37 protein-coding genes are annotated in these 45098 nt (G+C 44.0%); 22 read left to right on the plus strand and 15 right to left on the minus strand.

Annotated features, from left to right (window positions below; all coding sequences use genetic code 11):
- Positions 1–89 precede the first annotated feature (89 nt).
- The gene (locus tag VB073_RS03060) at positions 90–542 is read left to right on the plus strand and encodes an RHS repeat-associated core domain-containing protein (RefSeq protein WP_323402672.1); all 453 of its coding nucleotides are present in this window, start codon (positions 90–92) and stop codon (positions 540–542) included.
- A gap of 250 nt (positions 543–792) precedes the next feature.
- Here the strand turns inward: VB073_RS03060 and VB073_RS03065 are convergent, their stop codons facing one another.
- From VB073_RS03065 to VB073_RS03085, 5 genes are all read right to left on the minus strand, one after another.
- On the minus strand, positions 793–1305 hold the full coding sequence (locus VB073_RS03065; protein ID WP_323402673.1) for an O-acetyl-ADP-ribose deacetylase: 513 nt from the start codon (positions 1303–1305) through the stop codon (positions 793–795).
- A gap of 413 nt (positions 1306–1718) precedes the next feature.
- Positions 1719–3761, minus strand: a complete 2043-nt coding sequence (locus VB073_RS03070; protein WP_323402674.1) for a TonB-dependent receptor plug domain-containing protein — start codon at positions 3759–3761, stop codon at positions 1719–1721.
- A 105-nt stretch (positions 3762–3866) separates the two neighbouring features.
- On the minus strand, positions 3867–4400 hold the full coding sequence (locus tag VB073_RS03075; protein WP_323402675.1) for an RsmD family RNA methyltransferase: 534 nt from the start codon (positions 4398–4400) through the stop codon (positions 3867–3869).
- Positions 4391–5182, minus strand: coding sequence for a DUF3822 family protein (locus VB073_RS03080; protein WP_323402676.1), 792 nt, complete (start codon positions 5180–5182; stop codon positions 4391–4393). Before VB073_RS03080 ends, VB073_RS03075 begins: the two co-directional genes overlap by 10 nt.
- 44 nt (positions 5183–5226) lie before the next feature.
- Positions 5227–5931: a hypothetical protein gene (locus tag VB073_RS03085; protein WP_323402677.1), complete on the minus strand. Its 705-nt coding sequence runs from the start codon at positions 5929–5931 to the stop codon at positions 5227–5229.
- 117 nt (positions 5932–6048) lie between these two features.
- Between VB073_RS03085 and VB073_RS03090 the strand changes: the two genes are divergently transcribed.
- The 5 genes from VB073_RS03090 to VB073_RS03110 all read left to right on the plus strand — a co-directional run bounded on the left by VB073_RS03090 (position 6049) and on the right by VB073_RS03110 (position 10749).
- Positions 6049–7473, plus strand: a complete 1425-nt coding sequence (locus VB073_RS03090) for an ATP-dependent DNA helicase (RefSeq protein ID WP_323402678.1) — start codon at positions 6049–6051, stop codon at positions 7471–7473.
- Between the two features lie 83 nt (positions 7474–7556).
- Positions 7557–8384 (plus strand): hypothetical protein, encoded by an 828-nt coding sequence (locus VB073_RS03095; protein ID WP_323402679.1) that lies wholly within the window; start codon positions 7557–7559, stop codon positions 8382–8384.
- Positions 8381–9070: a 16S rRNA (cytidine(1402)-2'-O)-methyltransferase gene (gene rsmI, locus VB073_RS03100; protein ID WP_323402680.1), complete on the plus strand. Its 690-nt coding sequence runs from the start codon at positions 8381–8383 to the stop codon at positions 9068–9070. Before VB073_RS03095 ends, rsmI begins: the two co-directional genes overlap by 4 nt.
- Positions 9071–9127: 57 nt before the next feature.
- Positions 9128–9982 (plus strand): hypothetical protein, encoded by an 855-nt coding sequence (locus VB073_RS03105; protein ID WP_323402681.1) that lies wholly within the window; start codon positions 9128–9130, stop codon positions 9980–9982.
- A 74-nt stretch (positions 9983–10056) separates the two neighbouring features.
- Positions 10057–10749 (plus strand): YjjG family noncanonical pyrimidine nucleotidase, encoded by a 693-nt coding sequence (locus VB073_RS03110; RefSeq protein ID WP_323402682.1) that lies wholly within the window; start codon positions 10057–10059, stop codon positions 10747–10749.
- Here the strand turns inward: VB073_RS03110 and VB073_RS03115 are convergent, their stop codons facing one another.
- Entirely contained in the window at positions 10750–12009 is a 1260-nt protein-coding gene (locus VB073_RS03115; RefSeq protein WP_323402683.1) for an arginine deiminase family protein, read from the minus strand.
- 41 nt (positions 12010–12050) lie between these two features.
- Complete coding sequence (locus VB073_RS03120; protein ID WP_323402684.1) at positions 12051–12557, minus strand: flavodoxin; 507 nt, start codon at positions 12555–12557, stop codon at positions 12051–12053.
- 290 nt (positions 12558–12847) lie between these two features.
- Here VB073_RS03120 and VB073_RS03125 point away from each other — a divergent pair, with 290 nt between their 5' ends.
- On the plus strand, positions 12848–14149 hold the full coding sequence (locus VB073_RS03125) for a M23 family metallopeptidase (protein WP_323402685.1): 1302 nt from the start codon (positions 12848–12850) through the stop codon (positions 14147–14149).
- Positions 14150–14158: 9 nt separating this feature from the next.
- Here VB073_RS03125 and VB073_RS03130 read toward each other — a convergent pair whose 3' ends face one another.
- Together VB073_RS03130 and VB073_RS03135 are read right to left on the minus strand one after the other, a co-directional pair.
- On the minus strand, positions 14159–15178 hold the full coding sequence (locus tag VB073_RS03130; protein WP_323402686.1) for a GNAT family N-acetyltransferase: 1020 nt from the start codon (positions 15176–15178) through the stop codon (positions 14159–14161).
- Positions 15179–15213: 35 nt separating this feature from the next.
- Positions 15214–16035, minus strand: a complete 822-nt coding sequence (locus VB073_RS03135) for a 1-acyl-sn-glycerol-3-phosphate acyltransferase (RefSeq protein WP_323402687.1) — start codon at positions 16033–16035, stop codon at positions 15214–15216.
- Positions 16036–16309: 274 nt separating this feature from the next.
- On the opposite strand from VB073_RS03135, the gene VB073_RS03140 reads away from it, so the two are divergent.
- From VB073_RS03140 to VB073_RS03205, 14 genes are all read left to right on the plus strand, one after another.
- Complete coding sequence (locus VB073_RS03140) at positions 16310–16753, plus strand: cell division/cell wall cluster transcriptional repressor MraZ (protein ID WP_323402688.1); 444 nt, start codon at positions 16310–16312, stop codon at positions 16751–16753.
- 41 nt (positions 16754–16794) lie between these two features.
- Entirely contained in the window at positions 16795–17721 is a 927-nt protein-coding gene (rsmH, locus tag VB073_RS03145) for a 16S rRNA (cytosine(1402)-N(4))-methyltransferase RsmH (RefSeq protein WP_323402689.1), read from the plus strand.
- Positions 17722–17786: 65 nt separating this feature from the next.
- On the plus strand, positions 17787–18119 hold the full coding sequence (locus tag VB073_RS03150; RefSeq protein ID WP_323402690.1) for an FtsL-like putative cell division protein: 333 nt from the start codon (positions 17787–17789) through the stop codon (positions 18117–18119).
- Positions 18120–18138: 19 nt separating this feature from the next.
- Positions 18139–20334 carry a penicillin-binding protein gene (locus tag VB073_RS03155; RefSeq protein ID WP_323402691.1) on the plus strand — a complete coding sequence of 732 codons (2196 nt, stop codon included), beginning with the start codon at positions 18139–18141 and terminating at the stop codon, positions 20332–20334.
- 101 nt (positions 20335–20435) lie between these two features.
- Positions 20436–21896 (plus strand): UDP-N-acetylmuramoyl-L-alanyl-D-glutamate--2,6-diaminopimelate ligase, encoded by a 1461-nt coding sequence (locus tag VB073_RS03160; RefSeq protein WP_323402692.1) that lies wholly within the window; start codon positions 20436–20438, stop codon positions 21894–21896.
- 19 nt (positions 21897–21915) lie between these two features.
- A complete protein-coding gene (mraY, locus tag VB073_RS03165) occupies positions 21916–23175 on the plus strand; it encodes a phospho-N-acetylmuramoyl-pentapeptide-transferase (protein ID WP_323402693.1) in 1260 nt (419 codons plus the stop codon).
- Positions 23176–23265: 90 nt separating this feature from the next.
- Positions 23266–24606: a UDP-N-acetylmuramoyl-L-alanine--D-glutamate ligase gene (gene murD, locus VB073_RS03170; protein ID WP_323402694.1), complete on the plus strand. Its 1341-nt coding sequence runs from the start codon at positions 23266–23268 to the stop codon at positions 24604–24606.
- A gap of 166 nt (positions 24607–24772) precedes the next feature.
- Complete coding sequence (locus tag VB073_RS03175) at positions 24773–26140, plus strand: FtsW/RodA/SpoVE family cell cycle protein (protein ID WP_323402695.1); 1368 nt, start codon at positions 24773–24775, stop codon at positions 26138–26140.
- On the plus strand, positions 26137–27237 hold the full coding sequence (gene murG / locus VB073_RS03180) for an undecaprenyldiphospho-muramoylpentapeptide beta-N-acetylglucosaminyltransferase (protein WP_323402696.1): 1101 nt from the start codon (positions 26137–26139) through the stop codon (positions 27235–27237). Before VB073_RS03175 ends, murG begins: the two co-directional genes overlap by 4 nt.
- A gap of 68 nt (positions 27238–27305) precedes the next feature.
- Positions 27306–28688 carry a UDP-N-acetylmuramate--L-alanine ligase gene (gene murC / locus VB073_RS03185; RefSeq protein ID WP_323402697.1) on the plus strand — a complete coding sequence of 461 codons (1383 nt, stop codon included), beginning with the start codon at positions 27306–27308 and terminating at the stop codon, positions 28686–28688.
- Positions 28689–28754: 66 nt separating this feature from the next.
- Positions 28755–29486 carry a hypothetical protein gene (locus VB073_RS03190; protein ID WP_323402698.1) on the plus strand — a complete coding sequence of 244 codons (732 nt, stop codon included), beginning with the start codon at positions 28755–28757 and terminating at the stop codon, positions 29484–29486.
- A 9-nt stretch (positions 29487–29495) separates the two neighbouring features.
- Positions 29496–30851, plus strand: coding sequence for a cell division protein FtsA (gene ftsA / locus VB073_RS03195; protein WP_323402699.1), 1356 nt, complete (start codon positions 29496–29498; stop codon positions 30849–30851).
- A 21-nt stretch (positions 30852–30872) separates the two neighbouring features.
- Positions 30873–32165 (plus strand): cell division protein FtsZ, encoded by a 1293-nt coding sequence (ftsZ, locus tag VB073_RS03200; protein WP_323402700.1) that lies wholly within the window; start codon positions 30873–30875, stop codon positions 32163–32165.
- A 139-nt stretch (positions 32166–32304) separates the two neighbouring features.
- Positions 32305–32754, plus strand: coding sequence for a GatB/YqeY domain-containing protein (locus VB073_RS03205; RefSeq protein WP_323402701.1), 450 nt, complete (start codon positions 32305–32307; stop codon positions 32752–32754).
- 24 nt (positions 32755–32778) lie between these two features.
- Here VB073_RS03205 and VB073_RS03210 read toward each other — a convergent pair whose 3' ends face one another.
- The 6 genes from VB073_RS03210 to VB073_RS03235 all read right to left on the minus strand — a co-directional run bounded on the left by VB073_RS03210 (position 32779) and on the right by VB073_RS03235 (position 43768).
- Complete coding sequence (locus VB073_RS03210; protein WP_323402702.1) at positions 32779–33486, minus strand: hypothetical protein; 708 nt, start codon at positions 33484–33486, stop codon at positions 32779–32781.
- Positions 33487–33671: 185 nt separating this feature from the next.
- Positions 33672–35528 (minus strand): SusD/RagB family nutrient-binding outer membrane lipoprotein, encoded by a 1857-nt coding sequence (locus VB073_RS03215; protein ID WP_323402703.1) that lies wholly within the window; start codon positions 35526–35528, stop codon positions 33672–33674.
- Positions 35529–35539: 11 nt separating this feature from the next.
- Positions 35540–38959, minus strand: a complete 3420-nt coding sequence (locus tag VB073_RS03220) for a SusC/RagA family TonB-linked outer membrane protein (protein ID WP_323402704.1) — start codon at positions 38957–38959, stop codon at positions 35540–35542.
- A gap of 440 nt (positions 38960–39399) precedes the next feature.
- A complete protein-coding gene (gene trxB / locus VB073_RS03225; RefSeq protein ID WP_323402705.1) occupies positions 39400–40341 on the minus strand; it encodes a thioredoxin-disulfide reductase in 942 nt (313 codons plus the stop codon).
- 148 nt (positions 40342–40489) lie between these two features.
- Positions 40490–41134 (minus strand): LolA family protein, encoded by a 645-nt coding sequence (locus tag VB073_RS03230; protein ID WP_323402706.1) that lies wholly within the window; start codon positions 41132–41134, stop codon positions 40490–40492.
- A gap of 90 nt (positions 41135–41224) precedes the next feature.
- Entirely contained in the window at positions 41225–43768 is a 2544-nt protein-coding gene (locus VB073_RS03235) for a DNA translocase FtsK (protein ID WP_323402707.1), read from the minus strand.
- 678 nt (positions 43769–44446) lie between these two features.
- Between VB073_RS03235 and VB073_RS03240 the strand changes: the two genes are divergently transcribed.
- A partial coding sequence (locus tag VB073_RS03240) for a metallophosphoesterase (protein WP_323402708.1) occupies positions 44447–45098 on the plus strand: 652 nt, incomplete at its 3' end.

Consider the following 45098-nt stretch of genomic DNA (forward strand, 5'->3'; position numbering starts at 1 on the left):
TTCTTGTTTACATTATATCCATAATCTGTAGTCATGATGCAGTGGGAAAGTTAAGTGTTCAACCGATTATAATACAGGAATTTATATACGTGTTCAAAAACTATCCAAATCCGTTTCAGCGGTACAAGTACAACGGAAAGAAGTTGGACCGGGAGTTCGGGCTGGACATGTATGACTATGGAGCACGTCATTACGAAGTGGCACTTGGCAGATGGTTTACGGTGGATCCGCTGGCGGAGAAGTCTCCGTATGTGTATTGCTTTAATGACCCGATCAACTATTTAGATCCGGACGGAATGAAAGGAATTCTGTCTAGATTAAGACAATGGATGGCAAATAATCCCAAAACAATGGCGAGGATTGATGTCGAGTTAAAAGTGATCGGAGGCTTAGCCGAAGGAACTGCGGGATTAGTGACAGCGGTTGGTGGATCCCCTTACGGAGTAGGTGCTTTTTTACATGGAGCTGATGTTGGAGGTACGGGAATAAACCAATTGATAACAGGTGAATTCTCCAGCACAACTACAAGTCGTGCGTTATAGGAAGCAGGAGTACCGGCACAAGTGGCGGAAAAAGTTGATATAGGAGTGAGCGCGACTTTAACTATGGGGACAAGTGTGGCTTTATCTGCAGGTACAAGTATAACTTCAAGTTCAACAAAAATAGCAACTCCTGCAATATCACAAACAGCCGCTAAATGTTTTGTTAGAGCCGCATCAAGAAATAGAGCAAGAAAAAGCCTTTAAAAAATTACAAGAGTTTTTATAGTATGGAGCCCCGAAAATCGGGGCTTCATTGTTTTATAAGGTCAGAATAAATTTTATAGTTTTCTTCATCAAAACAAACAAAAATTACCTTTTCTATTTTGTCTGTTTTAGTTAAAAAATCAGACACAGTTTGAATGGCGATTATAGCAGCTTTTGTTTTAGGGAACTTATAAATGCCTGTGCTGATATTGGGAAATGAAATAGTGTGTATTGAGTTTTCTAATGCAAGTTTAAGGCTGTTCCGGTATGCTGATGATAATAAATTTTCCTCATTATTCTTACCGTTGTTCCAAACAGGTCCGACAGTATGAATAACAAATTTTGCAGGAAGTTTTCCGGCAGTTGTTATAACAGCTTCACCGACTTTACAACCGCCTTGTTTACTTCGGATTTTTTGACAATCTTCGAGTATCGCTTTTCCACCAGCTTTATGAATTGCACCATCAACTCCACCACCACCGAGTAAAGACGTGTTTGCAGCGTTTACAATGGCATCCACTTCTATTTTTGTAATGTCACCTTTTATCAGTTCTATCATTTTTTCAGTTTACTTTACCATCCAATAAAATCAATCTTTCATTCTTTCTTTGGTCAGCTTTGAGTTGATGATTTTCGCCAGAACGCTTCTTTTCATTTTCATCGAGTTGGGAAATCAATATCAGTTGCTTATTTAGTTCGTAGCTCTGAAGCTCTACCATGTGATATGCACGTTCTATCCACTATATTGTTTTTTGACGAAATTATATTGCAAATATATGAAACTATATTGTATTTCTGCTTTCAAAATAATGCAAACAGTATGGGAATATGGAGTAAAGGCTCAGAATAAAAGAAAATGTTTTGAGAGAGTGTTTTATTAAAAAATGCTGTTACAGATGTGAATATTCTGGACTAAGCTAGCCAGTTATTCATTCATCTGTAACAGCAGTGCATTCTTATTTTATTTTTATCTTAAAATTTTATATTGGCACCACCTGATAACCAGAAGCCAGGTTGCGGGATGTTGCCGAAATCGATATGGGTGGTGTTGAAAATATTGTTTGCGTTGACAAAGAGATCGACGCGGGGAAATTTGTAACTAGCCTTTACATCCAAAAGGGAGAAAGGGGTAAAGTTCACCCGTTCTCCCGCCTTGGAATTGACATACTGTACATAGGATCCCTCCCTTTCCTGCCAGCGGAAATTCCATGATAGGGTAAGGTTTTTTACCACATCGTGATGCAGTGCTGCCGTAAATTTGTGACGGAGGTTGTTCATCACATAATTCGATATCAGATTGTCTTCTACCCTGTTCCGGTCGAGGAACATATATCCTATATCGAAAGAACGGAAGGGCTGGCCGGTACCAAACCATTCTTTCAGGTTGAATCCCAAGGTAGCTTCAAATCCCTTTGTGTTGATTTTCGTGAGGTTCCTTGACTCCCACTTTGCTTCAGGAACCGATTTTACCCAGTCTATCATATTCCTCCCTTTGATGTAGAAGGCGGATATGCCACCCTTGACAATAGGATGGATATATTTTACCCCGGCTTCGAATGCCTCCGACATTTCGGCTTCAAGATTACTGTTGCCAATATGTGTTTGGGTTGTATACCAGAGATCGGTGAAGGTGGGCATACGGGTGGCTTTGTTCCAAGAAGCATACAACCTCAGTGATTCCGATGGCCTGTAGGATGCGTTGAGCGCAGGATAGAGATCGAATTTATTCACCACAGCCGTATTGTAGTTCAGTAACCCACCTACCAAGAGGGTAAATTGGTCGAAAATAAAATTATGCTCCAGGAAATAGTTGATATGGGTACGGTTGTCTGAATAGGTATATTTACCGATCGTATCTTCCATCGGTTTGCCCAGACCACTGCTCAGAATACCTTCATTACGGAACTCTCCTCCAAAGCCGGTGATACCCCATCGCGAGATATATTGCATATTGAGATTCATCCCGAAGACATCACTCCGGTGGTAATTATGGCCTTTATAAGTAGCGGGTATATCAGGCGTGCCATCCCGATAGAGTTGGAACTCGTCATAGTGCCTGCTCCAATAGATACGCGGGATAAATTTCAGTTTCTCACCGGTTTCACCACGAATCGATGCGAAAATACCCCGGGTGTCGTCGAATTGGTTAGGGTGTGCGGCAGAGTAAAAGGTGTTGGCTCCCTGTTTTTTGTCGTTTAACCCTGCCTGAAAATCAAGATGAGCTCCTTCTATCTTGAATCGGCTCTGCCAGAGTAAATTGACGATATTATAATCACTGTTCGGTATATACCCGTCGGAGTGTTTATATCCCCCCGACAAGGTGTGCAGCGAGTTATCCGCCTTATAAGCACCCCTTGCTTCAGCCCCGAAAAGCCCGTGCATGCCCCCTTCCAGTTTCGCGAAGCCGTTCGATTCGCTGTCTTTCCGGGTGATAATATTCACACCGCCGGAAAAGGCGCTGGCTCCGTAAACCAATGATGATGGACCCTGCACGATCTCGATCCGTTCGATATCGGAGAGATTGACCGGAATGTTAAAACTATAATGTCCTGTGTGAGGGTTGGTGAGGTTTACACCGTTGAGGAGGATGGCTGTCTGGTCGAATGACCCGCCGCGAAGGGAGATGTCCGCCTGTACGCCGTGCGGCCCGCGTTGCAGGATATCTACGCCTGCCACGTAATTCAGAAGATCTTCAATACTGCGAACGGGTGCCCGTTCAATCTCCTGTCTCGTTATAACGGTTACCTGCTTGGCTGCCACGTTCAATGGCAGATCAATTTTAGAAGCGGTAACCACTACCTCATCCAGCTCTGTAGGAGGAATGGAATCTGTGGATGTTTCGGTATAGATCCGTTCTACCGGTTCCACTGAAGCCGCATGAGCGCTTATCAACGCACAACCCGACAGTACGCCGATGGTGACTGCCTTGTGAAGGCTGTTGAAGATGCTATACGACTTACGGGCGAATCGTTTGAAACGAAATACCTTCATCGTGTTCAATTGTTTTTTACGCATATTTTATACAGTTTTGTAAGAATGCGGTACAAAAATAGTATATTTTCGTTAAGATGTACTGTGGAGCGCGAGAATAAAATCTGTTGGGTTAGTGTCGGAGCTCTGTTAAAACCCGAAAAAGGAGAAATGTACATTCCCGTATTTTCGCTCTTCCTTGAAATGAGGGAGATGTGAAAAGTGATGGTTTTTAGAATGTTCCATGACAAAGAATCCTCCCTCTTTGACCAGTTGTTTTTCAAGGATGATCTCGGGAATTTTCGCCGCATCAGGCAGGTCATATGGAGGATCGGCAAAGATAAAATCGAATTGTTGCTTCATGGAGTGCAGGTATTTAAATACATCTGCTTTTACAGGAAAGAGCTCCTTCGCTCCAAGTTTTTCCTGTGCCTTGCATATAAAATTAAAATGATTCTGGTTCTGTTCTACACTTACGACATAACTGCAACCCCTCGAAATCAGCTCAAAGGCAATGCTCCCTGTACCGGAAAAGAGGTCCAAAGCAGTGGTCTCTTCCCAATCCAGAAGATTGTTGAGGACGTTGAAAAGGCCTTCTTTTGCAAAATCCGTTGTAGGACGAGCTTTCAGATTTGATGGAACCTGAATTCTTCTGGACTTGTATTTTCCTCCGATTATACGCATAGGGCAGCCAATATATCTGTGGGAAGTATTTTCTTTTGTTCTTCTGTCAGGATCACCCTCGGATTCAATTCTATCAGCTCCATTTTCCGGATCAGTTTTCTAAGCAAGTCGACCGTCGTTTTTTGGGATTGGATCTCTCCGGAAAGGAAAAGACGATCCATCGATTGGTCGAAATTAAGTTTTTCCCATATGCTCGCGATAAAATAGGTTGCATCGTGAGGGTCGATGGCCAGAAAAGTGTTGGTAGAGAGAAGCTTATTCCCCGAAAAGCAGATAATGGTTACATATTTGTCATGAAAATCAACGAAGCAGCATTTCCCGCTTCCATTATTACCATATGATCTGAACAGATAAGTAAGAATGGAACTGTGATGTTGGAATGTTGGATTCCACAAACTCCGGGAAAGAAATGAATGTACTTCTTCATCCATATTGAAGATTGTTTTCAGTGTACTGTCCGGGATTGTATCGGTGAGAATAATGCCCTTCGTATCATGAAAATTGAATCGGAAGATCTCTTCCATCCGCTTCTTTTCAAAATAGGCATCGGGAATAAGCGTGTAGAAAGGAGAAACGATTGTAACCCTTACCTGGTTGAAAGCGTGACTGAAAAAACCGAGGTCGAAAATTAGTTTTTTAATGTTATCCGAATAGGAGAGTTTACCTCCCAATCCGGTTTCCTGACAATGAAAAATAGAGGAATCACCAGGACAGGAGATAGAAAAAGAAAACCCATTCGGTGACAGCCGAATGGATAAGTTATATCTTTCCGAATATGCCAAATCTATATTTTCAGGTAAAAACATATATTCATACCGGGAGGCTTTTATTCCCAGTTGCCAGCATTATTGTTAGCTACATCCAGTGAACCTACCTGCATTCCGGGATATCTATTCCCCGGACGATCAAGTATCTCCTGAATTTTCTGATTCAGTAATTTTTGGTTCAGGTCTCCCAAATAGACAAGATAGGGAGTTTTTGCTTCAAATACCTGAATGGGGTAACCCGCTGCCGTAATTAGCCAATCGACCCCCATCTCAAATTTTGTACCGTTACCATAAGGCACGAATGGCAAAGAATCGGGGATGAAATTGTGTCGATTCGAATACAAAACATCAATCACCGGAGAGAAGATAGAGTCCCTCACCAGTTGAGGCCCATTTTTTGTCTCATCCCACAGACCTGCCGCTTTGATAGCTTTTTCACTGCCTGAACGGATGATCTGCATAGCCTTCGCTTCTGTCATGCCGGCTTCTAACTGATCCTCGGTGAGATCCCCAACTTTTACTACCGTTGGAATTCTTCCCTCTTTTACGAAATGAGTTAGCGTGTCAAAACTGGCTGTGTAAGAACCGGTTTGGGTGCGTAATGCGACCTGTGCGGTGCGGATATCCACCAACCGCTGGATAACAGCCCGGTCACGTTTTGCTACTTCGGTATTAAAATCAATTGGTCCCTGGATGCTTCTCCAGCTAACGTAAGCCAAAAGAATAATAGCTATAGTTAAAAGCACCCTTATCACAATTTTCATCGACCTTTCCTTTTTTTAATGTCTATATTGCTTTAATTTCGATGATCCGATTTTAGACTACAAATTTAGAAAAACAATGATAATTGTGCTACTTTTACGGCAAAAATTGCCAAAAAGATGGTAAATGGTTTTTTTATTGAGAAAATCAGGGGGAATTTCCCGTTTAACTTTACAGATGACCAGCAGAAGGCTCTGGAAAAGATTGTCGATTTCCTTTTTTCAGGAATCGATGATCATCTCTTTTTGCTGACAGGTTACGCGGGGACAGGAAAATCCTCTCTTATCGGGAGTCTAGTGAAGACGATGACCGAATTCAGGCAAAAGACCATTTTACTGGCACCTACCGGCCGGGCTGCCAAAGTTTTCTCCGGCTATGCAAACCAGTCAGCCTTTACCATTCATAAGAAGATATATCGTCAACAAAAGTTCGCCGAAGGATCACCTCACTTCTCTCTTATTGAAAATGTGCATAAGCATACGCTTTTTATTGTGGATGAGGCATCGATGATCAGTAATGAGTCGTCTGATTTTTCTATTTTCGGCTCTGGTCGTTTGTTGGACGACCTGATAGAATATGTCTATTCTTCCCAGGGATGTAAAATCCTGTTTGTGGGCGACAGCGCTCAGTTACCCCCTGTAAAACAGGATAATAGCCCGGCACTCGATAAAGATATACTCCGTTCCTACTCTCTGCAGGTGATGGAGGCGACCTTAACCCAGATCGTGCGCCAGGAAGAAGAGTCGGGTATTCTCTACAATGCTACCCGGTTGAGGAATGCCTTGAGATCTCAAAAGATGGATGAGTATCCGAAGTTGAAAGTGAATAGCTTTGCAGATGTGAAATGCATTACGGGGACAGAACTGATCGAAGAGATATCTGAAGCATACAGTCGTGAAGGAATAGAGGAGACTATCGTTATTTCCCGTTCCAATAAACGGGTAAATGCCTATAATAATGGAATCAGGAACAGGGTGTTGTATCGTGAGGAGGAGATATCCATGGGAGATATTCTCATGATCACAAAAAATAACTATTTCTGGGTAGAGAATTATGAGAATCTTGATTTTCTGGCTAACGGTGAATTTGTGGAGGTGTTGCGTGTGAGAGGGGAAGAGGAGATGTATGGTTTCAGGTTCTGCAATGTGTTGTTGTATCATCGCGACTATGAAATCGAGTTTGAGGCGAAGATTATTTTGGATGTATTGCATACCGAAGTCCCGGGATTGACGAGAGAGCAAAGTGATCAGCTTTTTTTCAATGTGATGGAGGATTATGCCGATATCACCCGCAAACGGGAAAAATATAGGAAAGTAAAGGCCAATCCCTGGTTTAATGCCTTGCAGGTAAAGTACGGATATGCGGTTACCTGTCATAAGGCGCAGGGCGGGGAGTGGAAGAATGTATTCCTCGATCTGGGATATATCCAGAAGTCTTATATGGGAGAGAACTTCTATCGTTGGCTATATACCTCTGTTACCCGTAGTTCCCGGAAGTTATTTCTTGTGAATTTGCCGGATGATTTTGTGGAGCTTTCCAAATAATGATTACTTTTGTAAGTCATATAAAAACCGGAACATCATTGAATATGTGCCTGTAATGGAAATCATCGGAGAAAGGATATCAAATGTCGAAAAAAAGAAATGAATACATTGATCAGCTTTTGAGCGATCTGAAATTATTGGAAGAGCGCATCCTCTCCGTCAAGGAAAGCGATACGTTGCCTTTTTCATTTTTCAGCGCTTCCTTCGACCGGATAGAGAAGATTTCACGGTCGCTCCACGAACTGGAACTGATGCAGATTGGAGAGATGAAGGAACAAATGGAACGGTTGGTGAAATTCCTGTCGGAATCCGACGTGCGAAGCAACGCCGTCAAAGAGCCGGAACATTCGGAAAAACCGGTTTATAGTGACCAACCCACCGAATCTGACTCTTTGGATCTGCCTGTTCAGCCTGATCCTCCGCATCAATCTGATCATCTATCCGACTCATCAGAAAAATCAGATCATTCAGATTTGCCGGAGCCCTCTTCTATAGAAGTGAAAGGGATTTTTAAGGTAGAGGAAAAGGTCTCTGTTACAGAAAGAATAATTCTTCCTGAATACAGGGATCCGAGAATCAGTGAGGTTGTAACTTCACCTGCCACGACCGCAGGCGTTCATCTGGAAAAGAATGGACACGAGAAATCCGTGGCCCGCTCTTTGAACGATATTATTCAGGCACCTCCCGCCCTATTGGACCTGAGGAGAAGGATCAGTCTCAACGACCGTTTCTTATTCCAGAGGGAATTGTTCAATAACAACCGGGCGGAGATGAATAGTGTGATGGAAAAGTTGAACACCCTTGGTAGTTTTGAGGAAATTGAAAATTATTTGAGGAGTGAACAGAATTGGAATTTCGAGAATGAGGCAGTGAAGGAGTTTCTTCTGGTTATTAAAAAAGGGTTTGAGTGAGCGGGAAAGCAGAGAGTGTAGGAAAGCTGTATGTGGTACCCACACCTATCGGGAATCTGGAGGATATGACGCTGAGAGCGATCAGGATATTAAATGAATGTGATCTGATTCTGGCAGAAGATACTCGTACCAGTGGAGTACTGTTGAAGCATTTCGGTATAGAAACGCGAATGCAATCCCATCATAAATTCAATGAGCACCGGGCGGTGACGCATGTGGTAGAACGAATAAAAGCAGGTGATTGCATTGCTTTGATCTCTGACGCCGGTACGCCCTCGATTTCCGATCCCGGTTTCCTGCTCGTGCGGGCTTGTGTGCAGGAAGATGTCGAGGTGGAGTGTCTCCCGGGAGCGACTGCTTTTGTACCTGCTCTCGTAGAGTCGGGTTTACCTTCCGATCGTTTTTGTTTTGAAGGTTTCTTACCGCAGAAGAAAGGAAGGCAGACACGGCTGAAGCAACTGGCAGAAGAAAGCCGGACCATGATTTTTTATGAATCTCCCTATCGCGTAGTGAAGACGCTTTCTCAACTTGCGGAGAATCTAGGTGATAATAGAGAGGCTTCGGTGTCGAGAGAGATATCGAAAGTCTATGCAGAAACGGTAAGAGGAACTCTTGGGGAACTGATTTCCCATTTTACTGAAAAAGAACCGAGGGGAGAATTTGTTATTATTGTAGCCGGAAGGTAAAAACTATAATCAAACTATTTTATAGTGTCAATCGTTAAATAGAAAAGAGAAAATCATATGAAGAAAATTGGAATACTTTTTTTTGTCATTGGACTTATAGTCTCATGTACGAATGTAAAAGAATCGAAGGAATATAAAGAGCTTCAGGCTCAACGCGATTCATTATTGTTACAGTCTGGTGGAGCTGCAGCCGAAACTGCGGAGATGATGGCTGTCATCAGCGAGGTAGAAGAAAATTTTGCAAAGATAAGGGAGGCTGAGAAATATATCTCTACTCAATCGTCCGAAGCAGGCGAATTAACCCCGGCCATAAGGGATAGGGTGAATGATAATTTTAAGATGATCAATGAGATACTGCAACGTAATAAGGTTCAGTTGGACGAATTGAACAAGAAATACAGTGGAAGCAGTAAAGAGATTGTTTCTCTGAAAAATACGATTAACCGGTTGAATAATGAGATGCGGGAGAGTTCATCGCGTCTGGTGGAATTGCAGGCCGAACTGGCACGAAAGGATGAACAGATCACCCAGCTTTCGCAGGATATCGCTTCCCTGGCTGGTGAAGCTGAAGAGCAATCAGCCAGGATCAGGGAGCAGGACCGGTCGTTGAATACCGCTTACTATGTCTTTGGTACGGCTGCCGAGTTAAAAGACCAGAAGATCCTTTCCGGTGGATTTTTACAACAGACACGTGTCTTGCAGGATACATTCAATAAGGATTATTTTCTCAAGATTGATATTCGTGAGGTGACGGAAATCCCGTTGTACACATCCAAAGGGAAGCTTTGGTCTACACATCCCGAAGGTACTTATGAGTTTGTAAAAGGTAGCGATGGAAATCTTACTTTCCAGATCACAGACACCCAACGTTTCTGGAGTCTCACCAAGTATCTTATCATTGAGGTGAAGTGATGGGTAAGTTGATAATGTTACACAAAAAAAATTATGTTGCGGAGTGGCCTTAAACCACTCCGTGATTTTTACTGATGCAATATAAGAATCTTTTTATTGATCTCGATGATACCCTCTGGGATATTCATAAAAACGGTAAAGAGTGTTTAGAGGAAATTTATCAGGACTATGGGTATGAGAAGTTCTACCCCACATTCGAAGCATATTATAATGTGTATATGCCCGGCAACCATCATCTGTGGGGTTTGTACAGACAGGGGGAAATTACGAAGGAAGAACTTATCGTGGAGCGTTTTCTGGCGCCTGTCAGGGTGTTCGGGATTGATAATCCCGAATATGCAAAGAGATTAAGCGACGATTTTTTGGAGAGGACAACCTATAAGACTCGATTGATAGAGGGTACACTCGACCTGTTGGATTATCTGAAATCCAAATACAGAATGCATATCCTTTCCAATGGATTCAGGGAGGTGCAGTTCAAAAAAATCGAAAACTCGGGGTTGAAACCTTATTTTGACAAGGTTATCCTTTCGGAGGATGCGGCGATCAATAAACCTCATCCCGATATATTTACCTATGCATTGAAGAATACTAATTCGCGACGTGATCAGACAGTGATGATCGGCGATAGTTGGGATGCTGATATCGTTGGTGCACATCGAAGCCGCATCGCACAAATATGGTTTAACCCGGAAGGGATTGCACCGGATGGTTTTGAACCTACTTACACTGTAAAGACACTGGCCGAAATAAAAGAAATCCTGTGATTAAGAGCGACGTAGCGGCATTGTCATACATCGTGGACCACCTCCTCCGCGTGGGAGTTCCGAACCTTCAAGGGTAATCACACAATTGCCTATGGAAGTAATATCCCATTGACCGCTGATAAAATCGGCAGCTTTCACTACTTCAAACCCGTTTTTGCTCAATTCTTCTAATGTATGGATGTTTCGTGCATAGGAGATCACTTTGCCGGGTGCAAGGGCTAAGAAGTTAGCGCCACTGTGCCATTGTTCGCGTTCCTGGTCCCAATCGTCCGCTTTGCCTCCACATACAATCGGAGTCAGGTCAATTCCCAATTTTCGCAGGAGGCTTAGGATACCGCTTGCTGAAGAGATCTTTGTCACCTTGCCGTTATCTATTTGCATGTGTACGGTCTGGTAGGGCGAATCATTCATGATCAACGGTTTATATACCATTGCCTTGTCATGGTCGAGCATGGTGAAGACCATATCGAGGTGGATAAACGATTCGGGCGATTCGGGCAGTTGCTGTACGATAACGTGCCTTTTCCCTGAACCGGTTTTGCAAAACTCACTGACTAATAGATCTATACCCTGTGTGCTCGTTCTCATCCCATTCCCAATCAGGAGAATATCGTCTCTGACTACCAGGATATCACCGCCCTCCATTTTTACAGAAGGGTTGTTTAGCGATAGATCATAACTGTTCACCACATTACCATTGAAAAAGAGACCGCTCTTGAAAATAGCATCCATAATCAGCGACTCCCTCACCCTGACACTGTTGGCCATTTTACATACCAATGCGCTGTTACCTATCACAGCCGACGGGTCACGCGTGAAATAGTAGTTATAGAGCGGTTTCAGGGCATAGTACTCTTCCCGTAGGAAATCGGTGAGCGTATTGACTTGTAAAGGAAGTCCCTCGATAAGTGCCTTCCCGAGATCACCGGCAGGAAGATTCATCAGGTAATTAATATACTCTGTTGCCTCTTCCGTATGACATATTTTTTGAATCAGGTCGTTCTTCAGATTTTCATGCTCCAGCACCGTTGTCAGCAGATCCGATACTTCGTACACATCTGATGTCTTTTTCAATACCGCCAGTAACTGATCGTATTCCTTGCGGGCAATGGAAAGATTCAGGATGTCACTGTATAAAGCCCTTTGTGCATGACGAGGAGTCATATTTTCTACTTCAGCACCGGGATAATGAACCAGTACAGCGTCGAGTCTTCCGGTTTCTGATTGGACCTGAAGCGTGCATTTCTTGTCTTCGGCCATAGCAGTGAGTTTGATTATTAAATAAGAGATAACATAAGGAGCTATTCAAAATAGGGCTTCAATGTCTCTAACCAGTTAATAATACGTTCTTCTGTCAGTTCAGGTTCGTAATCGTCATCCAGCGGTAACCCGACAAATTTACCCTCTTTCAACGCCCTGGAATATTCAAAGTCGTATCCCTCGGGTGAAACTTCCCCGATGACGGTCGCTCCTTTCTGGATCACAATTTCATACAATATCCCCATGGCATCGACATATGAGCTTGGATAGATGGATGCATCGCCTAATCCGAAAAGGGCTACTGTCTTTCCCGTCAGATCCAGTTTCTCTAATTTAGGATAGAAATCATTCCAATCATCCTGCAAATCTTGTACACCCCAGGTCGATACGCCCATGATCAGCACATCATGTGTGAGAAAAGGCGTCTCATCGCCATCATAGATATCTGAAAGGGTAGGGGAGTAATCTGCCAGCAACTCAGCCATCTTTTCTGCTGCATTCTTGGTGTGTTCGGTACTGGAACCGTAAATAATCGCGATCGATTTCATAAGATGATATTTTTTTGTTAAATTGATTTATGTTGAAAAAGTCGGTATACCTGTTACCTGACTGTGATTTTAACGCTGTTATTAGTACAAAGTTAATATAAGTTTTAAATTTTTGTGCATCTTTGCGCGTATTTTTGTGCATCTTTGTAGTCAGATTATCTTAGTCGGATCCATTCTGCCTCCCGGTATCCGAAAAGCGTGTAATGCAGGCTGTTTTTGTGAGGATATCAATCTGTTATCTGTTTTTCAGGCCTGTTCTGGAACCGGGGAAGTTGTAAATGCAATCAGTTATGTGTAAAACAAAAGGAAAACGAACGATTCATTCTATTATCTATTTGTTCCTGATAATGACCATTGTTTCATGCGGATTAAAAAAAGAAGAACAACCGGTTGATCAGGTAGAACCGGAAGAAAAAGATTGTGTGTATGAGTATGGAATATGTGTCGATTCTCTCGAGGTGATACACTACGAGATCGGACAGGGGCAGTATCTCGCTTCTATACTGGGCAATCTCGGATTTACACCAGCCGAGGGCGGGAAGATCATAGAAGCCATCTCTCCTTTTTATCCTCCTTCACGGTTACAGGTTGGAAATTCTTATGCAACAATTACCGGTCCCGGGCAGGACGTGAGATACATGGTTTTTGAAAAGTCACGTACCGATTATACTGTGGTGGATTTGACGGCGGATACGATAAAAGTATATGAATATATAAAACCTGTGACCCTAAAACGCGAATATGCTGAAGGGACAATCAATTCCTGCATGTGGAACGCGATCATTGAGACCGGCGCACCCGCTATGTTGGCACTTAAACTATCAGATGTATATGCCTGGCAAATTGATTTCTTTGATGTCAAAAAGGATGATTCGTTCCGATTGATGTATGATGTAGCATATATCGATGATACCACTATGATAGGAATATCCTCTATTGAAGGGGCTGTTTTCACTCATCAGGGTAAGTCATATTATGCTATCCCATTTCAACAGGACTCTGTCAGGGAATTCTTTGATGAGGAAGGCAATAGTCTGCGAAAGGCCTTTTTAAAAGCACCACTTGATTTTATCCGTATTACCTCAAAATTCTCCAATTCCCGTTATCATCCCATCCTGAAGCGTCATCGGCCGCATCATGGCGTAGATTATGCTGCTCCGGTAGGGACGCCTGTCAAGACAATTGGCGACGGGATGGTCGTCGAAAAAGGATTTCAGGGTGGCGGAGCAGGGAATTTCCTGAAGATAAAACACAATAGTTCCTATACGACTACTTACATGCATTTGAGCCGATTTGCAAAAGGGATTGAGAAAGGGCGTCATGTGAAACAGGGGGAGGTAATCGCATACGTGGGCTCGACAGGTCTGTCTACCGGTCCCCATCTCGATTTCCGTGTACATAAGAATAATCAGCCGATTAATCCTGTTACCATCGAATCGCCTCCTTGCGAGCCGGTCAGATCTGAATGGATGGATAGCTTCCGGGTTGTGCAGGAGAGGATGCTGTTACAGTTAGACAGTTTACAGATGGGGCAATTAATCGTGGCGGAGCAGGCTCCTGACTCGTTGACATTGAAATCACCCCATTCCTGAGAGACAAAATCACCGTTTCAGTTTGGGAAGCACTACTTTCCGTTTTCCCGTACTGCCTGCGATTCTCTTTCTGAGCATCAGGAGAAACCGTTTGCTGGGATTACTTTTTAAGTACGACTCGATGTGACGGGCCCGTTTTTCCTCCAGGATCTGCTCGATCTCGATAAGAATACCCGATTCTTCCACGTCACCAAACTCATCGTTAATGGCGGTGCCAAAAAAACGCATGGTAGGTGACAAACTCATATAAGCATTGATCAGGGGTGGAATATTATAGCCAAGTACACGCACTTCCTTATTCAATATCCTGTAATCTTCATTGAATTTTTTTCCAGTGAAGAGTTGTTTCATCTGATCAATATCGGTACCGGTCCTGAGTGGATCGATCGGTGTTACCAGATTTTCTGTGTCGGGAAAATGCTTGTGAAGAAAATAGAGGATCATATTGCGGGCATCCTTATTGTAGGTGCCGTACATGGTCACTTTCCCAAAAAAGTATCTGATCCCCGGGTCAATGACGGAGAGTGCACCCAGCCCGTCCCATAGGTTGTCGAGAGCGAAGATGCCTTTCCTTCCCATCAATGTGGATTGGTATTCGAGTGAGACGAATGATCGTCCCAGTTCTACTGTGTATGGTAGATATTCCGATAAAAATTGCTCTGAAAAGCTGTAGAGATGGGCTGTAGCGAGCATAGGCCGGCTTTGTTCGTCGAATTTCACATCCGAACCGCAGATAAACCGGTATCCACCCAATATTTCCTCATTCTCGGGATCCCATACGATCAGCTGGCGATAAGGCACATCCATTATATCGTATTGATCTATATCGGCTTCCAGCCCTGTCCCTCCACCATAATGGCGAAAGGCGATCTCGCGTAACCGGCCTACTTCTTTCATCAGGTTGGGTGAGTCGTGCGCAGTAAATACGTAAATCTCATTATTGGCCTTATTGGTTGTCCTGACCCGCTTTTGAACGGTCAGTTCACTTTTTATCAGATTTTTATCGATAGGATCTATGATCTTCTCCATAACTTTTTCTTTTTAATTGTTTCGGCGTACTGTTGTTAACCCATTGAGTAAACCACTTCTTTTACATATTGTGCCCACTCGGCCGGAGTCCTGGATTTGTCGAACGTTTGCCGGGAGATAGGGGGGCCAAAGGTGATGGTGAATGATTGACCGCTGTTTTTGAACATTTCATCCGGCAGGTAGATCAGTTCTAAATTGAATTTTATTCCTGATACCTTGCGGAGATTGGCAAAGTTGTAGAAGAAATTGGAATTCCGACCTGCAAAATGAACCGGAATGATATCCCTTTCATACTCAATTGCTTTGATGATGAAACTTTTCATCCACTCCGTATCCTTAACCTCTCCCTTTTGCTTTCTGGAACATAATCCTGCGGGAAAGGTAATCATTTGGTTGTCGGATGCATAAGCCTCGTTGATTGCCCGTGCCGAATCTTTAGCCTGTGACCCATATTTGTTGATTGGAACAAAGATGGGTTTCAACGGATCGATATAATAAAGCACGTCATTGACCAGATATTGAATTTTTCCGTTGTATCTCTCACCTAAGATGGCGGAAAGACAAATACCATCAAGCCCCCCCAGCGGATGGTTGGATGCAAAAATAAATCTTCCCTCTTCAGGGATATTCTCTTCCCCTTTCGTTTCAAGACTCAGTTTGAATTCCTTTTCAATGAGGGCACGCATAAAGGAGACTCCCTCAAACCCCTGATTTCGTTCCAGTATGCCGTTGATATCATCCTGGTGGAGAGTCCGTTTGAGGTAGTTAATCAGAAATTTCGGAATTTTATTGTAATATTTGGGTGATTTATCTCTTAAAATATGGTCAATATCAACCCTAAACGCATTGTGATCCATTACACCGTCCTCTCTTTCTATTTAGCCGCAAATGTACAAAAATAGTGGAAAAATGAGAATGATCGTCGAAAAAATATTCTTCATAGATAGAAGTGGTGAATATTTTAGGAATATTAGGGCGGGATTCCCCACTTTAATAATGCTATTAAAATAATGATATATAGAATATTAATTAATAGTTTTAGGCTGTTGAAAACTTTTTTATAATTTTTTGTGTGGAATTGTGGGGGAAAGTGGATTATTTTGTACTTTTACAGCGTTATAAGTAAAAAAGATGCTGCAATTTTTGGGAAATATGGAAGCAAAAGCTGATGCAAAGGGTAGGATCTTTGTACCGGCGATTTTTCGCAAGCGCTTGCAAAGCGAAGGTGAAGAATTTCTTGTACTTCGTAAGGATATTTTTCAGGATTGTCTTGTGCTTTATCCTGGTAGCGTATGGGAGAAAGAGGTCGGGATGCTTCGAGGCCGGTTGAATAAATGGAATAAAGAGCAGCAGCAGATTTTTCGCCAGTTTGTACTGGATGCGGAAAGGCTTGAGATGGATGCAAACGGTCGTGTGCTTATTCCCAGGCGTTATCTGCAGATGATTTCTATTGAATCTGATGTTCGTTTTCTGGGGGTGGATGAAACCATCGAGATTTGGGCGAAAGAAAAATTGGAAAAACCGTTGGTTGATCCCGACGAGTTTTCTTCGAAATTACAGCAATTAATGGAGTAGGACTATTTCTTGAGGATAGTCGGGTTTTAGAGAATAACAATATGGCTTTACATGACGGACAGCATGATGCGGTATATCATACGCCGGCGTTGCTTGACGAGAGCGTCGACGGGCTGAGTATCTGTCCCCATGGTGTCTATATCGACGTTACTTTCGGGGGAGGAGGGCATTCCCGGGAGATACTGAGGAGGTTAGGCGAAGAGGGGCGGCTCATCGCGTTCGATCAGGATGAAGATGCTGCCGGGAATATTACTTCCGACCCCCGTTTTACTTTTGTGCATGGCAATTTTCGCTTCCTGAAGAATTTTCTTCGATATCAGGGTGTGGAGGCGGTGGATGGTATTCTTGCTGATTTGGGGGTATCATCTCATCATTTTGATATTTCCGAACGCGGCTTTTCATTTCGTTTCCCGGGAGAGCTGGACATGCGTATGAATCGCAATGCTCAAAAGAAGGCTTCTGATGTTCTCAATGACTATGAGGAGGGGCAGTTGTCCGAACTTTTTTTCCGGTATGGCGAATTGAGGAATGCCCGACAGATAGCTTCAGCCGTAGTACGATACCGTCAGACCCAACAAATCAGGGAAACTGATGATTTGCTTGCGATCTTAGAACCCTTTACCCGTAGGGAAAAAGAGAAAAAAACGTTGGCACAAGCCTTTCAGGCGCTTCGTATTGAAGTGAATGGCGAGATGGAGTCGCTGAAAGAGATGCTTTTACAGTCTTTGCGAGTACTGAAGCCCGGTGGGCGTCTTTGTGTGATCTCTTATCATTCGCTGGAAGACCGTTTGGTGAAGAATTTTTTCAAGACGGGTAACTTCGAAGGAGAGCTGATCAAAGATTTTTACGGGAATGTAGAAACTCCATTCACGGTAATAACCCGTAAGGTGATTGTTCCCTCCGAAGCGGAGCAGCAACGAAATCCGCGTTCAAGGAGCGCCAAGTTGCGTATCGCGGAAAAGAGATAATTAATGTGATGATTTACTGATTTGATGATTAATCAGCATATCTGTAAATCTACAAATCAATATAGATGAAACTGAAGTTCGATAACATACGCAAATCGTTTGTCCGTGTTTTTGGGGGGAGTGTCCTCACTGAGGATTTCTTCCTCAAAAACATGAGATTTGTCATTGCTATCGTGCTGGTAATGTTTCTGTTTATCAGTCATCGGTATAAAGTGCTCCAGCAGATGGCCGAGATTGAGAAGTTGCAGCAGGAACTACGGGATGCAAGATATGAGTCGCTCACCATCTCTTCGAGTCTGACTGAAGCGAGCAGGCAGGGTGAGATTGAGCGGCGTATTGAGGAGGCGGGTCTGGAGTTGAAAGTGACCAATGAACCAGTCTATTATATCGATAAATGAATAGATCGTCTTAGGGAAAATGAAAAAGAATCGGAACAACAAACAGGCTATTTTGGGCAGATATGGGTTTATCGTTGCCTTTTTGATGCTGTTTGCCGTGATGGTCATTTTTTCTGCCGGCAAGATCGTGTTTACTGCCGAAGGTAAAAAATGGCGTGAGGTAGGTGAAAAAGAGACGGTGATCAGGGATCGTGTGATCCTGCCCAAAAGAGGTAATATTTATACCCATGACGGCAAATTGTTGGCTACTACTGAACCGCTGTACAATATCTATATGGATTTCTGGGCGGGTGGAATGGAGAAAGATACACTGACCAAATATGTGGGTGACTTGTCGGTGGCGCTGGCGAAGAAATTTCCTGACAGGACCGCTGCCCAATATAAGAATCTGATCATGGGTGGATGGGAGATGCGTGAAAAGGAGGAGAGACAGATTAAGGAGAATCAGGAGAAAGGGATTGACAAGAAGGTCCCGCTCCGGTCCCGCTATGTAAAGATACTGCGTAAGGATATTTCTTATGTCGACCTAAAAGAACTCCGCACCTATCCTTTTTTAAATCAACGCTCTAATCGCAGTGGGCTGATCGCTGAAGAACGGAATGCCCGAAAGAGACCTTTCGGCAATTTGGCCAACCGTACAGTCGGCAGCGTCTATAAAGATATTGAAAAAGGAGGTGCCAGTGGTCTGGAGCTGAAGTACGACTCGTTGCTCAGGGGAGTACCGGGGGTGAAGTTCCGCCAGAAGATACAAGGGCGATGGATGGATGTGGTGGAGAAGCCTGCCGAAGAGGGGTGGGATATCATCACTACTATTGATGCCGATATACAGGATATCACTGAACGTTCCCTACGGGCTAAATTGATAGAGACTGATGCCGAGTCGGGTACAGCCATTATCATGGAAGTGAAGAACGGTGAGATAAAAGGGATTGTCAATCTCGACCGGATGAGTAATGGAAATTACGCTGAAGGCAATCCCAACGCGTTCTCCTATATGAATGAACCCGGTTCTACCTTTAAGACGGTGACAGCGATGGTAGCACTTGATGACGGAGTGATTACTCCTACTGACTCGTTTTTTGTAGGGAATGGCCTTTTTCAGTATAAAGGGAAATGGGTGAGGGATCATTATTGGCGTAGAGGACAGGATAGGGGTTATATGAATGTAAACCAAGGGATTGCTGTTTCGTCGAATGTAGTGATGAGTAAAATCGTGTTGAAGGGATATGAAAACAATCCTACAAAATACATAGAGGGGATAGACCGCATCGGTTTGCGAAAACGACTTACATGGGATGTGCCTCTGAGTGGGATAGAAGGAACTTCTTCCATTCGTTTTCCAAATGATAAAAATAATTATTGGTCCAAGACCACCCTCCCCTGGATGTCGTTCGGATACGAAACACAGATACCACCCATCTATATGTTGATGTTCTATAATGGAATTGCGAACGGAGGGACAATGATAAAGCCCTTTATCGCCAAGCAATTCTTTGAAAAAGGCAAAATGGTGAAGAATGTGGAAGCGGAGGTGGTAAACCCTAAAATGTGTAAGGACACTACCCTGGAACTGATACAGCAGATGCTGGTAAAAGTGGTGACGAGTGGGACCGCCAAAGTGGTGGCATCCGATTACTTCACTATAGCCGGAAAGACAGGGACAGCAGGGATTGCATCCAGAGGCGGTTATCAGGATTATTACGTTTCATTCTGCGGCTATTTCCCGGCAGAAGAGCCTATGTACACCATTTTCGTGGGCCTAAGGAAACCGAAGGGTTCACCTTCCGGAGGTGGAATGGCAGGAATGGTCTTTAAAAATATAGCGGAACAGACCTACCTAAGAAAAGTGAGATTAGATGTAGAAGACTGTAAGATAGATTCTACATTGCATAAACAACCGGTGTTGAAAAACGGTAATTGGAATCGAAACAGGTCGCTGTTGAACGCGTTGAATTTTCCCGCAGAAGGACCGGCTAAAGCAACGGATTGGGTGAAGATGAAGATGGACAGTGTGTCGTACAAGTCAGAACCACTAGAATTGAACAACTCTCTTATTCCCGACGTGCGGGGAATGGGTGCTCGTGATGCAATCTATCTGTTGGAGAAATCGGGTTTGAGAGTTAATCTGATCGGAGCAGGCAAGGTGGTGTCACAGTCGCTCTCTCCCGGACAGAAACTCGTGAGAGGGACTACAGTCACCCTTACGATGAGATAGAGCTGATTTGTGGATGTGCTAATCCCGATAAATCGGAACAAGTAATGAATAATATGCCAATGGGTAAAAGTCTTGATTCTTGTATCTAAAAATCTGAAAGAATGATTTTACGTAAATTAATCGAAGCATGTGAAGTGGTTACCATTCGTGGTAACAGCGAGTCGGAGGCGGTATCTATCACGTCCGATTCGCGTATGGTGACGGCGGGTTCCCTTTTTATCGCGGTTGAAGGGATTTTTACCGATGGACATGCTTATATCGGTAAGGCAATAGAACAGGGAGCAATCGCGGTGGTATATGATAAACCGATGATCGAGGAATATTTCTCCCGTGTTACCTATGTGCAGGTAAAAGAGAGTGGGGTGGCATTGGCACAGATTGCTTCGGCTTTTTATGGCAATCCGTCGTCATTGCTGAAATTGGTGGGAGTTACCGGTACAAACGGAAAGACCACTGTTGCCACATTGCTGTATGATTCTTTCCGTCATCTGGGTTATCCATCCGGATTACTGTCCACGGTGGCCAATTATGTGAATGGAGAACGATATCCAACGACACATACCACACTCGACCCCATCATGCTCAATACTTACTTGCGTAAGATGGTAGATGCCGGTTGCGAATATGCCTTTATGGAGGTAAGTTCACATGCCATCCACCAGAAGCGGGTGTATGGACTCCGGTTTGCAGGTGGAATTTTCACCAACCTCACTCAGGATCATCTCGATTACCACAAGAATATGCTGGAATACCGTAATGTGAAAAAGGTATTCTTTGATGACCTCCCGGGCGACGCATTTGCATTGACCAATATTGATGACAAGAATGGGCCGATTATGTTACAGAATACAAAGGCTACCCGATACACCTATTCTGTGAGAGGGATGGCCGATTTCAAAGCCCGTATTTTCGAGAAACATTTCGATGGTACCGATATAGAGATCAACGGGAAAGAACTCACTGTTCAGTTTGTGGGTACTTTCAATGTCTATAACCTGCTGGCTGTATATGGAGCGGGCAGGCTGCTCGGTCTCGAAGAGGAGGAACTGCTTCGTACACTTTCTTTGTTAAGGCCGGTTGCCGGAAGGTTTCAAACGCTACGTTCACAAAAAAACTATACGGTTATCGTGGATTACGCCCATACTCCCGATGCGCTGTCCAATGTGCTGAGTGCGATTGATGGCGTGCTGAACAAGAAAGGGCGGATCATTACTGTGGTGGGATGCGGAGGTAACCGCGACAGGACCAAACGGCCGATTATGGCGCGTGAAGCAGTACAATTCAGCGATAAAGCCGTATTTACTTCCGATAATCCCCGGTTTGAAGAGCCGGAAGAGATTCTTCGGGATATGCTTGAAGGGCTTACAGAAGAAGAGAAAAGCAATACGCTTACTATTATCGACCGTCGGGAAGCTATCAAAACGGCTTGTGCATTGGCGCAACCGGGAGATGTGATTCTAATCGCCGGCAAAGGCCATGAGGATTATCAGGAAATAAAAGGCGTGAAACACCATTTTGATGATAAAGAAGAGGTAGAAAAAATCATCACATTATCACATTAGTAAATCATCAAATCGAAGAATGTTATACTATCTATTTGAATATTTAGACAAGCTTGATTTCCCCGGGGCGGGTATGTTTCAGTACGTGATGTTCCGTTCCGCCATGGCTGCGATCTTTGCCCTGCTGATCGGTATTTTTGCCGGAAAGAAGATTATCAGCGCTTTACAGCGAAAACAGATAGGAGAGACCATCCGAAACCTTGACCTGGAAGGACAATACAGTAAACGGGGTACACCCACTATGGGAGGAGTTATTGTGATCTTGTCTATTCTGGTTTCCACGCTGCTTTTCGGAAAATTGGAGAATATCTATATTATCCTGATGCTTGTCAGCACTGTCTGGCTGGGTGTATTAGGCTTTGCCGATGATTATATCAAGGTATTCAAAAAGGATAAAGAGGGATTGAAAGGTAAATTTAAGATCGTGGCGCAGATCGGTTTGGGACTGATCGTCGGCCTCACCATCTATTTCAGTCCCGAGATTGTTGTCCGTGAAAATACAGAAATCCGTATCAATAACGTGATAGAGGATGTCACCTATAAAAATGAGGATGTAAAAACCACCAGTACCACTATCCCATTTGTGAAGAACAATAACTTCAATTATAAAGGGCTTGTCAACTGGATGGGGGATTATGCCGATACGGCAGTCTGGGTCGTTTTCATCCTGATGGTGATCCTTATCGTGACGGCAGTCTCCAATAGTGCTAACCTGACAGATGGGTTGGATGGACTGGCTTCCGGTTCTTCGGCCATTATTGGGGTGGCATTGGGTATCCTTGCCTATGTCTCGGGACGTGTCGACTTTGCCTCTTACCTTAATATAATGTATATACCGGGAGGCGATGAACTGATGGTGTTTGCTTCCGCCTTCGTGGGGGCCTGTGTCGGTTTTCTCTGGTACAACGCCTATCCTGCTCAAGTATTTATGGGAGATACGGGTAGTTTGACAATGGGAGGTATTATTGGTGTTTTTGCCGTGCTGATCCATAAAGAGATGCTACTACCTATTCTATGTGGAGTCTTTTTTGTAGAGGCATTATCGGTGATCGCACAGGTAACTTATTTTAAATTCACGAAGAAGAAATACGGGGTGGGTAAACGTGTTTTCAAGATGACCCCGCTACATCATCATTATCAGAAACCGGGTGACGGGAGTATCGATGCACTTATCCAGAAGCCTTTTGCTCCCTTGGCCGAGCCAAAGATCGTAAGCCGTTTCTGGTTGGTAGGGATGATCCTGGTGGTATTGGCCCTTGCGACCCTCAAAATGAGATAATAGTTGTGGTAGTAAAGAGAGAGAACGAATCCCTGAGTGCCGGTAATGAGTTCTGAACCGGTGCGATTGGTCAGCTAAATAGATAGAACGATGAATGAGAAGTTGATAGTGATCCTTGGTGGTGGTGAAAGCGGTGTGGGTTCTGCCATACTGGCGCAGAAGAAAGGATTCGGGGTATTTCTTTCCGACAGCGGTAAGTTGTCGGATGCCCATCGGGAGACACTGAAGGCATACGGGATCAATTTTGAGGAGGGTGTACATAGTGAAGAGAACATACTAAGTGCTGATGAGATAATAAAGAGCCCCGGTATCCCCGATACTGCATCTATCATACAAAAGGTACTGGCAAAGGGTATTCCGGTGATCTCCGAAATTGAATTTGCCGGCAGATATACCGATGCTAAGATGATCTGTATTACCGGGAGTAACGGAAAAACGACCACTACCAGCCTGATCTACCATATCCTGCGATCAGCGGGATTGAACGTGGGTCTGGGAGGTAATATAGGGAAGAGTTTTGCCCGTCAGGTGGCAGAGGAATCGTATGATTATTATGTGCTGGAACTGAGTAGTTTCCAACTCGAGGGAGTATATGATTTCAAGGCCGATATAGCCGTGCTACTGAATATTACCCCTGATCATCTGGATCGCTACGATCATGACCTGCAACTTTATGTGGATGCCAAGATGCGGATCATCCGGAATCAGAAGACCGAAGATGCATTCATCTACTGGGTGGATGATCCTCTGGTGACCAAAGAAATTGAGAAACTGAAGCCGTCTGCCACCATCTATCCTTTTGGAGAGAAAAAGAATGGCCCTACGGCTGCATATACGGAAGACGGGAAACTCTATATTCAAACGAAAGAAAATATATTCGATATGGAACTGGAATTGCTTGCATTGGAAGGGATGCATAATGTGTACAATTCGATGGCTTCGGGGATTGTAGCAAAACTGATGGATGTCAGCGATGAACAGTTACGCATATCCCTGGCCGACTTCAAGGGAGTTCCTCACCGACTCGAGAAAGTAGCTACAGTACGTGGAGTGCAGTATATCAACGACTCCAAAGCGACTAATGTGAATTCATGCTGGTATGCCTTGCAGAGTATGCGTACGAAAACGGTATTGATCCTTGGCGGTACCGACAAAGGTAATGATTATACCGAAATTGAGGAGTTGGTGCGTAGTAAAGTAAGAGCGTTGATCTTCCTGGGAAAAGATAACAGTAAGTTGCACGCGTTCTTCGACGGTAAGGTGAATGACATTTATGATGCCGGTTCGATGAGCGAAGCAGTAGATACTGCCTATCGACTGGCGCAGAAAGGTGATACAGTGTTGCTCTCACCCTGTTGTGCGAGCTTCGACCTGTTCAGGAACTACGAGGACCGGGGAGACCAGTTCAGGGAATTTGTGAGACGGTTGTAATTCAGTGGATATTCAGTTGTAAATCGCAATTGAGTTACGTGCGAAGCACAAATAACACGAGCGGAGCGAGTGAATAACTATTGAATAACGCGAAGCGAATAACTCGCGCAGTGCTAATAACAGTAAAGCTGAAAATCAGTAACTTATTAAATTAACAAATCAAAACATGCTTAACGACAGCAATCAAATGCAGGATCCCGATCAATTGAATGGAAGGGTAGCGGAAACGGAATCTTCGTTAGGTGATTTCGGGCGTAAGATATTCAAGGGTGATAAAGTGATCTGGTTAGTCTTTATCATTCTGTGTGTGATTTCACTGGTAGAGATTTTTAGCGCTACCAGTACTATTGTCTATCGCCAACAAAATATGTGGGGGCCGATATTGCGGCATGCCATGTTCCTGATTGGGGGGGTGGGAGTGATACTATTGATCCATAATATCCCTTACCGTTATTTCTCTTCGTTGATATTTGTGCTGTTAGGCGCTATCGTTTTGTTGATCCTGACGCCGTTTATAGGTGTGAGCGTCAATGGGGCGGATCGCTGGATATCTTTTATGGGATTTACCATTCAACCTTCGGAGATCGCGAAGATATCGCTGATGGGAACGATTGCGTTCCTCCTGAGCAAGCAAAATGGGGAGAACGACGCTATCCTGTTCCGTTGGATGATCGGCCTGATGGTGGTGGTCTGTGGAATTATCGCTATGGATAATTTGTCGACCGCCGTATTGTTGTTCGGTATCTGTTATCTGCTGATGTTTATCGGTAATGTGAAAATTATCAGGTTGCTGAAAGTTGCGGGAGCGGGGATCGCCCTGATACTCCTTTTTGTACTGATGCTGAATGTGATTCCCGACAACTGGACCGACTCCGGGCCTCTGAACCGTCTGGGTACATGGAAGAACCGTATAGCCAGTTTCAGTTCACACAAAGAGTTGTCCGAAGAAGAATATTATACCATCACCGATGAGAATTATCAGGTGGCACACGCCAAGATCGCCATTGCCAACGGTGGGGTGGTGGGCGTGTTTCCCGGGAACAGTACCGAACGGGATTTCCTGCCACAGGCCTATTCCGACTTTATCTATGCAATCATCATCGAAGAGATGGGATTGGTAGGCGGTCTTTTTGTTTTGCTGCTCTATGTGATTATCCTGATCCGGGCGGGGATGAGTGCGCGGAAGACCGAGAAGCTCATTCCCAAGTATCTTGTGCTAGGGTCGGCATTGATGCTCTCCATACAGGCATTTATCAATATGGCGGTGGCCGTCAACCTGATCCCGGTCACAGGACAACCGCTACCTCTAGTGAGCCGCGGTGGGACTTCTACCCTGATTACTTGTGCCTATTTCGGATTGATTCTGAGTGCCGACCGTTTCGGTATCGGTAGGAAGAAAAAGGAAAAGACCTCAGAAGCAGAAACCGGCAAGGATGAGGAGAATAAGGATTCCGGTAGCGACCTCCCCGGTGCAGACGTTGGGTCAATCAACCGACTGGAAGATAAAGTTGAATTTGAAATTATCCAGGTATGAAGCGAGTGATTGTGAGCGGTGGAGGTACGGGGGGGCATATTTTTCCTGCCATCAGTATTGCCAATGCCGTGAGAGAGCGGTGGCCCGACAGCGAGATACTTTTCGTGGGTGCGGAAGACAGGATGGAGATGGAACGTGTGCCGGCTGCCGGATATAAGATCGTGGGCTTGCCTGTGGCGGGCTTCGACCGTCAGCATCTGCTGAAAAACTTCTCGGTGATGGTGAAGCTTTTTAAAAGCATGCAGAAGGCGCGTAAGATCATCATCGATTTCAAGCCCGATATAGCGGTGGGAGTAGGAGGATATGCCAGTGGCCCTATATTGAAGGCGGCATCGGCAAAAGGTGTGCCGACACTCCTTCAGGAACAGAACTCTTATGCCGGGGTGACCAATAAGATGCTGGCCAGGAAAGCTTCCGCTATCTGTGTTGCCTATGAGAAGATGGAGCAGTTCTTTCCCGCGGAGAAGATAGTGCTTACCGGTAATCCCTGCCGCCAGGATCTGGTGGTGTCGGAAGAGAACCGGACGCAGGGATACGCTCACTTCGGGCTGGATCCCGCCAGAAAGACGATTCTGATGGTTGGGGGAAGCCTTGGTGCCCGTACCCTCAACCAAAGTATTGCCCGTGTATTCCCAAAGTTGGCTGAAGCCGATGATCTGCAGGTGATCTGGCAATGCGGTAAATATTATTATAAAGAGATGCAGCAGTTGCAATCGGAAGGCAAGATACCACCGAACGTGCATCTGGTCGATTTCGTGTCGAGGATGGACTATGCTTATTCAGTGGCTGATCTGGTGATTTCGCGTGCCGGCGCAGGATCTATTTCGGAATTCAGCCTGCTGGGGAAGGCTGTCATTCTGGTACCCTCACCCAATGTAGCCGAGGATCACCAGACAAAAAATGCCCAGGCACTGGTCGATAAAGGCGCAGCTATCATGATCCGGGATGCAGAAGCTGCTGATATCCTGTTCACCAGGGCGATAACGCTGATCAGGGATGAAGAGGAATTAAAAAAACTCAGTGAGAATATTTTAAAACTGGCACAACACGACTCGGCAAAACGAATCGTCGACGAAATAGAAAAAGTTATTCGGTAGTTGTTCGTGAGTGAAGCGAATGAATAACTACTGAATAATGCACGAAGTGCAAATAACGCGAAGCGAATATGGATTACGAATCGATATATTTTGTAGGTATTGGTGGTATTGGCATGAGCAACCTGGCCCGTTATTTTCTCTCGAGAGGAAAAAGGGTAGGGGGATATGACCGTGCTGAGACGGCGCTTACCCGATTGTTACAGGATGAAGGGGCATTTATCCATTATGAGGATGATATCCACGCTATTCCGACACCGTTTCTCGATCACGAAAAGACATTGGTCGTCTATACGCCAGCCGTACCGGCATCCCATGGCGAACTGCTCTATTTCAGGGAGAACGGCTTTGTGGTGATGAAAAGGGCGCAACTGCTTGGTGAGATCACAGTCAGCAGCGATGCTGTCTGTGTGGCGGGAACCCACGGAAAGACGACGGTGTCGAGTATGGTCGCCCATCTGTTACGGCAGTCCCAGGTGGATTGTAATGCCTTCCTGGGAGGTATCCTGAAAAATTATGACAATAACCTGCTGCTTTCCGACAAGAGTAATATTACAGTGGTGGAAGCAGATGAATACGACCGCTCTTTTCACTGGTTGACACCCTGGATCGCTGTCATCACTTCGGCTGATCCCGATCATCTGGATATCTATGGTACCGAAGAGGCATACCGTGAGAGTTTTGAGAAGTTTACTTCATTGATCCGGCCCGACGGACACCTGATTATGAAAAAAGGTATTCCGTTGACCCCGTGTACTGCAGAGGGAGTGAAGATATGGAGTTATAGTGAATCGGAAGGCGATTTTCATGCGGAGAATATCCGTATAGGCAATGGCGAGATAGTGTTCGATATCGTGACACCGTCGCAGGTGATCAAAGATATCTTACTGGGTGTTCCGGTGAAGATTAATATCGAGAATGGAGTGGCAGCTGCCGCTGCCGCATTACTGTGTGGCGTTACAATAAATGAGATTCGGGAAGCGTTGCATACGTTCCGGGGGGCCGCGAGAAGGTTTGATTTTCATATCAAAACCGACCGGATTGTCTTTATCGACGATTATGCCCATCACCCCCGGGAACTATCGGCTGCCATTCAATCGATCAAGGCGCTTTATGCCGATAAGAAAATAACAGCGGTGTTTCAACCGCATCTCTATTCACGTACCCGTGATTTTGCTCAGGAGTTCGCGGAGAGCTTATCCCTTCTGGATGATGTGATACTGCTGGATATTTACCCGGCCAGGGAAGAACCTATTGAAGGGGTTACTTCACGGATCATCTTCGATAAGATAACTTCGAGACAGAAAATATTATGCACAAAAGAGGATTTGGTCACACTGATTCGGAAAAAAGATGTGGAGGTGCTGGTGACGTTTGGAGCTGGTGATATCGACCGGTTGCTTCCTGAAATAGAGCATCTGTTGGCAGAAAAATATCTGTCGGGAATTAAATGATTTTGAAGAGTTCATCTGTTTGAATAACTAATTGTATCTTTGTAGTTAATAAAATATTCCTGACCGGTGAAAAAATTTCTCATCATATTGATTGCGGCGGTAGTCATTGGCTACCTTATCTTTTCTGCATCCTATTTCAGGAATAGATCGAAAGACGTAGTGTGTGAGAGTTTTAGCGTGGTGATTGAAGACAGTACCCACTACCGTTTTGTATCTACCCAGGATATTGTGGGACTGGTGAAACGGTACGATCTTTATCCCGTCGGTAAAACATTTGGGGAGATTAATACGTTAGCTATCCGGGATAGTATTCTTACCAACAAACTGGTGGAGTCTGCCAAGGTATTTATTACCCCGAAAGGCTCGGTAATGGCGACGATATCTCAACGGAAACCGATATTGAGAGTTATCTCTGATGTGAAGGGTAATTTCTATGTGGATAATGAACGACGTATCATGCCCGTTTCTGCCAATTTCGCCGTATATGTGCCCGTAGCCACCGGGGTTATCGATGAGGAATTTGCCCAAAACCAATTGTCTGATTTTGCACTGTTCCTTTCTTCCCATCCCGATTGGGATGCATGGATAGAGCAGATCGTGGTGCAAAAGGATCAGGAGGTGGAATTAATCCCAAGGGCTGGTGATTTCAGGATCATTTTGGGAAGTCTGGATGATTACCAGGCTAAGCTGGCTAAATTCTCCCGGTTTGTGGATGAAGGGCTTAATGTGGTGGGATGGAATCGCTATTCTGCCATCAATCTGAAATACGATAATCAGGTGGTATGTACGAAAAAATAAGTATATAATATGACGCAGTCTGGATTTATAGCTGTAATTGATCTTGGTAGTTCCAAAATCAAAGGGGTTGTAGGCCGTAAGAACGAAAATGGAGTCATCTCCATTTTGGCTAGCAGTTCTATCGATTCGGGGAGTTCGATCCGTAGAGGAATGGTCTACAATATTGAACAGGCCGGTGCCAATGTACACAAACTTATCATGATGCTCGAAAACAGTTTGGAGAGGCGAATTGGGAAAGTCTATGTATCTCTCTCGGGACAATCATTGCATACGTTTGAATTCAGTGAGATGTTGCGGATTTCATCCGGAATGGTCACAGAAGAGGAGGTGAGCCGGTTACGTAAATCGGCTGAGAAATTCCAGCCTGAAATGAAGCGTAATTACAGGATCGCAGATGTGGAGTATTATATCGACGATAAACCGGAACCCAACCCGGTGGGGGTGACGGGTTCCGAGATAGAGGCCGGGTTCAAATTGATTGTCGGACGCCCCAACCTGCTGGTAAACATAGAAAAAAGTATTACAGCCAAAACTGACCTGGAGATTGCAGACTACATTGTGGGACCGATGGCTTCGGCTTCGATTGCGTTAAACGATGAGGAGAAAGAGTTGGGCTGTGCCTTTTTGGATTTTGGAGCGGGCACAACCACACTGTCGGTCTATAAAGGAGGAATACTCCGTCGGATGGTGGTCATCCCTTTTGGAGGAAAGAACCTCACTAAAGATATCTGCGCGTTGAATTTTACCGAGAATGATGCGGAGCAACTCAAGATAAAATTTGGAAAAGCATTCGAGAGCCAGGAGGGCCCCATGTTCCTGTCTCCTTTTTCTTCGAAACCGGATGTCGATCTTACCGAACTCAATAAAGTGATCGGTATGCGATTAGACGAAATAACTGCCAATATAAAGGAGCAGATAGCCCTCTCCGGATATGAAGGGCAATTAGGTGCCGGACTGATTATTACGGGTGGTGCATCACAACTCAAGAATATAGACCTGTATCTTACACAGAAATTGAAGATGCCCGTAAGAAGGGCATCTGCCAGGAAGACATTGGTCAATAATTTCCCTGACCTGATGCATGATCCTTCCTTCACCCAGGCATTGGGAATGCTTCTTTTTGGTGAAGAAAATTGTGAGATGGTAAAACCTGATCCTGTCGAAACGGAGGAAGAGGAAGGAGGGAAATCAGGCTCTTCCAGTTGGTTCATAGGAAAGGGGCGGAATCCAAGGCCCGAGAAAAAACCGAAACCTCCTAAAGAAAAGAAACCGAAACCCGAAAAAGAAGAGAAAGAGGGTGGTGGATTCTTCTCTAAAGTTGAAGGTATGTTTGGAGGTCTTTTCTCGGAAGAAGATGATGAATAATACTGTTTTTATTTACAGGAGATGGACGACGAATTATTGGATTTTCAGATAGAAAGCCGTACCGATGCCATTATCAAGGTGATCGGCGTGGGCGGTGGTGGTGGTAACGCTGTAAACCACATGTTTCATGAGGGGATACATGATGTCTCTTTCGCCTTGTGTAATACCGATAACCAGGCGTTGATGGAATCGCCGGTACCGGTAAAGGTGCAACTGGGTGGCCAGACCACCGGCGGACTGGGCGCGGGTAATAAACCCGAGATCGCACAGCGGGCAGCCGAAGAGAGCGTCGATTTGATCGAAGATCTCCTGAATGACGGCACACGGATGGTATTCATCACTGCCGGAATGGGTGGAGGGACCGGAACCGGTGCTGCACCCGTGGTAGCCCGTGTGGCGAAAGAGATGGGGGTACTCACCGTGGGTATTGTTACCATCCCTTTTATGTTCGAAGGGCCGAGAAAAATCGTCCAGGCATTGAAAGGGGTGGAGGAGATGTCAAAAAACGTGGATGCATTGCTGGTAATCAATAATGAGCGTCTGCGGGATATCTACAGCGACCTGACTATGCTCAATGCTTTTGCCAAAGCGGATGATACCCTGGCTACTGCTGCCAGGAGCATCGCCGAAATTATCACCGTGCACGGACATGTGAACCTCGACTTCGCCGATGTGAATACTACCCTGAAAGATGGTGGAGTAGCTATTATGAGTAGTGGTTTGGGTAAAGGTGAAGACAGGGTGAACGACGCGATAAGGAATGCGCTGCACTCTCCGTTACTCAATAATAATGATGTATTCAGCGCAAAGAAGATATTGATTAACCTCTCATTTGGTGAGACTCATCCGTTGATGATGGAAGAGATGAATGCATTACACGATTTCATGTCGAAATTCAGCCGTGAGATAGAAGTAATCTGGGGTGCAGCTGTGGAAGGACAATTGGAAGAGGAGGTGAAGGTCACCTTACTCGCTACCGGTTTCTCTATCACCAGCGTGCCGGGGATCCAGGAGCATGAACAGGAGAAAACCCGAGCCGAACAAATACAGCAACAGATTGAGAGGGATGCACAGTTGGAGCAGGAGAAAAAAGACAAGGAACTAATCGAGAAATATTATGGCAAGACAGGACTGAAGACACTGACCAGTGTTAACTACCGGTTAGAACCTTTCGTATTAACGATCGAAGAACTGGATGACGATAAGGTGCTGGAAGCATTGGAAAAGACTCCCGTGTTTAAACGGGAAGCCGACTTCAACCCCCGTATCTTCTCTGCGGATGGACAACAACATCAATCATCATTATTCGATTGATGTTCAATTGTTATTCAATAGTGATTCAGTAGTTATTTGATTGATTTTCGATTGTTGTTCAATAGTAACTCAGTAGTTGTTCGATTGATTAAGGGCAGAGCCGAGTAGTAATAAATTATCACATCAACACATCAAACATATGTCACTGATAGATATAATTACAGAAGAGATAAAGAAAGCCATGCTGGCCAAGGATAAAATACGGCTGGAAGCATTGAGGGCAATTAAAAAAGAATTGCTGGAAGCCAAGACAGCCAAAGGAGCGGCCGATGAGTTGACGGAAGCGGCAACGACAGCCATTCTGCAAAAGATGGTGAAACAACGTAGGGACAGCGCAGAGATCTATACGGCACAAAACAGAGGAGACCTGGCAGAGCCTGAGATCGCCCAAATGGAAGTGATCAAGGAATTTCTACCTGCTCAACTTACACAGGAGGAGTTAGATGCCGCAGTGAAACGTATTATTGAAGAAACAGGAGCTACTTCCATGAAGGATATGGGAAAAGTGATGGGTATTGCCTCTAAACAACTTGTCGGCAAAGCCGAAGGTAGAGAGATTTCAGAAACAGTAAAACGTTTGCTGGCTTAACTGGCAAACGTTTTGTAGTGGAGGTTAGTTTCTCCTGCTGTAGGGTACATACACCTTTTTAAACCGTTTATCCAGTTTGTTACTTCTTTGTACCCTTTTCTCTAATTTCAGTAACTCATTGTCCCTGTTTTTGCTCATTTTAAAATCATCCGTTAGCATGAGGAGGGAGAGAGTCTCTTGGTCGGTAAAATCGATTTTAAAAACCACCGTTTGGTTTTCAACGATGTCATTCTCTGCAACTCTGACCAGAAAATCTTTTCCGGGCGTGTAATCGAAGGAGATAGGATTATATCCCAGCGAAGAAACCGAAATGGAGGTAATTTTTTCACATGGAGTGAAGAATACCTTTCCTTCATTGTCTGTCACTTTACTGCTGATGAGTTTTCCTGATTTATTGCGCGCCTCAACCAGGATACCTTGAAGGGAATATTTATGCAAACTGATTGTTTTAATAATACAGGTATCCTTCCTCGAACCGTTCAATGCCTCGAATTGGGTTCTGTTTCCATTATAATCAGAAGTATGAATAAAAAGGTAATCTCCCGAAAGTTCATATGTTCCTTCTCCGACGTGAGCTGACGAGAGCCCACCGAAACCACTTATACGGAATGTCGCTTTTTCATTCGAGAATGCGATTGAGTCAGCTTCGTTCTTATAAGTCCCATCCAATTGCTGAGCAAAGAGGGATATTCCTGATAGGAGTATGGCTGTAAGTAACAGAATTTTTTTCATGCTTGTTTCATGTATTATTTGAAGAACAAAAATACGATTAATATTCGTGATAAAAAAGAATGAGATGTTAAAAGGATACTTCTGTCAAAAGGTTCGCTTCATTTTATAAATACCCGATAATAAAAAAGGAGAAAAACCTTGCGGTTCTCCTCCTTTCATTATTGTTGAAAAGGGGTAAGTGTTGTTTATGGCTTATCCCACCAAATTCGTCCTTCTGTCTTATCAATGGACGATCCGTAATTAGTATCGGAAGTTAATTCACTTACCGCATCATTGAAATTGATGATATTAGCTGTGTTGGGAGTGGGCAATAATCCTCGTCTTGGTATGAAAAGAGGATCTCCACCTGTCTTAATTTCCTCTAAGAAAGCGACACCACCTTCGGGCTCCGGCTGTGCTTTAAAGGCTGGTAATCCCGTACGTTTCCATGTAGCCCAGGCCTCTTCGGGACGCATAAACAGATTTACCCATTGTTGGGTAATAATTTTTTCCAAAGAGACCGTCTGGAATTCCGGACGTGCCAGATACGCGGTAATTGAAGCTGCAGTGATGGGTGCATAATTATCACTGTTCGAGTTCATAGCAGAAGGAACAGCCATGTTCTCTGCCCATTTCTGATATTGCTCCAAAGAAGCGCGAATACCGTCATGATACCATGCCAGAGCGGTTTTGCCACCCATGGTGTTTCCTGCTTTCAAGGAAATCTCTGCCATCATGAAACAAACCTCGGGGTAGGTAATCAAAGGAGTGAACAATGATATCTTATCTTGTGAGACATCATATAAATCCTGATCTTCTTTCTCCCGAACACCTAACGTATTGTTCACTGTTCCACCATTTTTGACAAAAAAACGACTCTCAATCTGACTGTTATTCCGTACAGTCATAGTCCGCTCAACATTTTTTCCGTCCACAACCTCTATATATGGGATGGTGAAATAGGCGTTGGTCGACCATAAACTATTTGTACTGTCGGGGTTGGCAGCCATACCTATATACCTATCCGTCCATTGGGAGAAATCATTTGCGTAATTCGGATAATACTTCTTTAACAGATCAAAGACCTCATCATTGCTCTTATTATTATTACCGTCACCAAATCCATTTCTCCGTATCAGAATAGGAAGACGCGGATCGTCATATTCTTTGAGGAAATTCACCAAAACACGGGATGCAACGTAGTCTGTTGTCAATCCTTGCATATCATCCGTATTATTATTGTGTTCATTAGGATGATGGTACACTGCCGATTCGGCATGGTTGGAAATGATCCCGCCCGGATGCGACAAGGCTTCATTTATTACTGATGTATAAAAGGCATTGTCAGCCTTTTCAAGACGTTGTGCCATTTTAATTCGCAGCGTATTTCCGAATTTGATCCATTTGGATACATCCCCAGCATAGAAGAAGTCATTTCTCTCCAGATTATATTGATTTTCGGATGAGTTTTGCAATACCGTGATGTTTTCTTTTATTTTTTCATCCAGCACTTTATACATCTCTTTTCCTTCAATATTCTTTTGATAAAGATCGTACCGCGGAGTTTTAATCCCTTCACTGGCAAGCTTCAACCCTTCCATATAAGGAGCCGCTCCATACACATCGAACAATAGCCATGCCTGATACGCTTCCAAAATATTCGCAATTGCTGCTATATCCTGATAACGTTCTTTCTCGGCATTTAACGGAATGACGGTATTCACCAGATAACGCAATTTCAGGCCGATTTGTCCGAAGAAATCGTCGTAGTAAGGTGTGTAAGTCGATGGACGGGAAGTGGCACTTGGGTTTACATAGATGGAGGATGATGCTCCCCCGGAATTTACGATATATTGCATGATTTGCATTATGCCACTGTATTTGTTTGTCAGGTGATGCCGTTGAGAATTATTCCAGTTTTCTGTCGCCCCCGCAAAAGCACTTCTTGGGTCGACATTCCCTAACAATTCGGGATTCGTATTCAGTTCCTGATAGTCATCAAGGCATCCTGAAAAAATGAAAAGTGATACTAACCCTATTAGTATAAACTTGATTTTATTCATAATTTTAGTTTTTAGAATCTTAAAGTAAAGTTGATAGCATAAGTACGAGAGAAGGGAACAGCACCAATATCCATTGGAGTCAACGGGTTGTTATTCGATATGGATGCAGGGTTCAAACCATCAGTCAGTTTGTTTACTAAATATCCCAGGTTCCTGGCTGTTAATCCCACTCTAAAGTAATTTGCCCCAAATTTATCCAAAATAGCTTTGGGAACACGATAACCAACTGTTATTTCGCGTAGTGCAAACCAGGTGTTCTCTTGCAGCCCTAATTCAGCGGGCATTCCCCAGCCATAATTATATACGTAGTATGCACCGGCCGGCATCGGACGAATTCCTTTATCAAGCGCCTCTTTGTATGTTAACCCGCTTACATCGATCCGGGTGGCAGGGTCGCTGGCTAACGGAGCTGTAGCACCTTCTCCAAAGACTCCATCCAGAGGGTATACATCATGTACGGTTTCACCTTTGTAGTTGGTTCTTTGCCAGCCCCCGTTCTCTTTATCCCTTCCATAAAGAGAGGATTGCAGTGTTCCCATAGAAGACGCATATTTGTACGTATTCGAGAAGAAATTTCCGCCTACGCGTCCGTCAATCAGAGCATAGAAGTCGAAATCCTTATATGAAAAAGAGGTGTTGAAGCTTAATAAGAAATCTGCCTCTACTTTACCAATTTCAACCCTGTCGGGTATACCCATGTCGTAGTTAGTGGTATATCCATATACAGGTATACTGTTAGGATTTCCGGCTTGTCCCAGGTAGGTGATAACCGGTTTTCCGTTTCTTGGGTCGTTCGGATCATTTTCATTCTTGAAACGGTAAATGGAAGACCCATAGGGATTGTTGTAAGCAGTAGTTATCACTCCGAATTTGCCACCCTCATAAGCCCATATTTCGGGACCACCATCATATTGTCCCATTAACTGCCACTCTTTTACCTCGTCATGAAGTTTGATGATCTTACCTCTGTTCAGCGAGAAATTGGTTCCTACAGTCCAGCGGTAATCAGCGGTTCTGACCGGGGTACCTTCCAATTGAATTTCAACACCCTGGTTTTGAATATTACCGGCATTAATCAATTGTTTACTGGCTCCGGCTTCTCTAACAGCATCTACTTCCAGGATTTGATTTCTGGTATTTGTTTTATAATACGCAAAATCGATATTGAGCCGCTCATTAAAAAATCTGAAATCTCCACCCAATTCTATGGATTGTTGTACTTCCGGTTTTAAGTCATTGTTCCATGCAGTGCCAAGATTGGGATTAGCAATAATAACACTTTCCCTGTAGGGGTCATACTGTGCACTTTGTGAGAAGACTCCAAACCCTCTGGTAGTTGCATAAGCAGAAGTACCCATACCCACACGTGAAAGAGAAGCTCTTAATTTTCCGTATGAAAACCAATCAGGAACATCAAAAGTATCTGTAAATACCCAGGAAGCGTTGGCCGACGGATAGAAGACGGTGTAGTTATTCATCCCTGTTGTCATATAGGAAGGATAAGTGAGGGTTGATAACCAGTCATTGCGGCCCGTCAATTCAAGGAACACCTGGTCTCTCCATGCAAAATTGAGAATCGCAGACAGACCAAAAGCCTGATTATTTCTTGGTGTGTAATCAAATTCAGGAGTAATTCTGTTTACAGAATTGGAAAAAGAGAATACTCCCGGTGTGATTAATCCTCCGTTTGTTTCTTTTCTCCATGAGTGAGATTCGGTATTGCCATATAGTTCGGCTGCTAAAATTGCATCCATAATAATATTTTCGCCTCCTATACTAAATTCGTTGCTCATCGATTGCAACATTCCGAGGAAGTTGTATGATCCGGAAATATTACCTCCTCTGGCATATGCTCCACTACCGGTCGGCCCGTAATTCGCACCGGTTCCGTAAGATTTCTTCAATGTAGAGATACCGTAGTAATTGTAATTACCTTGAATGCTAGCCATAAGTTTAGGAGTAATTTTCGCTCTCAATGTCAAATTGCTAAGCATAGAATTCTCAGATCTCAAATTCAGATTCAAATCGCGATTGTGTAAATATCCTCTTAAACTTCCCCAGGGACTATCAGTTTCTACCGCTTGGGTTACCGGATCTCTGTATATCGATTCGTAAGCCGCTATATCCATGTTTCTGGGAGTGTGGTAGGTACTCATCATACCCAGGTTTCCATCCCAGTTCCAACCTCCCTGATCAGCACCATTCTGAGCACGGGAGAAAGCGTAATTAACACCCGCTTCCAATGAGAATATTTCATTCAGGTCAGTTAACCCCCTGAAAGAGATAGCATGCCTGTTAAAATTATTTCTTTTAAATACGCCATTATTATCAGTAAATGAATATGATAACCGGAATGAAGAACTTTCTCCTCCACCGTTAATGGCAACGTTGGTTGTACTGTTCAGACCGGATTGATAGAGAGATTTCCAATTATCCGGATGAGGAACAAACGGTGTAGTCTGACCGTGGGGAAGGTACTGATTCACCAGCGAACCATCCATTTTTGGACCAAAACTGATTGCTGTCCTCTGAAGAGAGCCGTCTGCTAAAAAACCACCTTCAAATCCATTACCGGGTGCACCGGCTCCATATACATTTTGTAATGCGATGGGAGATTTGTAGATATCAGTAGTTTCCAGAATCTGGGATATTTCAACTCCAAGGCCTTGTTTGCCATATTTACCTCCTTTGGATTTAATAACTATTGCACCGTTGGCACCACGAGAACCATACAATGCCGTTGCAGCAGCTCCTTTCAATACTGTGACACTCTCATAATCTGCAGGATTTAAATTTTTAAGCTGTGATCCCCAGTCTGTACCGTCGAGGGCGCCCCTTAAAGGTTCCTGAATAATCATTCCGTCAACAACAAAAATAGGAGAGTTGTTCTTATCGATGGATTTTGCTCCACGAATGGTTATTGAAGAGCTGGATGTCACACCCGATGCTCCGGTCAGATTAATATCGAGACCGGCAACTTTTCCCTGCAATGCTGTAATGGGGTTGATGGCATTAATTCTTTCAATTTCAGCCGTTGAAACGCTTGAGGTTGCATAACCTACAGAACGCTGTTGCTTGGTGATACCTAATGCGGTAACGACTACTTCACTAAGTAGCTCAGAGTCCTCTTTCATTACTACATTTATAGTCGTCCGTTGGTTTACCGCTACGACTTCTGTTTTCATACCTACATAGCTGAAAACTAAATTTGCATCCGATGGAACATTAGGGAAGACGTATTTCCCGTCGATATTTGTAATTGTTCCTTGTGATGGATTGTTTTCTACAATAATAGTTGCACCTATTATAGGCTCACCACTGGCATCAGTTACCAGCCCTTGTATGGTAACCGTTTGCGCAGAAACAGAAAAGGTTATCAATCCTAAAAGGAGAGTTAATAACCCTTTAAAACCAAATAATTTTCTTTTCATTCTCTTGTTTTTTTGTTTATAATAGTATTCGTGTTGTGGATAATATGCTATTTCAATCCAAAATAACCGTCGTAGTTGATAACCTAAGAAGAAATTTATTGGAGAAATAACTATATTATATGACTGCGAAGATACATTCTAATTCTGAATGCAGGAGATTCATTTAACATAAATACTATCTATAATGTGGGAGTCTTCAAAGTATTTATCAATATTTACGATTTTTTACCTTGATGGATCCGGCAGATCATATTAATTCAACCCGATTTTAGTATCAGAGAATGGTCGATCTGTCATATTGCTGTGTTTTTATAATATTTTGAAACTATGGTTTGATGATAGTGGATGTGTATAAGAGATGAAATAATCATAATGACAAACAATAAGCCCCGTTTCTTTCGAAACGAGGCTTAGTTATGGGGGATAATGATAAAATGATTTTATAATCCCTTTTCTGTGAGATAACGTTCGGCATCCATGGCAGCTCTACAGCCAGTACCGGCTGCTGTGACTGCTTGCCGGTAGATAGGATCGGCTACGTCACCACAGGCGAAGACCCCTTCAATGTTGGTTTTTGTAGTGGGAGGTTCAGTAATAAGGTAACCTACATTATCCGTTTTGAGAAAATCTTTGAATATGGCGGTGTTGGGTTGATGTCCGATGGCAAGGAAGAATCCGTCAATTGGAATATCATACCGTTCTTCATCCTGTTCTCCCATACGTTTCACTAAATGAACGCCTTCCACTCCGTTCTCACCGTAGAGGCCCACTGCGTTATGCTCGAAAAGTACTTCGATCTTTGGATTGTTCAGCACACGCTCCTGCATGATTTTAGAAGCACGCAGATAGTCCTTACGGACAATCATATATACCTTGTTGGCCAGCCCCGACAGATAAGTGGCTTCTTCACAGGCGGTATCACCTCCACCGACTACAGCCACCACTTTCTTGCGGTAAAAGAAACCATCGCAGGTGGCGCAGGCCGATACGCCTTGTCCGGCATATTTGGTCTCGTCGGGTAAGCCAAGGTACTTGGCGGATGCACCGGTAGAGATAATAACGGTATCTGCTTCGATCACCTGTTCATTGTCAATAATTATTTTAAGCGGACGTACTGAAAAGTCGACAGCGGTAGCTCTTCCGGAACGGACATCTGTACCGAATCTTTGCGCTTGTTTCTTCATATCTTCCATCATCTCCGGACCTGTGATTCCTTCGGGGTATCCGGGGAAATTTTCTACCTCAGTGGTAGTCGTCAATTGTCCTCCAGGTTCCATTCCTTCGTAAAGGATGGGTTCGAGATTTGCCCGTGAAGCATAAATGGCGGCCGTATATCCCGCAGGTCCTGATCCGATGATCAGACATCGTGTATTATTTCTCATATTCTATATTGAATTTTAAAACCTTCTCACTGTTATTGTACCGCGAGAAGGCATATGGATTATTAATTAGTTCAAAGTTACGACTTTTCTTCCATATCCCACATCGATTATTATCATAATCTATCTGTGGTAAACGGAAAATATGGAATTACCTGAGATCCACTATTTCCACACCGGGATGATCGTTTTTCTCGAACCGGAATGTAGTATCAGTGAATTGGTGATTGGTGTTATATCCGGAAATGTCAATCCTGTTCTTCATCCCATCAGCCATAGTGATGATCACCTGTATAATATTACCACTCTCCTTGTCGATGGCAGCAGTGATGGATTTGAAATCTTTATTCTGATTGACGGGAACCATATCAATCAGATGAGTGCTTCTTCCGTTGATTGTCTTGGAGGCAGGTGCTTTCAGTGTAAATCCGTTCTTGTATATCCCAAGTAGCGCTAATGGACTGATGGAGGCGATTTCAGTTGCAGTGGGAGCACTGATATTTACTTCGTTCAGATCCTTCATCAATACCCATTGGGTTTTTCCGTCGAACCATATATCCATGGCTTCCATCTCGAGTTTGAATTTGTCTCCTTTTATGTAGGCTTCGCCCGATTGGGGTTCATAAACTGTTCCCTCCTTGTCAGTCATGATCGCCTTGAATAACAAACGGATCCCATTGGAGGTTTCGTATGTGGCGTATGCCTTGTCTAACAATACCTTGGCTTCGTTTGAACTTTGGGCGAATGTATACCCTGATAGGAGAAAAATCAATGTTATCGATGTGATCGTCTTCATTTTGTTTTTTGGTTTGTTTGTAGGATTGGACTGCAAAAACAGGAATTAGTTTATTTTGAGGATGTATTCCTGCTAATAGTAAATTGGATATTACCGCAATGAATTCAATAATTTCTCCAAAGAATATTCATCGGCAATGAATACTTCCCTCGGTTTGCTACCCTGTACGGCACCTACTATCCCTGCAGCTTCCAGTTGGTCCATCAATCTGCCTGCACGGTTATAGCCAATGGAGAACTTTCGCTGGATAAGCGAAGTCGATCCTTGCTGGTGCACCACAATAAGGCGGGCGGCCTCGTCGAAGAGGGGATCTTTATCACTCAGGTCTGCTGAGCCGGGTCCGATATCCGTGCTATCGGAAATCACTTCCGGAAGCGGGAAGGCAAAGTCGTATCCCTGCTGTTTCCCGATGTATTGGGAGATATCTTCCACTTCGGGTGTGTCCACGAAAGCACACTGGATACGGATCAGGTTACTACCCTGAGAGAAGAGCATATCTCCCCGTCCGATAAGCTGGTTGGCCCCACTCATGTCGAGGATGGTACGGGAGTCGATCTGGGATGTAACCCGGAAAGCCATTCTGGCAGGGAAGTTGGCTTTGATGGTACCAGTGATAATATTGGTGGTGGGGCGCTGGGTAGCGATTACCATATGGATTCCCACGGCGCGCGCTTTTTGTGCAATACGGGCAATAGGCATCTCGATCTCTTTACCGGCGGTCATGATTAAATCGCCGAACTCATCGATCACTACCACGATATAGGGCATATACCGGTGTCCTTTCTCCGGGTTCAGCCGACGTTTGATAAATTTCTCGTTATATTCTTTAATCGTACGGACATGGGCTTTCATCAGCAACTCATAGCGGTCGTCCATCTCCTTGGTGAGGGAGTTCAGCGTCTGAGTTACTTTGGTGATATCGGTGATGATCGCTTTCTCTTCATCCGGCAGTTTAGCCAGATAATGCTTCTCAATAGCGGAATAGATATTGAATTCCACCATCTTGGGATCAACCAGCACCATCTTCATTTCCGATGGATGTTTTTTGTATAAAAGGGAGGTGATGATAGCGTTCAAGCCGACCGATTTCCCTTGCCCGGTAGCACCGGCCACTAACAAGTGAGGCATCTTGGTGAGGTCGAACATAAAGACCTCGTTGGTGATGGTCTTCCCCAATGCCACAGGTAGTTCAAAATCACACTCCTGGAACTTCTTGGAACTGATCACCGATTGCATTGAAACGATCTGTGGGTCCTTATTGGGAACCTCAATTCCGATAGTACCTTTTCCGGGCATCGGAGCAATAATACGGATACCCAGTGCGGAAAGGCTGAGGGCGATATCATCTTCCAGATTCCTGATCTTGGAAATACGGACTCCCGCTTGAGGTACAATCTCGTAAAGGGTGATAGTAGGGCCTACGGTTGCTTTTATTGAGGTGATCTCGATACCGTAGTTGCGTAGCGTATGAATGATCTTCTCCTTATTTTCATTCTGTTCGTCCATATCCACAGCCCTGTCACCGGTATTGTAGACCTTTAACAGGTTCATAGTGGGAAATCTGAAGGAGGAGAGGTCTTTCCGAGGATTATAGTCTTCCTGCAACTCCGGGGTTAATTCCGGTAGTATCTCCGTTTCTCCTTTTCTGGTTTCTTCCGGATGGGGTGAGTGGATGGCAGTCTCATCATCTTCCGGGACAATTACCTCGAAATCATTCTCTACCGGCACTTGTTTCTTTATAACAGGTGGTTTCGGAGTTGTGATGGCAGGCTCTTTGATATTGTGGAGTGGGTATGCAGTTACCGGAGTCTCCTTTTGCCCCATCAGATCTGTTTCTTCATCTTGTTCCTGTTCATTCTCCCGTGCCCTGACCGGCTTTATTTTTTTCAGAAAGGCAAAAAACCGTTTGAAAAGACCCGGTTTATATTCCTTTTCCGATTCATCATCATTTTCTTCTTCCGAATCGTCAGGAATATCGTTCTGCGGAGTGAATGCCGAAGTGCCATTGATCAATGTCTCCTGTATCTTATACATCGAACTTTTACGAAGTGTTACTACAATAATAGTAATGAACAGTAAGATCAGTAATATGACTCCGGGCCATCCGATGCTGCTCTCCAGCATCTGTTCAATCTGGAGACCGTGTGCACCACCCCATTTCACATGAGTATCAGGGAAAAGTTTATCCAGAATGAAGGCACTTGAAACAGAGCCGGCGACAAGACCGAATGCGGTGATGAAGAGAGCTTTCAGGAATGAGAACTTCCATACATTCATTATGCGTAGTCCGATATAGATCAGGAAGATAGGGATAAGCGCTGAAAACAGTCCAAACCAGTCGTTTACAAGTATCTCTGCAATGTAAGCACCACCTGCACCTGTCCAGTTATCTATCTCTGATGTGCCTGAACGTACTACCTCCAAATATGTTTTATTGATTACTTTGCTTTGATCGGCCGCACCGGTAAAGAAGAATGATACAATGGCTAACAGCATGAAAATACCCATGAAAGCCACAATAACCCCCCCGATGAAATGTACCCGTTCATTCTTCAAAAAGGAGATGACCCTCTTTTTGTGTCCTTGTTTTGGTTTTTGTCTTGGTCTCTGTCTTTTTTTCTTTCTTTTGGCCATATAGGATTTATTTCCTGAACTGTTTGTAGCAGTTATAATCAACATAAACGCTTTGAAAAAACGTTACGACAAAAGTATAAAAAATTTCGCAGATATTAGAAGAATACGGACGAACAAAGTAAGTATTTGATAAATAAGTTAGTTAGGTGTTGTTCCGTTATATTCTTCCAGTATGCGAAAAAGAAGGATAAAGCGGAGTTAAGTGAAAGTTCTACTACTTATCCGTTGCCTTTTTGGACTGCCAAACCGCAGGATAACACCGGAAACAATCTCTTAAATACAGCCTACACTAGGAAAAAGTCATTTATCCGCCACAATCAACCGACAGTTAGATGATTACATCTTAACACCCAAACAATTTTTTAATGATTGTGAATTATCAATATCTGATTTCTTTGAATAATCTGAAAAATATATTTATTGATTTTCATTAATTTCTAAAAAAAGTGCTAACTTTGAAAGTCTGCTTTAACACTGAAAACCCAGCCACTAACAAGCGGTTTGGCGTCAGGCGGACGAAAGTGGATTTTGGAAGTTTTTCCACCCGCACGGGTATCCGTTTCGGTTAACAGAGTTGTGCCCGCCAACCGCCCCAACGCCGGGCCGCCGACCGTTGGCTGTCATGCGAGTGCAGAGGTGCTTTAAATGGGAAAATTTATTAACTTTTAATATATAAGTATGAATAAAAAAAGCTATTTCCTATTTTCATTAGTTACTTTAGTCTTTATTATGCTGTCCTGTGAGGATAACGAAGAAACAACTATTGCCACAAATCCTTTCGATATTATTAGCGAGAGCAGTAACGATGCTCGGGATAAAATTGTCGTAATTAGTGATTTACATTTAGGTAACGACTTATCCTACTCCGAAACGGTAGCGCATCTGGACAGGATAGAACAGCTTCTAATTGAAGTAAGAACGTCAGCCACAATCAAAGAACTCATCCTTAATGGCGATATACTCGATGAGTGGTATGTCCCTACACGGGTAGATACTTATGGCGATGGCACACAAGCCGATTTTGTCAGAAAAACAGTAGCGGCAAACCAGAGCATTTTTGATGTTCTGAACGGAATCATCGCAGATGGTAAAATAAAAGTTACTTACATTCCGGGCAATCATGATATGGGACTTAAAGCGGAGCATATTGACATCGCGATGCCGGGAGTAAACCAGGCGCGCGATTCGCAAGAAAAGTATGGTGTAGGAACCTATCATCCCGACGGTTATCCTCAAATTGCCATAGAGCATGGTCACCGGTATGATTTTTTCAATGCAATCACACCCAATGCAAACGAAAGTGAAGCTCCCGGCGCAACCATACCTCCGG

Source organism: Proteiniphilum sp., assembly GCF_034927365.1.
Lineage (GTDB): Bacteria > Bacteroidota > Bacteroidia > Bacteroidales > Dysgonomonadaceae > Proteiniphilum.

Coding starts and splice junctions, on each gene's coding strand:
- VB073_RS03065 (WP_323402673.1), bottom strand. CDS start 1,305: ATGATAGAACTGATAAAAGGTGACATTACAAAAATAGAAGTGGATGCC.
- VB073_RS03070 (WP_323402674.1), bottom strand. CDS start 3,761: ATGCGTAAAAAACAATTGAACACGATGAAGGTATTTCGTTTCAAACGA.
- VB073_RS03075 (WP_323402675.1), bottom strand. CDS start 4,400: ATGCGTATAATCGGAGGAAAATACAAGTCCAGAAGAATTCAGGTTCCA.
- VB073_RS03085 (WP_323402677.1), bottom strand. CDS start 5,931: ATGAAAATTGTGATAAGGGTGCTTTTAACTATAGCTATTATTCTTTTG.
- VB073_RS03090 (WP_323402678.1), top strand. CDS start 6,049: ATGGTAAATGGTTTTTTTATTGAGAAAATCAGGGGGAATTTCCCGTTT.
- VB073_RS03095 (WP_323402679.1), top strand. CDS start 7,557: ATGTCGAAAAAAAGAAATGAATACATTGATCAGCTTTTGAGCGATCTG.
- VB073_RS03105 (WP_323402681.1), top strand. CDS start 9,128: ATGAAGAAAATTGGAATACTTTTTTTTGTCATTGGACTTATAGTCTCA.
- VB073_RS03110 (WP_323402682.1), top strand. CDS start 10,057: ATGCAATATAAGAATCTTTTTATTGATCTCGATGATACCCTCTGGGAT.
- VB073_RS03115 (WP_323402683.1), bottom strand. CDS start 12,009: ATGGCCGAAGACAAGAAATGCACGCTTCAGGTCCAATCAGAAACCGGA.
- VB073_RS03120 (WP_323402684.1), bottom strand. CDS start 12,557: ATGAAATCGATCGCGATTATTTACGGTTCCAGTACCGAACACACCAAG.
- VB073_RS03125 (WP_323402685.1), top strand. CDS start 12,848: ATGTGTAAAACAAAAGGAAAACGAACGATTCATTCTATTATCTATTTG.
- VB073_RS03130 (WP_323402686.1), bottom strand. CDS start 15,178: ATGGAGAAGATCATAGATCCTATCGATAAAAATCTGATAAAAAGTGAA.
- VB073_RS03135 (WP_323402687.1), bottom strand. CDS start 16,035: ATGGATCACAATGCGTTTAGGGTTGATATTGACCATATTTTAAGAGAT.
- VB073_RS03140 (WP_323402688.1), top strand. CDS start 16,310: ATGCTGCAATTTTTGGGAAATATGGAAGCAAAAGCTGATGCAAAGGGT.
- rsmH (WP_323402689.1), top strand. CDS start 16,795: ATGGCTTTACATGACGGACAGCATGATGCGGTATATCATACGCCGGCG.
- VB073_RS03150 (WP_323402690.1), top strand. CDS start 17,787: ATGAAACTGAAGTTCGATAACATACGCAAATCGTTTGTCCGTGTTTTT.
- VB073_RS03155 (WP_323402691.1), top strand. CDS start 18,139: ATGAAAAAGAATCGGAACAACAAACAGGCTATTTTGGGCAGATATGGG.
- VB073_RS03160 (WP_323402692.1), top strand. CDS start 20,436: ATGATTTTACGTAAATTAATCGAAGCATGTGAAGTGGTTACCATTCGT.
- mraY (WP_323402693.1), top strand. CDS start 21,916: ATGTTATACTATCTATTTGAATATTTAGACAAGCTTGATTTCCCCGGG.
- murD (WP_323402694.1), top strand. CDS start 23,266: ATGAATGAGAAGTTGATAGTGATCCTTGGTGGTGGTGAAAGCGGTGTG.
- VB073_RS03175 (WP_323402695.1), top strand. CDS start 24,773: ATGCTTAACGACAGCAATCAAATGCAGGATCCCGATCAATTGAATGGA.
- murG (WP_323402696.1), top strand. CDS start 26,137: ATGAAGCGAGTGATTGTGAGCGGTGGAGGTACGGGGGGGCATATTTTT.
- murC (WP_323402697.1), top strand. CDS start 27,306: ATGGATTACGAATCGATATATTTTGTAGGTATTGGTGGTATTGGCATG.
- ftsA (WP_323402699.1), top strand. CDS start 29,496: ATGACGCAGTCTGGATTTATAGCTGTAATTGATCTTGGTAGTTCCAAA.
- ftsZ (WP_323402700.1), top strand. CDS start 30,873: ATGGACGACGAATTATTGGATTTTCAGATAGAAAGCCGTACCGATGCC.
- VB073_RS03205 (WP_323402701.1), top strand. CDS start 32,305: ATGTCACTGATAGATATAATTACAGAAGAGATAAAGAAAGCCATGCTG.
- VB073_RS03210 (WP_323402702.1), bottom strand. CDS start 33,486: ATGAAAAAAATTCTGTTACTTACAGCCATACTCCTATCAGGAATATCC.
- VB073_RS03215 (WP_323402703.1), bottom strand. CDS start 35,528: ATGAATAAAATCAAGTTTATACTAATAGGGTTAGTATCACTTTTCATT.
- VB073_RS03220 (WP_323402704.1), bottom strand. CDS start 38,959: ATGAAAAGAAAATTATTTGGTTTTAAAGGGTTATTAACTCTCCTTTTA.
- trxB (WP_323402705.1), bottom strand. CDS start 40,341: ATGAGAAATAATACACGATGTCTGATCATCGGATCAGGACCTGCGGGA.
- VB073_RS03230 (WP_323402706.1), bottom strand. CDS start 41,134: ATGAAGACGATCACATCGATAACATTGATTTTTCTCCTATCAGGGTAT.
- VB073_RS03235 (WP_323402707.1), bottom strand. CDS start 43,768: ATGGCCAAAAGAAAGAAAAAAAGACAGAGACCAAGACAAAAACCAAAA.